This is a genomic window from Saccharopolyspora elongata, assembly GCF_004348985.1.
GTDB lineage: Bacteria > Actinomycetota > Actinomycetes > Mycobacteriales > Pseudonocardiaceae > Saccharopolyspora > Saccharopolyspora elongata.
Genome location: NZ_SMKW01000022.1, coordinates 56,234 through 112,664, shown reverse-complemented (window position 1 = coordinate 112,664; position 56,431 = coordinate 56,234). Strand labels below are relative to the sequence as shown.

Below are 56,431 nucleotides of genomic sequence, written 5' to 3'. Positions count from 1 at the left end.
TACCGGCTCGCGCCGTGCTCGCCGAGCAGGAAGTACCCGGCCGAGCAGATCGCCGCGGCCAGACCGGCGGCGACACCGAGCAGGTCCAACTCCGGTCCCTGCCAGATCCCCGCGACCAGGACCAATCCGGCCACGGCCAGCCCGATACCCAGCCACATCAGCCCCGGCAACCGGGTGCGCCGCACCACCCGCACCCACAGCGCGACCAGTGCGGGCGCCAGGTTGACCAGCACCATCGCCACCCCGACCGGGATCCTTGCCACGGCCAGGAAGAAGAACAGCTGCACCCCGGCGACACCGAGCAGGCCATAGCCGAGCAGCAGCCACAGGTCGGCGCGGTGGAACCGCAGCGCCTGCGGCCGCAGCACCGCGACCACCGGCACCAGCAGCACCGCAGCCAGCGCGATCCGCACCGAGGTCACCGCGGCCGGGGACCAACCCGCCGCCATCACCGCCTTGGCCAGCGGGCCGGAACTCGCGAACAGGACCCACGAGGTCAGGCTCAGCCCCGTCGCCCACGCCCGGCCCGGTGCCCGCGCGGTCTTCTCCAGTACGGCCACGCCTGCAGTCTGACCGCGGCATGACCGCCCCGGCCAGCGGTTTTCCGGCGCGCGAGCTCAGGTCGGGACGCATCCCGGGGGCGCCCGGGGCCGGACGCCGGTGGCGATTTCGCGCGAAATCGGCAGCCTACGCTCCAGACGACCACGTCCCAGGCGGGCCTGAGCACCAGTCTGAAACGGCCTCTCAGTCTGGTAGAAGGCTCGAATCGGCGACAATTGTCCACAAGGGACGATGGTTCAGCTGTCGGCGGCCAGGCGGGCGAGGCGTCTGGGGGTCGGCCAGCGGACGTGGGAGGCCCAGCCGAGCCTTTCGAAGATCCAGATCACCCGGGCCGAGATGTCGATCTCGCCTCGCCGCACCCCGTGCCGGGCGCACGTCGGGTCGGCGTGGTGCAGGTTGTGCCACGACTCCCCCATGCTCAGCACCGCTAGCGGCCAGAAGTTGGCCGCCTTGTCGCGGCTGCGGAACGGGCGATCCCCGACCAGGTGGCAGATCGAGTTCACCGACCACGTCACGTGGTGCAGCAGGGCCACCCGCACCAGCCCGGCCCAGAAGAACGCCGTCGTGGCGCCCCACCAGGTACCCGTGATCACACCGCCGCACAGCGCGGGTAGGGCGAACGTCGCCACCGTCAACGGGCCGAACAGCCGGTGCACCAACCGGATGTCGGGGTCGGCCAGCAGGTCGGGCGCGAACCGCCGCTGGTTCGTCAGGTCCCGCTCGAAGATCCAGCCCATGTGCGCGTGCCAGAACCCGCGCGCCAGCGCGGCGGGAGACGTGCCGAACGCCCACGGCGAGTGCGGATCGCCTTCCCTGTCGGCGAAGGCGTGGTGGCGGCGGTGATCGGCCACCCAGTGCAGGATCGGCCCCTGGACCGCCATGCTGCCCGCGACCGCGAGCGCGATGCGCAGCCAGCGCTTGGCGCGGAACGCGCCGTGCGTGAAGTAGCGGTGGTAGCCCACCGTCACGCCGAGGATGGTGAACACGTACCAGCCGGCCGCGAGCAGCGCGTCCCACCAGTGCAGCCCCCACCCCCACGCCAGCGGCACCGCCGCCAGCAGCGCCAGGAACGGCACGAGGACGAACACGTACACCGACAGGTGCGGGGCCAACGGCCTGCGGCCGGCCAGCAGCGGTTGGGGCGTCGACCCGGACGGTTCGGTGGCGACCATCGCAGCAGGAACCTCGAATCTGCGTCGCGGGAAGTTCTACCACCACACAACCGGTCTCGTGCCCGGAGCACAACGAATCGGCCCGCAAGGATGGGTGAACGTCAGACGAGGGCACGGTGTCGGTTCCCGTCCGACACGCCGGGCTCAGGCTTCGGCCGCCTTGAGCATCCCGGTTCCGGGCGGCGATCAAGATCGACGTTACCGCGCCCGCACCCCTGTCGTCGGCGCCCGATGCGGCGGTTTCAGCGTGGCAGCGGCGGCAACTCGGTGCTGTCCAGCCATTTCGTGAAGAACCCGGCGAGCGACCGGTTCGCGAATTCGTCGGCCAGCGCCGTGAAGTCCGCCGTGGTCGCCGTGCCGTGCCGGTGGTCGGCGACCCACTTCCGCAGCAGCTCGAAGAACGGCTCGTCGCCCAGTTCGCGGCGCAGCGCGTGCAGCGTCAGCGCGCCGCGCTTGTAGATCTGTTCGTCGAACATCCCGGCCACACCCGGATCGGCGATCCGGAGATCCGGCGGACCTGCGGCGATGTGCGCGTGCCAGTTCGCCGCGTGCTGCTGCGCCGACGGGCCGCCCGAGAACTCCGACCACAACCATTCGGCGTAGGTGGCGAAGCCCTCGTTGAGCCAGATGTGCCGCCAGTCCGCGATCGTCACGCTGTTGCCGAACCACTGGTGCGCCAGTTCGTGCACGACGAGCCGCTCGTTCGTGCGCCGGCCGTCCAGGTGGCCCGCGCCGAAGACCGACATGCCCTGCGCCTCGACCGGCTCGTCCAGGTCGTCGTCGGTGACCACGACGACGTACTCCCCGAACGGGTACGGGCCGAACAACCGCTGCAGCACGTCCATGATCTGGCCGTGCCGCGCGAAGTCCACCGCGAAGCGGTCGCTCAGCCGCGCAGGGATCGCCGCCCGCTGCGGCACCGGGCCGCCGGCCAGCTCCACCTCGGTGTACAGGCCGACCTGGATGCTCATCAGGTACGTCGCGGTCGGTTCCGGCCGCTCGTATACCCAGGTCGTGGTGCTGCCGCGGCGTTGCCGCGACACCAGGTTCCCGGTCGCCTGCACCGAGTACGGCGAGGCCGTCGTGAACGAGATCCGGTAGCCCGCCTTGTCCGCGAGGTGATCGTTGCAGGGAAACCACGACGGCGCGCCGACCGGCTGGCCGGCGACCAGGGAGCCGTCGGTCAGCTCGTCCCACCCGATCTCGCCCCACCGGCCGGAAATCGGCTGCGGATTGCCCGAATACCGGACATCCACCCGGAATTCCGCCGCCGCGGCTACCGGGCGCGCCGGTTTGATCCGGAGCTTCCCGCCGCCGTGCGTGAACTTGGCGGGACGGCCGTCCACGAGCACCCGGCGAACCCGCAGGTCGGCCAGGTCCAGGCTGAACCGCGACAGGGCCTGCGTCGCCACCGCCGAGATCGTCGCCTGCCCGGCGAGCCGGTTCGGGCCGACCTGGTACTCCAGGTCCAGGTCGTAGTGCTCGACGCGATACCCGCCGTTGCCGTGCTCGGGCAGGTAGGAATCCGTCGACCGATCCGCCCCCGGTGCCGGCGCACCCGGCTGGTCAGCACCAGGGTTCACCGGCGACGTCCTCCCGCTTTCCGCCACGTCGAGATCGGGTTGCCGAGCCACCGCGAGTGCGCGGGCACCTCGTCTCCCCGGGTCACCAGCGACCCGGGGCCGATGGTGGTGTGCGCACCGATGCTCGCACCGGGCAGCACGATGCCGTGCGGGCCCAGCGTAGCGCCGGCGTCCAGGCGCACCTCGTCCAACCGCATGACCCGATCATGGAACAGGTGGGTCTGCACCACGCAACCGCGGTTGACCGACGCGCCGTCGCCGAGCCGCACCAGGTCCGATTCGGGCAGCCAGTAGGTCTCCAGCCACACCCCGCGGCCGATCTTCGCGCCCATGCTGCGCAGCCACGCCGTCAGCAGCGGTGTCCCCCCGGCCGAGCCGATCAGCCACGGGACGGCCAGCACCTCCACGAACATGTCCGCGAGCTCGGTCCGCCACACGAAGGAGCTCCACAGCGGGCGTTCGTCCGCCCGGTAGCGCCCGACCAGCAGCCACTTCACCGCGGTCGTCACGGCGCACGACAGCAGGCCCGCGACCAGCAGCACCGGCCCGGCCAGCAACGCGGCCAGCCACAGCCCGCCTGCGGCATGCAGGAACGCCAGCGCCGCCAGCACCAGCACCGCCAGCGTCGCGCTGAGCACGACCGGCACGAACCGGAACAGCTCGACCACCGCGCGGGCGATCTTCAGCCGCAGCGGCGGGGCGAACGTCCGGCTCGCGTCGGCCTCGTCGATGGAACGGCGCAGCGGCATCGGCGGCATGCCCAGCCAGGACGAGCCCTTCTTGGCCTTGCGCGGCGTCGAGGACAGCACCCCGACCAGGCCGCGCTTGGGCACCGAACGCCCTGCCGCGGTCATGCCCGAGTTCCCGAGGAAGGCCTGCTTGCCGATGCGGGCCGGGGCCACGTGCAGCCAGCCGCCGCCGAGCTCGTAGGTGGCGACCATGGTGTCGTCGGCGAGGAAGGCGCCGTCGGCGACCTTCGTCATCTTCGGCAGCGCCAGCACGGTGGAGGCTTCCACGTCGCGACCGACCTTGGCGCCGAGCAACCGCAGCCATACCGGTGTGAACAGGCTGGCGTACAACGGGAACAGGCCGATGCGGGCCATGTCCATCAGGCGCTCGGTCGCCCACACCTGCCAGGCCATGCGGCCGTGCACCGGGTGGTAGCCCTCGCGCATCCCGATGCTCAGCGCGCGCACGCTCACCAGCACCAGCAACGCGTAGGAAACGAGGTAGCACGCGCTCGCCAGGGGCACCGCCAGCAGCGCCCGGGTCAGCGCCGAGCCGAGATCGGGTGCGCCGCTGAGAGCGAGGCCGAGCACCATGACGCCGGGCAGTGCCGCCAGCGCCGGCAGCAGCCCGAGCAGCACCGAGGTGACCCCGTAGACCGAGGCCCACACCTGCGACCTGGGCGGACGGCTCGACGGCCAGGTGCGGCCCGCTTCGCGCACCGGGACGGCCGGGGACCCGGCCCACCGCTGCCCCGCGGGCACCGAGCCGCGCACCGTGGAGCCGGCCGCGATCTCCGCGGACTTGCCGATCCGGGCGCCGGGGATCAGCGTGGTGCGGGCGCCGACGCGCGCGCCGGCGCCGATCCGGATCTTGCCGATGTGCACCTCGTCGCCGTCGACCCAGTGGCCGGCGAGGTCGACCTCGGGTTCGACGGCCGCGCCCCTGCCGACCTTGAGCATGCCGGTGACCGGCGGCGGCGAGTGCAGGTCGACGTCCTTGGCCACCTTGGCGCCCAACGCCCGGGCGTAGTGGGTCGTCCAGGAGGCACCGGACACACCGGTCGCGCCGCTGAACTCGGCGAGCCGCTCGGCCGCCCACAGTCTCAAGTGGACACTGCCGCCACGCGGGTAGGTGCCCGGGCGCACCCCGGCGAGCAGCAATCGCGCACCACCGGCCGACAACGCGATCCGGCCCGCGGGGCTGAACAGGACCAGCCACGCCGCGGCGATCCACCACCACGACACCGTCGGCGCGAACGACACGGATCCGGTCCAGGCCAGCACGTTGCTCAGCGCCGCCAGCACGGTCGTCCAGCGCAACCCGACGATGGCCAGCAGCGGCAGCATGATCAGGGCCTGCCACAGCCCGGTCAGCCGCGGCGTCGGCCGGACGACACGCCTCGAGGTCTCGGTCATCGCCTCCAACGCGTCCAGGTGCGCGGCCAGCGAACCGAGCGTCGGGTGCTGGTAGATGTCGGCGACCGACACCTGGGCGTGGCGCATCCGGATGCGCGCGATCAGCTGGGCGGCGGTGAGGCTGCCGCCGCCGGTGGCGAAGAAGTCCGCGGCGGGGTCGGTCACCTCCACGCCGAGGACCTCCGCCCAGCCCTCCGCGAGCCACGCCTCGGTCGGCGACATCGCCGACCTCGCGGCGGGATCGCCGCCGGCGGTGGGCAGCGGCCACGGCAGCGCGGCTCGATCCACCTTCCCGGAGGTACGCGTCGGCAGGTCGGACACGACCGCGAGCAGCGGCACCAGCGCGGCGGGCAACTGTTCCTGCAGCCGCCGCACCGCGCGGTCGTAGTCGAACCGCGCGTCCGCTGCCGCCTCGGACTCGGCACGCGGCACCACGTAGCCGACGAGGATTTGGTTCCCGGCGGCGGTGGTCTGCACGGCCGAGGCCGCCCCGGCAACGCCGGGCAGGGCCTGCAGCACCGCGTCCACCTCACCGAGTTCGATGCGGCGGCCACCGAGTTTGACCTGTTCGTCGGCCCGGCCGACGAACAGCAGCCCCTCGGGCTCGGCCCGCACCACGTCACCGCTGCGGTAGGCCCGGGACCAGCCGAGCGACGGCAGCGGCGCGAACTTCTCGGCGTCCTTGCCCGCGTCCAGGTACCGGGCGAGGCCGACACCACCGATGATCAGCTCGCCGGTGTCGCCCATCGCAACCGGCTCGCCGCGCTCGTCGACGACCGCGAGTTGCCAGCCCGCCAACGGCAATCCGATCCGCACCGGCTCCTCGCCGGTGAGCCGGGCGGCGCAGGCGACGACGGTCGCTTCCGTGGGCCCGTAGGTGTTCCAGACCTCGCGGCCTTCGACGGCGAGTCGTTCGGCGAGTTCCGGCGGGCACGCCTCGCCGCCGAAGATGAGCAGCCGAACCTCTTCCAGCGCTTCGACGGGCCACAACGCGGCCAGCGTCGGCACCGTCGACACGATGCTGATGTGCCGCGCCACCAGCCAGGGACCGAGGTCGACACCGGTGCGCACCAGAGCGCGCGGCGCGGGCACCAGGCAGGCGCCGTGCCGCCAGGCCAGCCACATCTCCTCGCACGAGGCGTCGAACGCCACGGACAGCCCGGCCAGCACCCGGTCCCCGGGGCCGATGGGTTCCTCGGTGAGGAACAGGCCGGCCTCGGCGTCGACGAAGGCCGCGGCGGCGGAGTGGCTCACCGCCACGCCCTTCGGCTTCCCGGTCGAACCGGAGGTGAAGATGATCCAGGCGTCGTCGGTGGGCGATGGTTCGCCCAGGCGACCGAGCGGCTCGCGGCGCAACGCGAACGAGCCCCCGTCGGAGAGCACGGCGCAGACCTCGGCTTCGCCGAACACGAGTTCGGCGCGCTCGTCGGGGTCGTCCGCGTCCACCGGAACGTAGGCGGCGCCGGCGGCCAGCACGCCCAGGATCGAGACGTAGAGTTCCGCGGTGCCGGAGGAAATCCGGATTCCGACCCGGTCGCCGACGCCGATGCCGGCTTCGGCGAGCCGTCGCCGCACGACGTCGATCTCGGCGGTCAGCCGGCCGTAGCCGAGCACCGTCGTGCCGTCGTCGATCGCCGGGGCGTCCGGGAATCGACGTGCCGTGCTGTCGAGAACCTCGACCAGGGTGCGCTGATCGGGCGCGAAGTCCGACCAGAAGACCGCGCTGGCCGTGGTTTCCGGAGATGCGGACGGGACGAGCTGTTCACCTGCTGCCGTCAGAGTCACCGAACGCGCCGTCCCACCGACGACCCGTTGCCCCGCTGCCCGCCGCGTGGCAGGTCCCGTGAGACGTCGCAACTCCGAACAGGACGTGAAATCACTGTCTCGCTCCGCAGTAGTCCAGGCGCGTACTCCGACGACCCGCCCAGGGCAGACAGGTCAGCTTACGGATCGAACGGGTTTCCGCATCCCGAAGGCCCCCGCGAAGTGCTTGCCATCACAACTGGAGACGGCGTTGGTCGTGCTGGTCCATCTCGGTGTCAAGCGATCGCTCGCCGTTTACCGCGCGCCGCGCTCCGGGTAGCGCTCGGTGAACGATCCGTTCCGAGTGGAACTGGAGGGAAGTCCGATGCCGGATGTGGGTTCGTTCATGGTGTTCCTCGTCGTCGGCGCCGCGCTGGTGGTCGCCGACGGTCAGCTGATCCGGCGCAGCGGAACGACCTACCTGCAGTCGACCGCCCGCGATTCCGCCGCCGCGGATTCGGTGAACCAACTGGTCGTGGTCGTGTTCCACCTGGCAGCGCTGGGTTTGCTCGCGCTGATCGCCGTCGTGCCGATGGACCTCGGCAGCGCGCCGGAAACCGTGGTGGCGCGGCTGGGGGTCCTGCTGCTGGTCCTGGCGGTGGCGCACGGCGTGACGATCTGGACGCTGGGCCGGATCCGCACCCGCCAGCAGTCCCGGGTGCTGCAGGAGGAAGTCGTCCGCGCCCAGGAGGGTTCGACCGACCGCTGACCGGAGTGAGCCCTGCAGGTGTCGGGCACGACGCTCCGGGTAGTCCTGAGTCGACAGTGCCCGATTTTCCGGAGGGCGCCATGGCAGAACGTCATGTCGTTCGCGACCACGCCGAAGGCACTTGGAAAGTCGTCGACGCGAGCACTGGAAAGACGGAGTCGCGAACCAGGACCCAGGCCGGGGCCATCGCCGAGGCGGCGGACAAAGCCCGGCGCACCGGTGGCGGTGACGTGGTCATCCACGGCTTTGACGGCGAGGTGAACGAGAAGCGCACGGTCGCGCCCGCCACCTGAATCCGCCGCGCTCGCTTCGGGCAGCAGGAGACCGACCGCCATCGGTGGGTGTTCGCTGACGTCGTGGCGCTGCCCCTGGTGTGCGTACGCGGGGCAGAGGTGTCCAGCAGGCTCCTCTCGACCCTGAGGACAGGCGTGGCTTGTCGCCCCGGGCTATGGGGCAGGCGGGCCGGTGCGACCGCACCGGCCCGCCTTCGATCAACGGCGTCGCCCGCGGCCGGGGACGAACTCCTGGACCTTCGCCTTCACGCCTTCCCGGACCACCGACCACGCCGCCGGATCGCCCTTGAGCAGGGCCGCCGCGACGTTCTCCATCTGGTCCAGTTCCGCGTGCGGCGGGATCGGCGGGATCGACGGGCTGGTGACGAACTCGACGACGCATGGCCGGTCCGCGGCCAGGGCCCGCTCCCACGCGCCGCGAACCTCGCCCGGGCTGTCGACCTTGATCCCGTGGAAGCCGACCAGCTCGGCGAAGGCGGCGTAGCCGAAGTCGGGAATGCGCTGCGACGGGAGGAACTGCGGGGAGCCGCTCATCGCCCGCATTTCCCAGGTCACCTGGTTCAGGTCCTGGTTGTTGAGCACCGCGATCACCAGCCGCGGATCCGCCCACTCCCGCCAGTACTGGCCCATGGTGATCAGTTCGTTGATGCCGTTCATCTGCATCGCGCCGTCGCCGACCAGCGCCAGCACCGGCCGGTCCGGGTGCGCGAACTTCGCGCCCGTCGCGTACGGGGCGCCCGGGCCCATCGTCGCCAGGGTGCCCGACAGCGAGCACCGCATGTGCCCGCGGATCTTGAGGTGCCGCGCGTACCAGTTCGCCGCCGAGCCCGAATCGGACGTGATGATCGCGTCGTCCGGCAGCATCGGCGACAGCTCGTGGAAGACCTGCTCCGGGTTGACCGGGTCGGCCTCGACGCCGGCCCGCCGCTCCATGACCTCCCACCAGTCGTGCACGTTGCGCTCGACGGTCCGCCGCCACGCCCGGTCCTCGTTGCGGCGCAACAGCGGGAGCAGCACGCGCAGCGTGTCCTTGGCGTCCCCGAGCAGGTTCACCTCGAACGGGTAGCGCATGCCGATCATGCTGGGATCGATGTCGATCTGCACGCCGCGCGCCTGCCCGTACTCGGGGAGGAACTGGCTGTACGGGAAGCTGGAACCGACCACCAGCAGGGTGTCGCAGTCGCGCATCAGCTCGTACGACGGGCGGGTGCCGAGCAACCCGGCGGCTCCGGTGACGAACGGCGCCTCGTCGGAGAGCACGTCCTTGCCCAGCAACGCTTTCGCCACGCCTGCGCCGAGAAGATCGGCGACCTCGACGACTTCCGGCGCCGCATCGCGGGCTCCCTGGCCCACGAGCATCGCCACGCGTTCGCCCGCGTTGAGGACCTCCGCGGCTCGTTCCACGTCCTCGCGCGGCGGAACCATGTGCGTGCGCGAGACTCCGAGGCTGGAGGGCACCATCTTGAACGCGTGCGCCGGCGGCGAGTACTCCAGGTCCTGGACATCGCCGGGGATGATCACCGCGGTGACCGTGCGGCGCGCCTGCGCGATCCGGAACGCCCGGTCGAGCACGTTGGGCAGCTGCTCGGGGACGGTGACCATCTGGACGTACTCGCCGGCCACGTCCTTGAACAGCGACAACAGGTCGATTTCCTGCTGGTAGGAGCCGCCGAGGGAACTGCGCCCCTGCTGCCCCACGATCGCCACGACCGGCACGTGGTCGAGCTTCGCGTCGTACAACCCGTTGAGCAGGTGGATCGCTCCCGGCCCGGAGGTCGCCGCGCAAACCCCGACCCGGCCGGAGAACTTCGCGTACCCGACGGCCTCGAACGCGGCCAGTTCCTCATGCCTGGCCTGCACGAACCGAGGCCGGTCGCCGGCCCGCTCCCAAGCGGCGAGCAGGCCGTTGATGCCGTCTCCCGCGTACGAGAAGACGTTCTCCACGCCCCATTCGCGCAGGCGCGACAGCACGTAGTCCGACACCTTCTGCGCCATCACAGCACCTCGACAAACCACATCGACGGCAAGCGTCCGAGGCCGGACGCCGGTACGCGCCTTCGGCTACCCGATCAGGCGCGGCGTCAATCGCGTTCCCGGTCGCGCTCTTCCTCGACGCGCTGCTACGGCTCCGCGCGTGGTCGCCGAGCGGCCCGAAGAAGAACCGCGACGGCCCGTCTGGCCTGCCATTCGTCCACAATGGTCGCTTTCGCGACCGCCACGGCCGCGGTTCGATCGTTCGCCATGTCAACGCTCCACCCCGCGCGGTATCCCGTGCCGCTGCAACGGGATTCGACCGGGATCGAAGCCGTCAGGGTGCTGGTGTCAGGCTTGGAGGTCTACGACGACCTTCACGTCGTCAGGTCCCGTGTCGAAGACATCGGTCCAGTTGCGCAACGGGATCCGGCGGCTGATCAAGGATTCCAGCCAGTTCCGATCTGCGGCGGCCAACGCCTGCACGGCCTGTTTGTAGTGGCGCAGGTTGGCGTTCACGCTGCTCACAACGACGTCGTTGTCCAGCATCAACTCGTTGTCGATCGCTGCCTCCGCGGGGAAGGGCATGGTGCGGTGGTGGCCCGCGAGACCGGTCAGCACGGTGATGGCGTTGCGCGCGGTGTGCTGCAGGACCTCGAACACCAGCCTGCCGGATCCGGTCGTCTCGATCACGACCTCCGGTTCGCAACGCAGATCGTCCAGCGAGGTGTGGTAGGTGGCGCCCAGCGCACGGACCAGATCGGGTCTCGGCCCCTCGGCGACCTGGTCGAGGACATGCACCTCCAAGCCGCGCTGGACGCCTAGCAGCGCGGCGAGCAGGCCGATCGGTCCAGCCCTGGTCACCAGCGCGCGGTGGGGAGCGAAGTAGGCGCGTCGACCGATCATGTCGACCTGCTCCCACGCCTTGGCCACCACCGATGCGGGCTCGGTCAGCACGCCCAGAGCGCCGAGCCCAGGACTGACCTTGATCGCGAACTGGGGCTCGACGGTCCATAGCTGAGCACCGAATCCGTCCAGGCCCCGGATACCGCGTTCGGTGTACTCACCGTTGAGGCAGAAGTCCCACTGCCCGGCGGCGCACGCCTCGCACGGCTGCGGGTCCGGACGCCGGACGACACCGACCACGTAGTCGCCATCCTGGAACCCGCTGATCGCAGGAGCGTGGATCGCCTGGCCGACGGATTCGTGGAAGAGGACCATGCGGTCCTGCCCCGGCGGCAAGGCACCATGCGCATGTTCGGTGACATCACGATCAAGGCGGCAGAACCCCACCAGCAGTCCTCGCACGAGTAGCTCGCCCGGCTGCGGAACGGGATCGGGCAGCTCGGTGACCGCCGACAGCTCCGGCTTTCCGGGCACCACGGTGGCAGCCTTCACCGGCACGCTCCTCCTCTGTGTTCTGTGCTCCCGGCCCGACGGAGATCATCACTCGACCCGGGTGGGCGCGGGGGCTTTCTCCTCACCGGGCAGGCGGATATCGGTGACTGCGATGTTGACCTCCACGACCTCCAGTCCGGTCATGCGCTCCACCGCGGTGATGATGTTGCGGCGCACCGCCCTCGCCAGATCCACCAGCGCGGACCCGTACTCCACGGTGATGTCCAGGTCGATGGCAGCCTGCGTCTCGCCGACCTCCACCGCCACCCCCGACGTTTGCGAAGCGCTCGAGCCAGGGATCCGTTCCCGGATCGCGCCGAATGCCCGGGCCGCTCCCCCACCGAGTGCCGCCACTCCCGAGACTTCGCGAGTGGCGACTGCAGCGATCTTCTGCACCACCCCAGCGGCGATCGTCGTGCGACCGTGCTCGGTCTCGGCGACCTCAGCCGTCGGTGCAGCCTCTCTGACTCGTCCCGACGTGGTTGCCCAGCTCCCTTCCGTGCTGACGTCCTCACGACTCCGCTTCCCGGTCTCTTCCTTGGCCATCACCACCGCCTCCCCTCCTCGTTTCGCCGGCCGACCCCCTCGACTTCACGATCACGGACTCGGCGCGCCGCGGTGTTGATGATCGCGGCCGCGGGTATTGCGTGGTCATGGCCAAGGACAACAAGACCAGCAAGATCGTCACCGATCCGGACCGAGCTCTTGCCCGGGCACGAGCGGCCGCCGAACAAATCAAGCCGAAGGATGAAGCGCTGTACTGGGCGACGATGGCTCAAGCCCTGCTCTTGAGCGAGATCCGCGACATGATTCGGGAAACCCGCGCTCACCAAGGCGGGAGCGTGGAACTACCCGAACAAGCGCCGCCACGAGAGACGGCCAGGGTCACCGTCGTCGAGAAGTAGCCGCACCGTGATCGCGTAGGCGTCTCGGCATCGCTGGCCGAGCGCGTGACTCCTGCGAGGTCGGCAATCGTCGGCCGTCAGCGGGAACCACGAAGCCGGGCCATTCGACCTCGCTTCCCGGTACTGGTCGTTTCGGCTGCCCTGGCTGCCGGGATGGCGTCCTCGGGTGGGAACGTCTCCCCGGCCGGCCGGGCACCCTCGTCAGTCGATGCTTCGGCTTCTTCGGGGGCTTCCTCCCGCCCGAGCCGACGTTCCTCCGGTTCCTTCGACGAACGCACCATGCGGTAAACGACGTACGCCATGGCAGCCGCTGCTGCGCTCCCCGCTGCCACCATGCTCGTGCGCCGCAAAAGCACCATCCGCCGCTCGTGGACCTTTGACCTCCGGGTGAACCTGCGTTTGCCGTGACGCCTCGACGCACGAGTTTTAAGCACGTCCTGGACAGTCTTTCGAACGAGGCGCAATGCGATCTTGGCCATGCCCCAGACGCGCAGCAAATAGCCAAGGAGCGTGGCCAGATAAGCGTTGATCTTTATCATGTCTCGAGCTCCAAATCAGCGATGCCGCCACACGTGCCAACGGTTGCAACCCATTCTTCAGCCGCAGGGAGCCGGACGCCATTCGCGAGTTCATACCTTCAAGCATCGCCCGATCCAGTGAGGCACGATCAAGCAGTGCCTCAACCTCGCTGCGTTGCCGCGCGGAACGCCACCACAACGGCACGCACGATCAGCACCAGCAGGAGGACCACGCCCAACACGACCAGCAGGATGGGCAACAAGATCATCGCGGCCACCAAGATGAGCTTGGTCTGCCAGCTCATTCCGGCTATTGCACCCTTGATCGCCGCCCAGACCGGACTCTTCCCGAGGAGCGCTGCCCGCGCCGCCCGAAGCGCAGCCCCAGGCACCGGCCCGGACTTGTCCGCGCGTTCGGCGAGTTTGCCGACCGCTCTCTCGATCTTCGTCGAGATGAGCTGTGCGCAGGCTTCGACCGCGGCGCGGACGAGGCGCAAGAGGCTGTTCTCCAACCGCTCCATCGCAACTGCCATGCCCTCGCCGACCTCAGCGGGTGCACCGCTGCGATCGGCCACGTTTCCGGCGGTCGACTCCGCCGACGCGAACGTCGGCCGCCTGTGGGCTCGTCCGGACGATGCGATTTCTCGTTGCGATCGGGACTCATCCCGCCCACTTCGATCGCCGATGACCGCCCCGGTCTGTTCCTTTCGCCGCCCCGGAGGGGCATTTGCTTCTCTCACATCAACCCCGTTTTCCAGAATCGCCTCCGACCTGGGATCCCTCTGCCGATCGGAGGCGAACACGCGACTATCTCTTGCCGCCCCGGAGTTTCATTCGCTTCCTGTGACTCGCACCTGCCCGCCCCGAGCGCCTTCCTCGACTGGAACGACGCCCGAAAACGCTTCTCGATTTCTTGGCACTCCCGGAGAACCCGAACCTTCGCCCGCGCACCACACCTGGCACTGCCCGTGAAAGCTTTCCGAAAGCACCCGCGAGTGCCGCGGACACCGTTCGAATCCGTTGGAATGCTTTGCGGCCGAGGCGCCTCAAGGCCGGTTTCACCCCACCCCACCAGCCGAGCAAGATCCTGACGAGGTTCGCCAGTGCCACCTTGATCCGAATCATGGCCATCACCGAACCTTGAGTTTCCATCGGGTACCCGGGACCGCACAACGGGAATCCGGGCAATGGACGAGTATCCGAATAGGTTGTCGAGCGGCAACCTATTGCCTACTTCCAGCCTCGTAGCAATCCGTGCACAACAGCAGTGTCACACGTCACAAGTACCTCAAGGTGTACGACCAACGCGTCGGGGGTAAGCATGGAGCGACTTCGCAAGACCATCGGGTTGAGCTTTACGCGAAGGCGTGCGGGGTCTCAGCAGCCGTACCAAAGGAGCATGACATGGGCACAGGCGACAAGGCCAAGCACAAGGCCGAAGAAATTGCCGGCAAGGCGAAGGAGAAGCTCGGTCAAGCCACCGGCGACAAGGAGAAAGAAGCCGCAGGCAAGGGCGAGCAGACTACGAGTGCTCTGAAGCAGGCGGCGGACAAGGTAAAGGATGCCGTCACCGGGCACAAGGACAAGAAACCCGACCAAGACGGCTAGTCACATGTTTCGTGGGCCGCGCACCCCCGCTGGTGTGCGGCCCACTTCGCGATGTCCACAAGAACGCGCTGCCAGGTGACCATCACTGGTCGTCCCGCGGCAGCAGGGGGCCGAGCGGACCGAGGTCGAGGTTGAGATCGTCGGCGGAGAGCTCAAATCGGTCGCGCAGTTCCGTCATCGCCTGTTCCAGCTTCATGAGGGCCAGCCCCAGCTCTTCGACCTGCTCATCATCGAGCGTGCCTTGGTCGACTCGGCGCAAGGCCTGGCGCTCCATGAGCTGGCGCAGCAACTCGACGATGGTCAGCACGAGCCGGACCAGATCGCGCTGGACCGACTCCGCATCGGTTTCGATGCGGTGCTGCAGTCTTCCCGACCGGCCGATCCGTTGTTCTCCGGACGGTTCACCCATCGCTGCCCCGCTCCCAGGAGTCGACGTTCATCGTGCTCTCTTGGATCGATGTGATGATGGCCCGCAACGAGACCCGCACCAGGTCCACTCCAGCCAAGGAGATGGTGACGTCTCCGGTGAGCACCACTCCGCCGGCCAGCAGCCGGTCGAGAAGGTCGACGAGCGCGATCTCACGAGCATCCCGAACAGTTCGCGTGCTGACGTCTTGTCCTGTGGTCATCGCCGCGCTCACTGCCTCTCCGCAGATACCACCGCGAACGAGTACGGCGCCCAAGGCCCCGTGAGCTCGATCTGCAGGGAGCTTCCGCTCTTGATTTCGTCGATCGCGGAGGTGAACTCCTCGGTCCGCGCGTCGTCGACCAGGTAGGCACCGTTGAGCACCATCAAGCCTCGATAGGCCGCGAGGTCGCGATTCTGCGGCGGGTGCACGCGGTTCGCGTGAGCGAGCTCGCTCAAGGCATCGTGGATCTCACTTGCTCGCTCCACTGCTTCATGCTCTGCCTCGGCCCGCCCCTTCCTCTGCTCCCGGATCTTGCGGAGGTAAGCCTGTCCCGGGCGCTCACCCTCGCCGGTCTCCGGCTCAGCAGGTTCCCCGGACGTACTCCCGACGAGGTCCGCGTATGCCTTGACCCCCCACTCCGTGCGGCCGGCTATCAGCTCCAGGACGTCGAGGAACATGGGCGCTTGTTCGGTCAATGCAGCCTGGACCCGAGCATCGTTGTAGTAGACCGTGGCCAACGCCAGTGGCGCGACGGTCGAGGTGGCAGCTGCTGCGTCGACGACGCGATTGTGCTCGCGCACCGTTCTTTCCAGCCACCGCAGGTCTTCCAAGTTCTTCCGCAGCCCTTGCTCGCCGAACTCCTCAGCGGACACCGTGCTGACCAACGCCGTCAACTCGCCAGAGCTGACCAGCCGAACCTCCGACCCGGCGATCCCCGTGGCTCCGGGCTGCAGGTCGGCGCCCTTCCGGGAGATCGCGTAAACGTAGGACAAGGTTTCAGCCACGGTCCTGCTCCTCAGAGGTGCGCCGAGGAGGTGCGCTTCGATGACGCTCACGGCGTTGTTCGTCTTCGTCTTGCTCTATCGCGCCCTGCGGTGTGCCGCGTTCGGACTCGAGCGCCCGGACCTGAGAGCGCAGCTGCCGGTTCTCTTCGGCCAGATCGCGGTGGCCGGACGACAGAGTGGGGTCGTGCTCCCACCAATCGATCCCCATCTCGCGGGCGCGTTCCACCGAGGCGACCACGAGCCGGAGTTTGATGGTCAGCAACTCGATGTCGAGCAGGTTCACCTGGATGTCACCGGCGATGACGATCCCCTTGTCCAAGACGCGTTCGAGGATGTCCGCGAGATTCGCGGACTCCTGTCTGGCAGGTGGTGCCGCGCGCTGTCCGTACCAGGCGGGTGCCCGCGCCCCGCCGCCTCGAACCTCCGGTGCCGTCATCCGCTCCTCGCGATCGTGCCCGTTCATCGTTCGTCGCCTCGTCCCCTCGAGTAGCGATCGACCCTGCGGTAGGAAAGGAGGTCGCCGTCCTGGTCCAGCTCCGCTTCGTACACCGCCAGGATGTCCGCCGTGTCCGGAACCCGGTGGCTCTCGACCACCTCGACGCTTACGCGCCAGCCGTTTTCCACGCGCTCGAGCGAGGTGACGCTCTCTGGCTGCCTGCCCGTCAGTTCATGCACTTGGCGGACGGCCAGCTGGGCGGCCTGGGCTGCCTTGAGCGAACGTCCCCCATCAGCACTACCTCGCCTGTCCTCTTCACCTTCCGGTTCCCGACGCACTCGCTGCGGCTCGCGGTCCTTCTCTGCACGGTCGTCGCGTGGCGCCGACGCCTTCGATCCCGTTTGCCGCGGCCGAGGTCGCCGAGGGCGCTCAGCAGGTGGCTCGCGGTCCCGGGCGTCGTCGTCCCGCGTGGTGGCCACCGGAGTCACATCTCCCCAGCGTCACGTCGGCGTTGCGCTTCGAACAGCCTTGCCAGCAGGTCCGCTTGCAGCTCGTCGCGCTCGTGATCGGTCAGCTCGCCGGCGGCGTGCGCGTCGTCGACGTCGGCTATCTGGCGCTGGATCAAGGCGGGGTCGTAGTACTGCCGCTCCGCGTGCTGCTTGATCTGCTCAGCCACCCATGCGGCACCTCGGACCGGTGCCAGCGGAAGCGTGAGCAGTCCGGTGATGAGCCCCATGTCAGGTCTCCGGCAGGAAGTCGTAGGGAGCGAGAGGCCCGATCAACCGCAAGTTGACGCGCCCATCCCACTGCCGTCCGAGATCATCCACTGCTTGCTCGAACTGCGCCACCGCCTCGCGATCAACAAGGAACGCGACGTGCATGGCGTCGTCCTCACCCGCGACCGCATGTGAAGCGGAAGCAGCGGAGAACTTCTCGAGAGAGCTGATCAGCGTCTCGGTATCAACTTCACGTTTCCTGACCACCGCGTTGTTGACCAGCTCGCCCAGCCTCAAGCGCTCGGCGTAGCCCGCATCCTCGGGCAGCCCTTGAAGGGCGGCGCGGAGTTCCTGGATCTCGGGCTCTTCGGAAACGATCTCACGGAGGTGCGCGTTGTTCGCGTACCGGCCGCGAACGGTGAACTGCACCAGCCCGGCGAGCTCTTCGAGCATTTCCTCGAAATGCCCCTGATGGGGTGCCAAGAGCTCGTCGACGACGGCTTCCCTGGTCCTCACGACGGATCCGAAGCGCATCGGTATCACCGTCGCCTCCGCCGCGAGGGTGTCGAGTACCCGTTCATGCGCGAGCAAATCCTCGCGCGTCCCTAGCGGACGAGCGAGCTGCACCTCGCTGACCAGGGCGGAGAGCTTGCCGTACGAGGCCAGGTCCACCTCTTCCTCGCCATCTCCGACCGAGGGCAGATCGTCCGGAAGCTTCTCCCGGTGGCCGACGATCCCGTACACGTACACGCCGCGATCGACGCCGTCTTCCTGTCCTAGTAGGACCTGATCGCCTCGTTCTGCGCGTGTGGCCATCATTCACGCTCCCGACTGCGTGATTCCCTGCGCCGTACGGGTTGCTTCTCTCTCCTGTCGCCCTCGTCGGCACCGCGGAACTCGTCGAACTTGTCCTTGGCCGCGTCGATCATTCCCTTGGTCTTACCTTTCGCACCGCTCTCCGTCATGCCCTGCATGAGCTCTGGAAGGTCCTTGCCGCCCTTCTGATCCAGGTCCAGCCTGTTGGTCGCTTCAGCGAAGCGCAGGTAGGTGTCCACACTGGCCACGACGACGCGCGCATCGACCGTGAGGATCTCGATCCCTACGAGCGAGACACGCGCGAACACGTCGATGACCAGCCCCTTGTCGAGGATGAGCTCGACTACGTCTGCAAGAGTCCCTCCAGTTCCCCGCTGTACCGGGGACCCGCCGCCGCCCTGCATGCTTGCGACGGTCATGCGATCACCTTCTCCGACTGGATGTCACACGTTCACTTCGACGCCCTCCGCGTTCCTCCTCATCTTCTTCGTCGCCCTCGTCACCTTCCCGGTACTCCTGGTCCTCGTCTCCGTACTCCTCTTCGTCCTCGTATCCTTCGTCCTCTTCGGATTCGGCCTCTTCATCCGCTTCGGCGTAGTCCTCGTCTCGCTCGGCCTCGTCTTCCTCGTCGCCGTAGCCTTCTTCTTCGCCCTCTTCTTCTTCGGGCTCCTCATCCACCTCGGCGCGCTCGCCTTCGTATTCCTCTTCTTCCTCGGCGGGTTCGCGGCCGTATCCTTCCTCCTCCTCGCGCAGGGCGTCCTCGTGAGTCCTGACGACCTCCCTGTCGCGGATCTCGCCGCGCCATCCTTCGATCTTGTCCTGTTCCAAGATCGTCCGCGTCATCATGTGCCGTTTGATGTACTTGAAGTCCGCTCGCACACGGCGCCCTTGCGCACGCCACATGTACGCCGTCTTCTCGAAGAATCCTTGCGGATAGTATTCGAGGACAAGCAGGATTCGCGTCATGTTCGGCGCGAGCTCGTGGAACGTGACCGATCCATCCACGGTCCCCTTCGCGCCTGTCGAAGTCCAGATGATTCTGTCGTCGGGCACCTGTTCGACGATAGTGGCTTCCCAGCTTCGCTTCGACAGGAAGATCTGCGCCTTCCAGTTGACCTTCTCGTCGGACTCCTGGTCCACGCTGAGAACTTTCTTCGTCATGTCAGGAAAATCTTCAAACCTGGTCCACTGGTCGTACACAACGCGAAGCGGCAATCCCACATCATTGTGCTCGATGATGTTGACAACCTTGGCCTTGCCCTTCTTCCCCCCTTTGCCTCCACCCATGCCCAGCTTCTCTTTTGCCTTTTCCTTCAATCCGGAGAAGCCGGCCTTCAGCGCCGACTTGACCGGGGATCCTCCCTCAGCCAACGCCTTACCCCCCGTCATTGCGGCCATCAACCCGGCACCACCGCTTTCAGCCGACTCCACGAGCTTTTCGGTCATGTCCTCGACCTTGTCGCTGACGAAACCAGCCGCCCGTTCCCCGGCTGCGGTCAACAAATCCTGAAATCCTGCTTTCAACGGTTCGAGCGGCAGCTCGCTCAACAACCCGCGAGAACCGGAACGACGCCCATCGGTCTGCTCCGCCATGGTCATCACCTCAGCTACGCTCAAGACGACTTCTTAGTGGTGGACGACTTGGAACTCGTTCCCGACTTGTGCTGAGTCGACGTTCCGGAGCCGGTCTTGCTCCCTGCCCGGCCGCTCGAGCGGCCCGCAGCCTTGGCCGATGCCCCACTGCTGGCCGTCGACCTGGCGCGCTCGGTGGCCTTCGACCGTGACTCGGGTTCCTTCTGCGCCGTGGAACTACCCTTCCGACCACTCGGCTCAGAGCGACGCGTGCTCGCGCGAGCCGATGCCGAACGTTCTTCCGTCCGGCCGCGGGCATGCTCGGTGCTTCGCGGTGACGGCACCGCAGCTCGCTCTTCCTCCTGCTCCTCGGTTGCCGCCTCACCCTCGTCCACGTCTTCCTCGGGAGTTTCCCCGGCGGTCCGCTTGCCGAGGCCAGACGCGCGCTTGCCGAGTCCGGCCGCTTGCTCACCAAGACCAGCCGCCTGTTCGCCGACGTTGGAAGCCCGCAAACCGGCGGCCCGCTTGGTCAGATTGTCGCCAATCGAGTCGATCTTGTTCGTCGCCGCCGCGATCGCAGCGGATTTCGCCGCGTCCATCAGGCGCTCACGCGCCTCACCCGTCAACTTCTTCAACTCGGGGGATCCTGCGATCAGTTTGCCCCCCTGCGCGAGGAGATCCTTGGGATTGACCCCGACGCGCCGCCCTGCCATCACCCCGGCGGTCGCGATCGCGAGCTTCATCTTCCGACTGCGCCCGAGGACGTAACCGATCGCAACTGCGAGCGCGATCTGCGGTCCGGATTTCATGATCAACCTCCTGCGGGCGTCTCCGGCGGGCCGGTCGCCCGTAAAACCGAACGGCTCCCCCCGTGTTGACATATTGCCGAGCCGCTACGGCGATTGTCTTGAGTGGCTACCCTCCTACTAGTCGCCCAAACCCATTGCCACGGGACAACTTCGTGATCGAGTGGGCTTCCCGCGAGAACAAGATCGAGACCACGCCGAGGCATCCGAGATCGTTTCCACGGCAAGCGAAGCGTGACTTTCCAATTCCATGAACAGCTTCGAGCGCGAACACCGAGAGAGGTCAGTCGACCAGGTCCGCATCTCGAAGCTCCTCTTCGACAATCTCCCTCACCCAGCGCCGCAGGGGAGACCTCCGGTCGGTCACGCGCCCCTCGCGGTGACCTCTTCTCCACCCGTAGGTCTGCTGGTCGTCTGCCGACTTCACGACTTCTTCGTCCGCTGCGTCAGAACGAATGGTCAGGCCGCTCAGCGCGCACAGCACACCGCGGCCGGCTGCCAACGTCGCCGCGATGTTCCGCGTCTGCGAATCGCCGGGCAGAAGATCCAGTACCGCTGCGTCACCGAGGTCGGCCGTCGCACGGGCCACGACGGCCAGCCGCAGCGTTTCCGGACTCGGCGCGAAGGTCATTGCCAACCCGGAAAGTACGTCTCGTACACCGATGCCACGGCAGAGGACCGCGGTGGTCGGCGCGACGTTCCCGTCCGAATCACCCATCCCGCAGGCACTCGCGAGGGCCTCCGGACGCAGCACGACGACTGCACCGGCCGCGGCCGTTCCGATGCCGAGCAGGCGAGGAAACCACGTCATGGCGCTGCACCTCTCCTCCAAGGATGTCGATGCCCTTCGGGCATCATCCTTGATCACTAGCGCCTCGCGGTGTCCGGCACAGCACGGACACCGCGCTCGCCACCAGTATGCGCCCAACGCTGCATGCGGAAAGTTTCTCCTGCCGCGCCGATATGGTCGCTTCCCCAGGGGTATGCCCACGGTGGAATCGCTCGCACAATCCGGCAGCGCCAGGGCCTCGGAGGCGGCAGATCATGTTAAGCACGCACGACTCTGAGCACGTCCCAGAGCAGCCTCACAAGCACGAGAACGTTCAAATCGTGGTGGTCGCCCAGATCAACGCGCCCTGGGTGAGCCGAAGCCTGGTCGACGTTGGCGCATTGATCCGCACCCCGAACGCGGCAGCAGCCATCCGTGGGGGCCTGCACGTGATCGCAGACATCGTTGCGGCAGCGTCGAAGATCCTCTCTGACGGCCGCCTGGAGGATGTCCCGCCCGAGGAGCGTCCGCGGTTGGTAGTCACCGCAGAACGTGCAGACATGCCGAAACCCGACGCTCGCCGGCAGCATTGACAACCCGTGCCCGTCCCGGCAACCGCGAGCGTGTACAATACCAACGCGAAAGTGCAGGAAGCGCGACAGTCACACGAGGATCACCAGCATCAGAACAACGACGCGCAACTTCAGCAAGAGATGATTTCAGAACAGGTTGGCGTGGCGGTGCGGAATGGGCCGCCCACCTGGTCACGGGCGGCCCATTGAGAAAGACCGGCTGACGATCGTCCATTCAGGACCAGGAATGATCGAACAGCTCCCCGTTGCCCCACTCGGATTGATGCCATGTCCGCGCGGCAACCCGGTGCGATGCTGTCGTCCGGTCGCTCGGTCGTTTGCCCTGTGGCAACGGGATTGTTCCGCAACCCAGCACCTTCGGCGTCAGCCCCTGATTCCGCGGGACTTGTGGAACGCCAGCCAGTAGACGGCCAGCAGGATCAGAAGATCGTGCTCACCGGTCCTGCGGCCGGCGGCGCTTTCCCATGAGCGAACCAGACCGAGGTGCGCAAGGAGTCACTCGACTCGCGAGGGGGCGGGCTCCGCTGATTCCTCCGCCTCCAGGTGGATGTCGTTTACCGAGATGTTGACCTCGATGACCTCCAAACCTGTCATCCGCTCCACGCCGTTGATCACGTTGCGCCGCACCGAGCGGGCCAGATCGACGATGGATGATCCGTATTCCACGACGATGTCGAGATCGACCGCGACCTGCTTCTCACCGACCTCGACCTGCACCCCGGAGACGGCCGAAGTGCCGGTTCCAGCTCCGGGAATCCGTTCCTTGATCGCACCGAACGCGCGGGACACCCCGCCACCCATGGCATGCACACCCGCGATCTCCCTGGCGGCGATCCCTGCGATCTTCTGCACGACCAGCGCCGCGATGCTGGTCCTGCCCTGCGATGTGTCGTTCGCGAGCCTGGCGGGGCTTTCGCCGCCGGCCCGGGTCTGCGGCACGCCCCTGCTCTCGTTCTTGGCCTCCGAACCGGCGTGGGCGCCACTGGTCTGAGCCATGGGAACCTCTTTCCGATCATCCTGCCGATCGTGTTCGGCCAGGGCGTGGCCTGACATCGAAATCGGATTCGGGACGCTTCAACACGATGCTTCGAGTGTGTCACAGGGCATGTGGTCTCGTGTCCCTCAGTCGCCCCCGCTTCTCCACGCGTGCAGGTCACTCCAGCGCAATTGGTGCAGTCGGACAACGAAGCCGAACACCTTGCTCACCAGCAACGAATCTGCCGGCGAGCAGAGGCGTCCTGAACATCCAGCCGTTCACAACGCCCCGGCCGTAGGCGTGCCCATGCCGTCGGTTCAACGTTCGCGCAGGGCGTTGCTCAAGCTCCGCTGCGGATCTCGTTGCTTCTCTGCAACCTCGGCGAACGCTTCACCTTGTCATTGCACGGGATTCTCCCAGCCCTTCGCGTGAGACAATGGATGCATCACCTGAGGTGATCGTGTGCTGAAGCAAGGGAAACGACCCTGGTACGTCAGCCTGATCTACCACCAGCCGATCTCCTCGACGAGATCGAGACTGCAGCCCGGGCGCTCGTCGTGGTCTGGGCACGCAGTGCGGAACGCGTCCGGCCGGAGGTTTCGGCATTGCAACTGCGCGCCCTGATCGTGGTGGATCGTCACCCTTCGATCAATCTCGCCGGGCTCTCCGACGAGCTCGGCTCAATCCCCTCTGTCACCAGTCGCTTGTGCGATCGCCTTCAGACAGCCGGTCTGCTCGTACGTCGAAGCAGCGCCATCGACCGTCGTGAGATCGTCCTGCAGCTCTCCCCTGACGGACGGCGTTTCGTGCAGCGCTTCCGGCGTGCTCGAAAAGCGGACCTCGCGGCAGTACTTCAGCAGATGAGCGCGCGGAGCCGAAATGCCCTGCTCATGGGCTTGGACGCCTTCTACTCGGCGGCCGTGGAACTCGGTCACGCAGATGACGAGCTCGCTTGAGCGAACCTGGTCGAGGTGTAGCGCTATCGACAGCCGGTGTCGAGCGTTCACGACGTGGACGGCGACAGGACCGGTTCCTCGGCCACACGAGCTCAGCGGTTACCCGAGAATTTCGCCGGGTAGCCGGAGTTGTCGTCACTTCCGCTTCCCATGAGGGGAAGCCGTGAATACGACGGGAGCAGCACCGGGCCAAGGAGGAGACCAACGATGAAGGCGCCCGAGAGCCCCCAGCGCGTTGTCGTCGTTGGGGCGACCGGAAACATCGGAACCAGCGTGGTCGACGCACTCGACAGGGATCCCGCGGTCGGCACCATCATCGCGCTGTCACGGCGAGAGCCACCCGTCACCAGCTCGAAGGTGCGCTGGGAACGCACGGACGTCACCGAAGACGATCTGGTGGCGCGCTTCGCCTCGGCCGACGTGGTGGTCCACCTCGCCTGGTTGTTCCAGCCGACCCACGACCCGATCACGACCTGGCGCAACAACGTGCTCGGCGGCATACGGGTCTTCGACGCCGTCGCGGCGGCCGGTGTCCCGGCCCTGGTGCACGGGTCTTCGATCGCCGCCTACAGCCCGGGGCCGGACGCGCGGCCGATCGACGAGTCGTGGCCGACCCACGGGTGGCCCGCCGCGGCGTACAGCAGGGAGAAGGCGTACCTGGAGCGGTACCTCGATGCCTTCGAACTCCAGCACCAGGACATCCGGGTCGTCCGGATGCGGACCGCGTTCTGCTTCAAACCGGAATCGGCATCCCAGCAACGACGGCTCTTCCTGGGGCCCATGCTGATCAACCGGCTCGTCAGGCCAGACCTGCTGCCGGCCCTGCCGACTCCGGGCGGCATGCGTTTCCAAGCGGTGCACAGCGACGATGTCGGCGAGGCGTACCGGCTCGCCGCGCTTTCCACCAGCGCCGGAGCGTTCAACATCGCCGCGGATCCGCTGATCGACACGGGTGTGCTGGGCGAGCTCTTCGGCAAGCCGACGGTGGGTGTTCCGTCCCGCATCGCCAAGAGCGTCCTATCCGCCGCTTGGCACCTGCACCTCGTCCCCGCGTCGCCGGGCCTGTTCGACGCCTTCCTGCGGCTTCCCGTCATGGATGTGTCGCGAGCCCGGGACGAACTCGGCTGGTTCCCGCGGCACAGCTCCACGGACGCCGTCGAAGGATTCCTCCACGGCTTGCGAGAAGCCGCAGGCGGCAAAACCCCGCCTCTCGCGCCGCGCGTCCCGGGAGGCCGCCTGCACGAGCTCGCCACGGGTGTCGGTCAACGCCCCTGAGCACGACGACCACGTGCGGTTGAGGTCCGTTCCGGTGGGTAAGCCGGTGGGTGTTCGGCCCGGCAGGACAGATCTTGTGAGGTGGCCCGGTGTCACGTTCCCAGCACTCGAAGACCCGAGACCTGGTCCGCGCCGGGGCGCGGGGACTCGTCGGTGCCATGGCGATGACCGGCATCCGGACCCTCACCGGGAACGTCGGCCTCGTCGAGGAAACACCTCCGGAAGCGATAGTCGGCAAGCACGCGCCGGAGCCCGTCCAGCAACTGCCCGTGGAAAGCCGCACCGCGCTCACCGCGGCCGCGCACTGGTCCTTCGGCGCATTCGCCGGGCTCGGGTACCACGTCCTGCCGCGGAAGATCAGATCGCTCCCCTGGTCCGGCCCGGCGTACGGCCTGATCATCTGGCTGGGGTTCGAGGCCGTCATCGCGCCGTTGCTGGCCGTGCGCCCGACCCGTCGACGGCTGCTCGGCCGTCTCATCATCGCGCTCGACCACGCCATCTACGGCATCGTGGTGGCCGGTCGGCTCGCGCCCGATCCCGATGCGGTCAAGCGGCCGACGCCGTCCCGGTTCTGGACCTAGGCGACCGCCAGGGCACTTCCTGGGTCAGCTGCGGCTGAGAGCACGCTCCAACTGTTCCTTGGTCATCTTCGAGCGACCCTTGATGTTCTGGCGGCGGGCGTCGTCGTACAGCTGCTGCTTGGTCCGGCCACCGGGGCCCTCCCGCTTGCCCGACCTCTTCCCACCTCGCCGCTGCGGGGACATGTCCTGGGTCGACGTCTCGCTCCGCTGCCGCGCCTGCCCCTGCTGCGCCCGGTCCTTGTTCACGGTCCGCGCAGCGATCTCCTTCGCACGTCCGGCACTCGACCCGCGTTCCTGAGCCTGTTCCTTGATGTGCTCGTACTGCCGCTCTTGCTTCTTGTTCCAGGCCTGCTGCGGCATCGTTCGCACCCCCTCACAGGGTTTCCACCCACATCGACTACCCGCAGACGACACGAAGAACACCTTCCGGGCACCTCAACAGGCCACATTGGATTCCGGCCGCCGCCGTCGTCAGTTGCAGAACCGTGCGAGCCGTTGCTCCATGTCGTCACACGCGTTCGGCAGCCGGAACGCGGGCGAGGCGAGCACGCCGGGGCTGTTCCCGCGGACAGCGTCCCAAAGGAACTCCCGCACCGACGCGGATTCCGGCAGGATGTCCTCGCCCAAGAACTCCAGCGTCGCGGTCCCGCCGCAGCCGTCGGTGTCGATCCGCAGCGCCCATCCGCTCACCTCATCCCAGGTCAGCAGGAGCGGGAACTCCTCGAACACCGGTACTTGGGAATCAACGAGAATGATCACGGTCGCGAGATCGACATCGAGGTTGATGTCGATCTCGAAGACGTCGACGCCGAGATTCTCCGCCACGGAGGTGGCGTAGCCGACCAACCCGTCTGCCGCGAGGCTCATCGTGTCCATCACCGATCCTCCCATCCGACCTCGCTTCCCGTTCGATATCAACAGGCTGCTGCTCATCGGGTAACCGGTATCGCGCCGGCCTAGTCAACCGGCGGCCGTCGCGGGACGTACCGGTAACCGCGCGGCGCTCAAGCGCTGCAAGCGCTGCCGTTCACCCTCGACGAGGGCACTGGCCTAGTCGCCGGGGCGCAGCAGGACCTTCACCGCGCCATCCTCCTTCCGCTGGAAGATGTCGTAGCCGTGCGGGGCCTCGTCCAACGGCAGCCGGTGCGTCGCGAGGTCGCGCACCCCGAGCGGGTCCGCCTCGTCCCGGACCAGGGGCATCAGATCACCGATCCACCGCTTCACATGGGCCTGCCCCATGCTGACCCGCACGCCCTTGTCGAACATCACCAGCATCGGCAGCGGGTCGGCGGTGCCTGCGTAGACGCCGCTGACCGAGATCGTCCCGCCACGCCGGACCGCGTCGATGCACTGGTGCAGGACCGTGAGCCTGTCCACGCCCGCCTTGGTCATCAGAGGCTCCGCGACCGCGTCCGGGAGGACGCTGACCAGCTTCTGCATGAACTCCGCACCGGGCGAGCCGTGCGCCTCCATGCCCACGGCGTCGATGGCGGAATCCGCGCCGCGCCCCTCCGTCATGGCACGGACCGCGGACGGCACATCGTCGTGCGCGCGGGCGTCGATGACCTCGATCCCGTACCGCAGGGCCATCTCCAGCCGGTCGGGTTCGAGGTCCACCCCGATCACCCGGGCGCCCCTGAAGGCGGCGATCCGCGCGCTCATCTGCCCGATCGGGCCGAGGCCGAACACGACGACCGATCCCCCTTCCGGGACGGCCGCGTACTCGACCGCCTGCCATGCGGTCGGCAGCACGTCCGAGAGGTAGACGAACTGCTCGTCCGGTGGGCCGTCGGGCACCTTGATCGGGCCGAACTGCGCCTGGGGCACGCGCAACAGCTCCGCCTGCCCGCCCGGCACGCTGCCGTAGAGCTTGGTGTACCCGAACAGCGCCGCACCGCTGCCGTGCTCGCGCACCTGCGTCGTCTCGCACTGGGCGTACAGCCCGCGGCGGCACATCCAGCAGTGCCCGCAGGAGATGTTGAACGGGATCACGACGCGGTCGCCGGGCTTGATGTGGGTGACGTCGGAGCCCGTCTCCTGGACGATGCCCATGGCTTCGTGCCCGAGCACGTCACCCGGCTCCAGGAACGGCCCGAGGAGTTCGTATAGGTGCAGGTCGGAGCCGCAGATGCCGGTGGTGGTCACCGCGATGATCGCGTCGGTCGCGGCTTCCAGCCGCGGGTCCGGCACGTCGGTCACCCGGACATCGCGCGGTCCCTGCCAAGTGAGCGCCTTCACGCGCACCTCCGAGATGGTCGTTCCGTTCGGCGTCACCCGGGGTGGGTCTCGCCGCCGACGGGTGCCAGCACTTCACCGGTGTAGTAGCTCGAAAGCCGCTCCGATGTGACGGGCGCCCGCGAGTTGCGATCACGCTTCCCCGCAACCCTCCGCGCGGAGATCGCGTTCCGTTGTGTCCACTTGGGACGGACCAGGCATCCGCGCGTGCCGTAGCCGACTCCGCCCGGCCCGCTCTGCGCGAGCAAGCGGGCTCGCCCTCGGCGCAGCTCACTGCTTCCGCGGACGATCTGCCTTGGGCTTGCCGGGAAGTCCGCCGATGCCGTGCCGCGGCGGGTGCATCGGTTCCGGCGAGCCGCTGGGCTCGACCGGGGAGCCCCCGGGGGTGTCCTCGGCCTCCACGGGCTGCGCCTCCTGCGTCCCGCCCGACGGCGTCGCGCCCTCCCGCAACTCCTGCAACCGGTTTTCCAGCACCTCCGTCACTTGAACCCGGTTGTTGTGCACGCGCTCGTAGTCCAGCAGCTGCTGGATCTGCTCGCCGTCCAGCGACCGGATCCGGTGCTGCAGGGAGCCGACCGGTACGTTGTCGTAGTCGATGAGGGGAAGCTCTTGCGGGGCCATCTCTCCTCCTTTGCAACAGCTACAGGCGTTCCCCGTTCCCGGCCGGATCATGCTTGGCGCGGCGTGATGCCGCTCAGCGCCCGGCCTTCCACCGCGAACGCCGGGACCTCCGGTGGGACGACCTGCTGCCGGTCCACGACCAGGGCCCCAGCCGCAGGGACCACGTCATCGCACCGCGTCGTCCGCGATGCCAGCTCAGCGGGCCTATCTTCCCGCGCCGGGCAAGCGAGTTCTTCATCTCCTACCCCTTCCGATCGCGATGCTCCGACCGCCGACAGCATCCTGGTGCGACGCCGATTTCTCCGGAGCAGGAACACTTCCCGGCCAAGACGGGGAATCCCTCCGGCACGACCGCTAGTCCTGCTCCCGCGATTCCCGGCGGCGTCGGGCGCGGCGTTCGCGTTCTCGCCGGCTGTAGGTCGCCCGCCGGACGGCCGTCTCCGTTTCGAGGCTGGACCCCAGCGCACCCGCCACCGTGCCCATGGAACTCGCCAGCCAGGAGAGGCTGGCGTAGTCGATGAACGTCGCCGCATGCCCCAACTGCTTCCCCAGGTAGTCCACGCTGATCACGGCGGTGGACCCGATCAGGGTGATCACGAACAGCAGGGCGTACATGCAGGCCACCCCGATGGTCAGGGTGATCAGCGTGGCCGCGTTGTACAGCACGACCTTGTTGCGGTCCTCGCTGTTGCGCGGCCTTTCCCACAGGCTGTTGTGCAGCGTGATCCACGTGACCATGGCGAAGACCGCGACCAGGTTGATCACGACCAGGCGGACGACGCTGAGGTTGTCCGCCAGCGACCAGATGGTCGGGAAGAAGATGCCGAACGCGGCGGTCGCGGTGGCGGCCGCGATCGCCCGCGAAAGCTCCGGGACCAACCGCCACGGCCGGTTGTCGCGCACCATCCCGAAGAGGAGACGCAGCCGGCCGCGCGCCCCGGGCAGCACCAAGGTCACGTCGGCGTGGCCGTTCCCGGCGGGAACCTGGCGGATCTGCGAACCGGGCCAGCCCCACCTCCGCGCGTGGTGGTGCCCGCCCGCCGGGCGGGAGTCCGTGAGCTTCAGCGTTTCCCGCACGAGCAGCCCTACCAGGTGCACGACGACGTCCCGGACGTACGGCCGCAACCGGATCCAGCCGATCGCCGGCAGCGACGCCAGGCCGACCCCGTGATCGGTGTCGACCTCGGCCACCACGGGCTGGGTGGCATCGCGCCGGGGCAGATCGGTCAAGCAGACCAGCAGGTCCCAGCCCTCCGACGACTTCTTCTCCTGCGCCTTGCCCGCGATGTCGATCCGGCCGTCCTCGCTCAGCGACAGCGCCTCGGACCGGACCTCCACGGACCAGTCGAGGTCTTGATCGATTCGCGCGCAGAACTCGTCCGGGAGCCCGTCGGCGATCCGGTGCGCGATCTCCGTGGGCACACCGGGGTCGGCGACCACACCCACCGTGATCGCGCGGTTGCTGCCTCGTCCGGCCGACGACATGCCACCTCCCACTCCGGCACCATCCTTGCCATTCCCGGGGCGGGGCGGTTCCGAAACAACCGCCGCCCGACGAGTTGCTCTCCACCATCGCGGGAGCCGGGCGGCGACACCGGGTACTTCACCGTTACCGGGCCGTCCGAGCCGAGGAGGCACTCGCCATGCCCGAGTACGAACACCCTTTGGAAGCGCTGCACAGCGGACGCGACGCCGTGGCGACGGCCGTGAGCCGGCAGGCCAGGACCCCGCAACCGTCCCTGCGGGAGCTCCACGCCTTCGGCTCGGCGATCGTGTCGACGATCGCCCAGCTCAGCCAGTTGAGCTCGGTGCTGGCCGAACAGGTGGGGCGCTTCGACGAACGCGAGCTGGAACGGGCCAAGACCAGCGATCACCCCGGCGACAAGCTGAAGGTCGCCGGCACCCACCTGGCCAGGCTGAGCGATCAGTTGGAGGTGGCCGTCACGGACGCCATCCGGTACTGGACCACGATCGAGAGCGTGGACCTGCACACCTCGGGCGACCTCAGAGCACGACCTGAAACCGAGGCATAACGATCAAGAACGCCGGACCGGCACCGCCGTCAGCGGAGCTCGGGACCGGGTGCGCCGATGAGTGCCCGGAACTCCGGCGCCGGCAGGGGGCGTGAGAACAGGAAACCCTGGCACGCGTCGACGCCGAGGCCCTCGAGCAGGCGGCGTTGGGTGATGTTCTCGACGCCTTCGGCGATGCAGGTCCGCCGCATGGCCCGGGCGAGTTCGACCACGGCGCGGACGATCCCGAGGTCGGCCGGATCGGTCCCCATGCCGGTGACGAAGCGCTGGTCGAGTTTGACGATCTGGGTGGGCAGGTCCTTGAGGCGGGCGAGCGAGGAATAGCCCGTTCCGAAGTCGTCCATGGCGAACCGCACCCCGGTGCGGGCCAGGTCGCTCATCGTCCTGCGTGGCTTCGACGGCAGGTCCACCAGGGACGTCTCCACCATCTCGACGACGACCCGGTCCGGCGCGATGCCGGTCTCGCTGATCGCGGCGGAGATCTCGTCGGCGAAGTCCGGGGCGTCGGGGCGCAGCCCGGAGACGTTCACCGTCACGCCCACGGGGTGGCCGTCGTGCGACTTCCAGGTGGTCGCCTCGCCCAGCGCGGTGCGCAGGACCCAGCGGTCCAGCTCGGGCAGCAGGCCGCCCTTCTCCGCCACCGGCAGGATCACGTCCGGCGCCAGCGGTCCGAGGTCCGGGTGCGGCCACCGCACGAGCGCTTCCGCCAGCACGATGGACCGGTCCCGGGCGACGATCGGCTGGTAGTGCAGCCGGAGCCCGTCGTGGCGCAATGCGTCGCGGAGCTCTTCCTCCAGGGTCAACTGCGCCCCGCCGGTGGTCGGCGCGGTCCGCGTGAGGCGTCCGTGTCCGCGTTTGGCGTCGAACATCGCCGCGTCGGCGGCGCTGATGATCTCGTCGATGGTGGCACCGTCCTGGACGGCGACCGCGCCGATGGAAGCCGTGATGGAGACCAGTCGGTCCTGCAACGGGATGGCCGCGCTCAGGATGTCCGAAACGTTCGTGGTGAGCGCGTCGATCCCGCCGCAGCCGGGCACGTCGGAGCAGACCACGAGGAATTCGTCCCCGTAGAGCCGGGCCGGTGTGCAGCAGGGCGGGAGCTCGGTGGTCAGGCGCTGAGCCAAGGCCAGGAGCAGCTCGTCGCCCGCGTCGTGGCCGAGCGAGTCGTTCACGCGTTTGAAGTTGTCCAGATCGCAGAACAGCACGGCCGCTCGGTCGGTGCCGCCGCCGGCGAGCACGGGGGTCAGCAGCTCGTTGACGCCCTGCCGGTTGAGCAGCCCGGTCGTCTGGTCGTGCGTCGCCTGGAAGTGCAGGGTCTCGGCGTGCCGGACCTGCTCGGTGACGTCCTGGAACACCGCCAACCAGAACCGGTTCCCGTCGTCGTGCACCGACGCCGCGCACCGCACGTCGCAGAACACCGGTCGCCCATCGGCGCGGGCCAGAACGCGGGGTGCTGCCGGCTGCTGATCCAGTTCGGCCGGGCCCGCGGGACTCGAGATCAGTCCCGCCCGGGAATCGCTGGGGTGCATCAGATCGGCGGCGCTCTTGCCGTGCAGCCGGTCGCCCAGCAGGTCGCACAGGGCGCCGTTGGCGTCCAGGATCCGTTCGTCCTGGTCGAGGAGGGCGATGCCCACCGGAGCGAGTTCGAAGAGGTCGGTGAACCGCCGTTCCGAGCGCTGCCGCTGGGCGTGCGCCTCGGTCTCGTCGCGGACCACCTTGATGAAGCCCTCCAGGCTGCCGTCCGGCGCCCGCTGCGCCGTGATGACCACGTGCGCCCAGAACCGGGTCCCGCCCTTGCGCAGCCGCCACCCCCGGTCGATGAAGAACCCGCGCGCCATGGCTTGGCCCAATTCCCAGTCCGGATACCCGGACTCGACCTGCTCGGGCGGGTAGAACACCGAGAAGTGCCGCCCGATGACCTCCTCGCTGTCGTAACCCTTGACCCGCCGAGCCCCGGCGCTCCAGCTGCTCACCCGGCCATCGGCGTCGAGGGCGAAGATGGCGTACTCGCGCAGGTCGGCGACGAGGTCTCCGATCAACGGATCTCCAAGAAGCGCCGCTCCCGGTCGCCGGATGCCGCTGTCGGGCCGATCGCCGACCACGTCCATCGCCTGGTTGTCGGGGAAATTCACCACATCTCCGTCCTGAGCTGCAGCCGACTCGCGCGTGCGAGGAACCGCACCGCGCTCCCGCAACACCACCCGGGCGCCGGGCCCAACGCGCGTGGGCACGGAGCCACTCGAGCAATGCCACGCACTGTACATACCGCGAACGCGAAAATCGCTATGTCACCCACGAGGGCCACAGCTGGTCACAGCAGGTATCAGGAGCGTTCACGAGGCAGTGGCCACGGCTCGGGACACCGCCGGCGTGCTCGGGCGCGAAGTCCGCTCGGCGGCCCGACAGGTTGCCGAGATCCGATCATCGGACGAGGCTTGCCCGGACGTGTGCGCTCCAGACGGCGAGCAGCGCACAGGAACGGACAGGAAGGCACCCGATGACGCAGTCCCACGACGACGCGCGGCCGAAGGCAGCGCACTTCGAAGGCACCCTGCCCTCGGGGCAGTACTGGCAGGGCTGGACGGTCGAGCGGCCAGTCGGCGTGGTCGTGCTCGTCCACGGCGTGCACGAGCACAGCGGCCGCTACCGCCATGTCGCGGAGCGGCTCAACGCGGCCGGCTACACCGCGTACGCCCTCGACCACCCCGGGCACGGTCGCTCTCCGGGGAAGCGCGGCAACATCGGGAGCATGGCCGCTGCCGTCGCCGGGGTCGACCTCCTGGCGCGGCTGGCCGTCGAGCGCCACGACGACGCGCCGCTGTTCGTCTACGGGCACAGCCTCGGCGGGCTGATCTCCTTGCAGTACCTCACCGGGACGCCGCTCGACCGGATCGCCGGTGCCGTGATCTCCGCCCCCGCGCTCAACACCGGCTCGGTGTCGGCCGTGGAGCGGGCCGCCGCGCCGCTGCTGTCCAAGCTGCTGCCCGACCTCGGCGTGCGCAGCCTCGACGCGAGCACCATCAGCCGCGATCCCGAGGTCGTCCGGGCCTACCTCACCGACCCGCTCTGCCACGATGGGAAGATGCGGGCGCGGACCGCGACCGAGATCATGCTGGCGGTCGAAGCGATGCCGCAGCGCCTGAAGTCGCTGACCATGCCGCTGTTCGTCCTGCACGGCGGCGCGGACCGGCTGATGCCGCCGGCCGCCAGCGAGCTGGTGCGCGCCCACGCCGGATCGCCGGACCTCACCCTGCGGATCCACGAAGGGCTCTACCACGAGCCGCACAACGAGCCGGAGCAGGACCGCGTGCTCGACGAGATCGTAGACTGGCTCGACGCCCACCGGAAGGCCTGAAACGCCGGCGGGATTCGATCGGCGCCGGCGGTGATGTTTCCTCATCCCCGTGGGCGTAAACCCTCGTGCCGAGGCAGCTGAAACCCGCGCACGAGGAGGTCTTGGATCTCATGTGGAACACGCGACTTCGGAACATCCCGGCACAGCTCCGCAAGCGGTTCGGGCGGTCGCACACCAGAACGGCGCCGGAGCCCGGGCGCGACTCCGATCCGCTGCTGCACAAGGGCCCCAGAGTTCCGCCGGAACCGCTGCGGCGTAGGCGACGACTGGGGTGAGCCGAACGTGCAGGGGCCGACGAACTCCCGGTTCGTCGGCCCCTTCGCCGTTGCTGCCCACCTTCGCCGTGCGTGAGGATTTCCCTTGCGCCATCTCGGAAAACGGCCGGGCGCTACTGATGCACGGGAAAGCGCAAGATCGCACCCGCCCCGTCGGTCAGCCCGGTCCCAGCGGGCACGAGTTCGACGCCGGAGGTCGTCTCGGCGCAGGTCTTGAGCAGGAACGCCTCGTGCTCCGCCGGCGCGTCGTCCTCCAGCAGCAACGTCTCGACCGCGCCCTGCTCGGCCGCCCGCACCACCGGGTCGTCCCCCTGGACCGCCCGGCCGTGCGTCAAGCCCGCCTCCATCCTGTCGGCGCTGTCCGCCGCCCTGCGCTTGCTCTCCTCGCCGGCGATCCGCACCAGCTCTTCGTCGAGCGCCTCATCGGAGGCGTTGTGGGCGAGCCCGCCCCGCTCGGTCTCGACGACGAGCTCCGCGAGCTCGACCGGCAGGTGCTCCCGCACCTCGGTCCGCGCCTGCACGCCACCGGCGAGGACCACCACCTGCGGCCGGAACTTCGCGGCGACCGCGTTCACATGGGCCACCACGTCCTTCGCATTGCGCTGCAACGTTTCCTCGGCGCGCCGATGAATGCGCTTGTGGGACAACGCCCCGTGACGCGGCTTGTGCACACCCTCGTGCCCCGTGCCTTCCACGACCTCGGTGTCGATCTCCTGCGGTCCGCGATGCTCGGTCACCACGTCCTGGCGCACCTGCGCGCCTTCCTGATCCGCGATCACCACGAGTTCGGACACCGAGCGCGCGGCCTCCCGCACGTAGGCGCCGAGTTGCGGGAGCGCATCCCAGTACGCGTCGTCGCCGGCTCCGGGCTCGACGTCCCACGGCTCGTCGAGCAGCACGGCGGACCCGGCCCCTACCAGCACCCGGCCCCGAGCCTGCTCCTCGCCGGGCGCACCGCTCAGCGCCGACTCGATGGCGTCCAGCGTTTCCGCCGGCGCACCGGCCGCCTGGAGCCGGTCGCGCAGCGCCCGCCACCGCAGCTCGACCTGCTTGCCCGCGTCCTCCCCGGGCGAGCGGGCCTCCAGGTAGACGGTCGCGAACGGCCCCTCCTGCTCGTACACGTGACGCAAACCAACCAGTTCCATCGCTGAGCTCCTCAACTCGAGGTGCACGTCGCCGGGTGGCTGCCCGGCGCTTGCCGATCAACGGCTACCCGGGCGACCGCCCCGGCAACACATCCCATCCACGACCGCATGGCTCTCCTCACACCACGCATCGATGCGCTCGGCCGGGCCAGACGAGCACTCGCCCGGGTGTCCACAGTGCACCAGCGCCGGTCGTGCGCTGTTCGTGACGCGGCTTCGCGCGAGGAGTTCGCGCGGAGCGAAGCCGAAAACCGCCCACGGTCCGCGGGCGAGCGTCACGGTGCCGGGGGCTGCCGTTGCGTGGTGGCGAACCGCTGGCGGTAGTGGGTCGGCGTCGTGCCCAGGTGGCGGGCGAAGGCACGGCGGAGGGATTCGTCGGTGCCCAGTCCACTGTGGCGCGCGGCCGAGGTGACGCTGTGCCCGTCGAGGAGGAGTTGCCGGGCGCGGTCGAGGCGGACGCGTTCGACCCAGCGGGCCGGTGTGGTGCCGAGTTCGGCGCCGAACAGGCGGGTCAGGTGCCGGGTGCTGACGGCCGCCGCGACGGCCATGGCCGGCAGGCTGTGGTCGGCGGCCGGGTCGGCGACCACGGACGCGATCACCGAGCGCAGCACGTCGCTTCGCGCCGGCGGGGTGGCGAGGGCCGTGGAGAACTGCGACTGCCCGCCCGGGCGTTGCAGGAACACGACCATTTCCCGGGCGATGTCCCGGGCCACGTCCGCGCCGTGGTCGTCTTCCACGAGGGCGAGGGTGAGATCGATTCCGGCGCTGATGCCGGCCGAGGTGACGTAGCGGCCGTCGCGGATGTGGATGGCGTCCGGCTCGACGCGCACCCGTGGGTAGCGGCGGGCGAGCGCTTCGGCGTGCCGCCAGTGCGTGGTCGCGCGGCGACCGTCGAGCAGCCCCAGTTCGGCGAGGACGAAGGCGCCGGTGCAGACCGACGCGACCCGTTTCGCCTGCGTGGCGAGCGTGTGCACGGCCGCCAGCAGGTCGTCCTCCGGTCGCTGCTCGGCCAGCCGGTCGCCGCCGGCGACCACCACCGTGTCGACGGGACCGGCCTCGGCCGCCGCAACGGTGCCGGCCAGCCCCAGCCCGGCGGACGTGTCCACCTGCGCACCGCTCGGCGAGACCAGCACCAACTCGTACGGGTGGCCTTGCCGACCCGCCTGGTGCAACACCTCCGACGGGCCGCTGACATCGAGCATGGTCACACCGTCGAACACCACGACGGCCACCCGGTGCGTCATGTCCGGATCTGTGGTTCTTCTGGCCGGAAGGACATGGCATCAGGGTAACCGCCCGGGGGAACCTGGAAGCCGTCACCGACCGAGCAGGAGGCAGCGGAGATGAAGGAATCCATCGCAGGCGTGCAGATCCCGGACAGCGCCCTGGCGCGGGAGGCCACCGAGCTGGTGCGCGAGGCCGCGTCGCCGTTGCTGTTCGACCACTCCCGGCGGGTGTTCCTGTGGGGGTCGTTGCGGGGCCGGGAGCAGGGGCTGCGGTTCGAACCCGAGCTGCTGTACGTGGGCGCCATGTTCCACGACCTGGGGCTGACCGAGCGGTTCCGCCGCGCGGACCAGCGCTTCGAGATCGACGGCGCCGACGAGGCCCGCAGGTTCCTGCAGGCCCACGGCATCGACGGCGAGTCCGCCGACCGGGTCTGGACCGCCATCGCCCTGCACACCACCCCCGAGATCCCGCTGCACATGGCGCCCGAGGTAGCCCTGGTCACCCGCGGCGTCGAGCTCGACGTCCTGGGCATCGGCTACCACGCGGTCTCCGACGAGCAACGCGCCGCCGTGGTCGAGGCGCACCCCCGCCCGGACTTCAAGAACCGGATCCTCGCCGCGTTCACCGAAGGCATCGAGGACCGCCCCGAGACGACGTTCGGCAACGTCAAGGCGGACGTGCTCGCCCACTACGCCCCGGGCTTCGTGCGCAGCGACTTCGTCGAGGTCATCAAGAACTCCGACTGGCCGGAGTGATCCCCCGCCGAAGGAAGAACGGCACCGCCGATTCGACGGATCCCCCGGGCGACCGTTTTCAGGATGGCACCGCCCGGCTCCTCCCGAAGACGGCCGGTGCGTGACGTCGGCGCCGATTTCGCGCGAAACCGCCATCCCACCCCACGCGGAACGGCGATTTCGCGCGAAATCGGCGCCCTGCGCTCCCGGCGGCCACATCCCGAACGTGCGAACGAGCCCTGAACCCGGTTCAGCTCATCGCCAAGGCGCGAGCGTCTGTCCAAAGTGGAGCGTGGCGTCACGCGCCGGGGTCGAGGGTGAAGCGGGCCGCTAGGCCGCGCAGGACGCAGTCCAGCCCGGTGGCGAACTCGTCGTCGCGGGCGCTGCGCAGGTTCTGGCCCCGCTGCGCGGCGTACAGCTTGCGCTGCCGCGGGAATTCGTGCACCGCTCGTTCGGCGGCGGGCCACAGGCGCTCGGCCCACTCCTGCTCGCTCTGCCCGCTGCGCGCGAGCATGGTCAGCCAGGCCGCCTCGCTGGTCGACACCCCGACGACGTAGGCGAAGACCGTGTTCATCGCCCGGTCGGCCGCGTCCAGCGGGAAGCCCCCTTCCTCGAAGGTGGCGAGGATGGCCTCGGTCAGCCGCATCATGTTCGGCCCGAGGTAGGCCACGCCCACCTCGCCGAGCACCGAGACGATCCACGGGTGGCGCAGCAGCGTCGACCGGATGCTGTGCGCGCAGCCGGTGATGGCCGCCCGCCAGCCCGCTGCATCGCCGGGGACCGGCACCTCGATCTCGCCGTAGACCTCGTCCACGACCAGTTCGATCAGCTCGTCCTTGTTGGCCACGTGCGTGTACATCGAGGTGGCCCCGGCGTTGAGCTGGGCGCCGAGCTTGCGCATGCTCAACGCCCCGATCCCCTCTGCGTCCAGCAGGCGTAGAGCCGCGGCCACGATCTGCTCCCGGCTCAGCGCCGGCTGCTCCCGCCGCTGTCGTTGCGGGCGGGCCCACACCGAGGGAAACGACTGCTCATCGGCTGGCATGCGGTCTCCTCGCTCCTCTCGCGCGATCCCTCCGAACAGTGTACGTCCTTGCGAACAACGCACGGCCTCAGTACGGTGTGCGGACATCCGCACACTGTTCGGTTCGCAGGTCAGAGGAGATCTCCAGCAATGCCAGTACCGCAATTCGACGTCGACCGGTGGCAGGCCAGGCTCGACGAGCTGCGCGCCGCCCACCACGTCCCGGCAGCCGCACTGGCCGTGCTGGCCGGCGGCACCGTCCACGAGCTGGCCAGCGGCGTGCTGCACCGGGGAACCGGAGTGTCCGCCACCCCCGATTCGGTCTTCCTGGCCGGATCGCTCGCCAAGACCTACACCGCCACGCTGGTGATGCAGCTGGTCGACTCCGGCGAGCTGGACCTGGACGCGCCGGTGGTGGGCGTGCTGCCGGAGTTCGCCACCCCGGACCCGGAAGCCACCGCGACGATCACCGTCCGGCAACTGCTGTCGCACACCGGCGGGGTGACCAACGACTTCTTCCACGACTCCGGCCGCGGCGACGACTGCCTGGCGAAGTACGTCGAAGCCGCCAGGGACGTGGCGCTGGACTGCCCGCCGGGCACGGCGTTCTCCTACGGCAGCCTCGGCTACGTCGTGCTCGGCCGGATCGTCGAGGTGCTCACCGGGCAGACCTGGGACCAGGCGCTGCGGGACCGGCTGTTCACCCCGCTCGGGCTGGAGCGCTCGATGACGCTGCCGGAGGAAGCGCTGCGGTTCCGGGCGGCCATGGGCCACCTCGGCCGGGAGCCCGAACCGGCGGCCGTCTGGGACATGATGCCGCGCTCGGCGGGGCCGTACGGCCGGGTGATCGTCTCGGCCGGTGACGTCGCCCGCTTCGCCAAGATGCACCTGGACGGCGGCATCGCCGCGGACGGCACCCGGGTCCTGTCCGCCGATGCGGTCTCCGCGATGCAGCGCCGCGAGGTGGACAGCCCGGACAAGTGGAGCATGTCCGCGGACGGCTGGGGTCTCGGCTGGACCTTGCACGACTGGAACGGGGTCTTCGGCTTCGGCCACGACGGCAACGCGGGCGCACAGCAGTCCTACCTGCGCGTCATCCCGCGGGCGGGCGTGGCGGTCGTGCTGCTCACCAACGGCGGTGACTTCGCCCGGCTCTACGCCGACCTGTTCCGGGAACTGCTGGCCGAACTGGCCGACGCGCGCATGCCGGTCCCGTTCGCGCCGCCGGCGAACCCGCCCGAGGTGGATCTGACACCGCTGCTGGGCAGCTACCGGCGCGCCGGAGCCATCACGACCATCAGCCGGGACGACGCGGGCGGCGCACGGATCCGCTACGAGTTCGCCGACGAGCTGGAAGGCATTGCCCCGCCGATGGAAGCGAGCCTGCTGCCGGTTTCGCCGACGGTCTTCGCCGCGCCCTTCAACCTCGGCGGCGAGGCGTACAGCCCGGTGGTGTTCGCCACGCTGGCCAACGGCACCCCGTGCGTGTACGTCAGCATGCGTGCCGCCCCCAAGGCCGCCTGACCGCGGGTTCGCCCGCGATCAGGAAGGTCATTCCAGAACGGCTCCGCCCGGCTCAACCCGAAGGCGCCCGGTGCCTGACACTGGCGGCGATTTCGCGCGAAATCGCCACCCAGCCCCACGCGGAACGTCGATTTCGCGCGAAATCGGCGCCCCTCGCCACAGACGGCTGCGTGCCCGCGCGCCATTCCGAAGTGACCCTTCAGGCCAGGTCGGCCAGTTCCGCAGCCACGGCGGTGAGCTTGCCGCTGATGCGAGCGACGGCGTCGGCTCCGAGCGGCAACCGCAGCGGCGGATCCTCCCGTTCCGCGACGGCGACGAGCTGGGCGGCGGCCCACGCCGGGTCGCCACCCGGCTCGCCGTCGTCGTATTCGGCGAGCGTCTCGCCGACCTGGCGGTAGTCGTCGATGGACCGGCCGGTCTGCGCCGAGCCGACCGACGCGAAGTCGGTCTGGAAGACCCCGGGTTCGGCGATCGTGACCGCGATCCCGAACGGCGCGAGCTCCTCCCGCAACGCTTCGGCCAGTCCCTCGACCGCGAATTTGCTCGCCGCGTAGACGCCGAATCCCGCCCCGGAGGCGAACCCGCCCATCGAACTCATCATCAGCACGTGCCCCGACCGCTGGGCGCGCATCACCGGCAGCACCTGGTTCGTCACCGACAACACCCCGAGAACATTGGTGTCGAACAGGGTTCTCGCCTCCTCCACGGAGGTTTCCTCGACGGCACCGAGGAGTCCGAGCGCGGCATTGTTGACCAGCACGTCGATCCGGCCGAACCGCTCGACCGCGGCCGCAACCGCCCTCCGCACGGTGTCCGGATCGGTGACATCGAGGCGGCACCTGAGCAGCCGATCCTCGTGCTCCGACGAGACGGCGGCGATGCGTTCGGGAACCCGGGCCGTGGCCACCACAGCGTCCCCTCGCGCCAGCACCGCGTCGACGAGCGCCGCCCCCAACCCGCGCGATGCGCCGGTAACCAGCCAAATCCGCATGCTCACCCCTTCTCGTCAGGTCCCGGCATCACGATAGGCCGTCAGGCGCGATCCCGGGCGGGGTTCCGGGCAATCGACTGGACGGTTCTCGCGGCAAGATGTCCGAGAACGTTTGGCATGCAAGGTTTTTCGACGAGAACCCAGATAGCGGGTCATCTGCCGCGAGCGGCGCTTCGGCGGCTGCGCTTGGCGTATGGCAGCGCGAACATGTACAGGCCGCTGAGCAGGAGCAGCGCGAGCGGGAGCAGCGGTACGTAGGAAACCCAGACGACGGGCTCTTCCTGTGCCAGGGCGACGAAGGTGACGATCACGGTCACCGTGAAGGTGATGGAAAGCCAGCGGTGGCTCTGCCGAACCCACTTGTTCCAGTTCATTCGGACCTCCTGTGAAATCGGGGAACCCCGGGACCAGCCGGGTGGCGACGTTCGTGGTGGTCGGCCGGGCCCTGCCCGGCGACCGGTGATGTCCACTCCGGTCACGCTAGGCGCGGGCACGCGGCCGTCGCTTCTCGATTCCTGACCGGTCTCGCCACCTGCTTCGCCCCGCCCGACCCGCGGCCGCGTCGATGTGTGGAAGAGGTTCGCTCGGGGTGGGGCTGGTGAACCATCGTTTCGCCTCGGTCGGTCCGTTCGGCTGGACGTGTCCAGTGTCTTTGGTCCCGGTTGCGGGGACATTCGTGGCACTACGTAGGTCGCTACGTAGGTGTCGAGGCGTGCGTGCCGACCGGCTGCGGGCGCAGGCCCCCGACTGATCTGTCCACATGCGACCGTCCGGCCGCTGCGCGTGCGGGAGAACCCCGTGGCGGCCGCCGCGAAAAAAATCAGTTGCCCCGGCGGGGCGCCGCCCCCTAGCCTCCTCGGTACACAGGAAAGGAGGTGGTCCAACGTTGAATACCAACAGGACTTGTGAGGTGGCTGTCCGCTAGGACCGCCCACGGCTCTCCAGCCGACCCGACGTGCGATGCCCCTGTGGAAATCAACGCGGGCAAGCGGTCGGCGAATACCAGGCAGCTACCCGACCCCGAAGCCCCGAACTGTGTCCGGTTCGGCCTGTGCGGACACCGCCAGGAAGCGGCTTCGGGGTCGCTGCTTTTTCCGGCCGGGCCTCGGGAATAGCCGGGCGGGAGTTCGTTCACGGGTGGGACTGCGGAGCACCACCGCGGTCAATGGTGCGGCCCGCTGGGCGGGCGGGCGTCGAGCAGGACCGCGCAGGTGATCAGCAAGGCGGTCACCACGAGGACGGTCACGGCGAGTTCGACGAGGATTTCGGTGAACATGGTCAGCTCCCGGGCGTGGAGTCTTCGGCGCCGCGGCGGGCGTGCAGGCTGGTCAGTGTGACGGCAGCCAAGACCACCACGATGACCGCGAGTGAGAGCGGGGTCGGGATCTCCGGCACGGCGGGCCAGATGCCGTGCGCCCAGTGCAGCACCAGCTTCAGCCCGATGAACGCGAGGATGATCGCCAACCCGTGGTTGAGGTGGGCGAGCTTGGCGAGTGCCGTCGCCAGCACGAAGTACCAGGCACGCAGTCCGAGCAGGGCGAACGCGTTGGTGGCGAACACCAGGTACGGGTCCTCTGTGATGCCGTAGACGGCGGGGACGGAATCGACGGCGAACACCACGTCGGTGGCGAAGACCGCCACGACCACGACTGCCAGCGGGGTCAAGGCACGCCGGCCGCCTTCGCGAACCGTGAGCCGGGGGCCGCGGTAGTCGTCGGTGACCGGCATCAGCCGCCGCAGCAGCCGCACCGACCGCAGCTGCGACACGTCGCGCTCGAAACCGGACCCGGTGAGCGCCTCGTGCAGGATCTTGACGGCGGTGGCGAACAGGATCGCGCCGAAGACCAGGAACGCCCAGGTGCCCGCCTGCAGCAGGGCGGCCCCGGCCGCGATGAAGATCCCGCGCAGCACCAGAGCCCCGACGATGCCGTACAGCAGCACCCGCTGCTGCAGTTCGGCCGGTACGGCGAAGCCCGACAGCAGGATCATGAAGACGAAGAGGTTGTCGACCGACAGGGACTTCTCCACCACGAAGCCGGTGATGAACTCCAGCGCCTGGCTACCGCCGAACACACCCCACAGGAAGAACCCGAACACCAGCGGCAAGGCGAGGTAGAAGACCGACCAGCCGATGGCCTCGCGCATGAAGACCTCGTGCGGGCGGCGGGTGACCAGGAAGTCGGCGCACACCAGTGCCAGCAGCACGGCGATGCTGATGCCCCAGAGCCACGGCGAGCCGATCGAGTCCGATGGGGCGGCGAGAACGGTCGGACGAGGCATGGAGACCCCCTCGAACTCGGTTGCGTTCGAGGTCTCCTTCACCCGTTGCGGGCGGCCTGCCGGGGATGCCAACGGACATCCGTCCTGACCGGGCAGACCCTGCGGAAGTACTCCCCCCCGAGCCGAGTATCGAACAGCACCCGAACGGCAGCCACCTCAAGGCACTCGCCGGGCCTCCCGGAGATCGCTGCGCCGTCGGCGACTCCGGCCGGTGGCGCCGAAACCCTTGCGGTGCCCGCGCGCCGTCAGCCGCCGACCTTGGACCGGAGACCGTCCAGGACGAGTTCGAGCCCGCGCTCGAAGTCCGCCGGTCCGCCGGGCGCCCGGTCGATCGCGCCGGCGCTCGCCGCTTGCAGCGCCATCTGCTCTTCCACCGTGTGGCCGAAGACGAGGTGCAGGAGGGCCCGGGTGCCGACGTCGACCAGGTCGTCGGGCAGGCCGCCGTCGCGCAGGGCCGCCCGCAGCTGGTTCGCGGGCTCGGCGGCGCCGAGGCCGAAGGTGTGCGCCGTGACGACCACCTCCGCACCGTCGCGGTAGGCGAGCATCGCGTCCCGGAGCTCCGCGCAGACCTCGACCACGCGCCGGTCCCACTCCCGTGCCCGGTGCGGTCGCTTGCCCCGGGTCAGGATCTCGTCGGCGACCGCCGCCAGCAGTGTCTGCTTGTTCGGCACGTGGTGGTAGAGAGCGCTCGGTTGCACGCCGAGCTCGGCGGCCAGTCGCCGCATCGACAGCGACTCCAGCCCGTACTCGTCGAGGACCGCGATCGCGCGATCCACGACGTCGCTCCGGTGATACCGCACGCAGACCCCTCCCGTTGACCGATCGCCCCGCCCAGTCTAGCCTGAACACCGTTCAGGTGAACACCGTTCAGGTTGCCGCACCTGCCGACACGGGAGAAGCGATGAACACCACCTTCCACCAGCTCGCCGATGGGATCCTCGCAGGGGTGCCGGCCACCCCGGAGGACGCCCTCGCGGTGCTGCGCGCCGACGACGCCGAGCTGATGTCCGTCGTCGCTGCCGCCGGCCGGCTGCGCCGCGCACACTTCGGCAACGCGGTGAAGGTGAACTACCTGGTGAACCTGAAGTCGGGGCTGTGCCCGGAGAACTGCAACTACTGCTCGCAGGCGCTGGGCTCCGACGCGCCGATCCTCAAGTACTCGTGGCTGTCCAAGGACGAGACCCTCCGGCAGGCCGGCGCCGGGCTCAAGGGCGGCGCGAGCCGGGTGTGCCTGGTCTCCTCCGGCCGCGGACCGTCCACTCGGGACATCGACAAGGTCACCGAGATGGTCGGGGCGCTCAAGGACGAGTACCCCGACGTCGAGGTCTGCGCCTGCCTGGGGCTGCTCAAGGACGGCCAGGCCGAGCGCCTGAAGGCCGCCGGGGTGGACGCCTACAACCACAACATCAACACCGCCGAGAGCAACCACGACAACATCGTCCAGACCCACACCTACGCGGACCGCGTCGACACCGTGGAGAAGGCGAAGGGCGCGGGGATCTCGCCCTGCTCCGGCCTGATCGCGGGCCTGGGCGAAACCGACGAGCAGCTCGTCGAGGCGCTGTTCGCGCTGCGGGAGCTGGGCTCGGACTCGATCCCGGTCAACTTCCTGATGCCCTTCGACGGCACCCCGTTCGAGAACACCTGGGAGCTCTCCCCCACCCGCTGCGTGAAGATCCTGGCGATGGCGCGCTTCGTCTGCCCGGACAAGGAGATCCGGATCGCCGGCGGCCGCGAGATGCACCTGCGTTCGCTGCAGCCGATCGCGCTGCACGTCGCCAACTCGATCTTCCTCGGCGACTACCTCACCTCGGAGGGCCAGGAAGCCAAGGCGGACCTCGAGATGATCCGCGACAACGGCTTCGTCGTCCTGGGCTCCGAGGAGGACCTCGCGCAGCAGACCGGGCGGCTGGAGCCGGTCGATCCGGCGATCCGGCGCCGCGGTGCGGGTACCGACGTCCTCCCCAACGCCTGACATGACCGCCGAAGCACTGCTCTCGTTCGACCGCGAGCACCTGTGGCACCCGTACACATCGATGGCCGACCCGACGCCGACGCGCCTGGTCACCGGCGCCGCGGGCAGCCGGATAAGCCTGGACGGCGTCGGCGAGGTGGTCGACGGGATGGCGTCGTGGTGGTCGGCGATCCACGGCTACCGGCATCCCGTGCTCGACGCGGCGGTGTGCCGGCAGATCGAGCAGATGTCGCACGTGATGTTCGGCGGGCTCACCCACGAGCCGGCGATCGAGCTGGCCCGGCGCCTGGTCGACCTCGCGCCCGCCGGCCTCGACCGTGTCTTCCTGGCCGACTCCGGGTCGGTGAGCGTCGAGGTGGCGATGAAGATGGCGCTGCAGTACCAGCGCGGCGCCGGCCGGCCGGAGCGGTCCCGGTTCCTCACCGTCCGCGGCGGCTACCACGGTGACACGTTCGACTGCATGAGCGTGTGCGACCCCGACGGCGGGATGCACGCCATGTGGTCCGGCGTGCTGCCGGAGCAGGTGTTCGGCGAGCGCCCGCCACGGCTCGACGGCGATGTCGACGCCTGGGCGGCGGGCTTCCGCGCGCTCGCGGCCGAGCACGCGGACCGGCTCGCCGGGCTGATCGTGGAGCCGCTCCTCCAGGGCGCCGGCGGCATGCACCCCTACCCCGCCGCATGCCTGCGGGTGTTCCGCGAGATCGCCGACCAGCACGGACTGGTGCTGGTCTTCGACGAGATCGCCACCGGATTCGGCCGCACCGGAACACTTTTCGCCGCCGACGCCGCCAGCGTGACGCCGGACGTGCTGTGCGTCGGCAAGGCGCTCACCGGGGGCTACCTGTCGCTGGCCACCACGCTCTGCACGACGGAGGTCGCCCGTGGCGTGTCCGCCAGCGACTCCGGCGTCCTCATGCACGGCCCCACCTTCATGGGCAACCCGCTGGCCTGCGCCGTCGCCTCGGCCAGCCTGGACCTGCTGAGCACCGGCGACTGGGCGGCGGACGTGCGCCGGATCAACACCGGTTTGCAGGCGCTGCACGACATCGACGCCGTCGACGTGCGGGTCCTCGGCGCGGTCGGCGTGGTCCAGCTCGACCACCCGGTCGACGTGGTCAAGGCGACCGAAGCGGCCCTGGAGCAGGGCGTGTGGTTGCGCCCGTTCCGCGACCTGATCTACACCATGCCGCCGTACGTGTGCACCGACGACGACATCGCCGCCATCTGCGCCGGGATCGCGGCCGCTGCGGAGGCCGGATGAGCGGCTGGGAAGCGTGGTTCGCCGAGCAGCGGATCAAGCGCGAAGACGCCGGGTTGCAGCGCACGCTGCGGCCACGGGCGGTCGATGACGACGTCATCGACCTGGCCAACAACGACTACCTGGGATTGAGCTGCGATCCCGAGGTGCGCCGAGCGGCCGCCGACGCCGCCCTCGCCTGGGGCGCCGGGTCGGGCGCCTCCCGGCTGGTCACCGGCACCACCACGTTGCACGCCGACCTGGAGCGCGAACTCACCGAGTTCACCGGTCGCGAGGCGGCACTGGTCTTCTCGACCGGATACCACGCCAACCTGTCCGCGGTGACCGTGCTGGCGGATAAGCAGACGCTGATCGTCTCCGACGCGCACGTGCACGCTTCGCTGATCGACGCCGCACGGCTGTCCCGGGCGGCGATCGAGGTGGTCCCGCACAACGACGTCGCCGCGGTCCGGGCCGCGTTGGCCGAAGCCGGTGGCCGACGGGCGATCGTGCTGACCGAGTCGGTCTTCTCGGTGCTCGGCGACGCCGCCCCGCTGACAGACCTGGCGGCGGCCTGCGCCGATCACGACGCGCTGCTCGTCGTCGACGAGGCGCACGGGCTCGGCGTGGTCGGTGACGGCGGCCGAGGACTGGTGCACGCCCACGGCCTGGCCGACGACCGGCACGTGGTGATGACCGCGACGCTGTCGAAGTCGCTCGGCGCGATGGGCGGTGCGGTGCTCGGCTCCGCTGCGCTGATCGACCACCTCACCAACCGGGCCCGCCCGTTCATCTTCGACACCGGGCTGGCACCGGCGCCCGCCTCTGGCGCGCTGGCAGCCCTCCGCAGGCTGCGCGGGCAACCAGGTTTCCCGGCGCTGATCCACCAGCGCGGCGGCGAGCTGGCCGACCGGCTCGGCGTGCCGCGGTCGGCAGGCGCCGTGCTCTCGGTGCCCATGCCGTCTCCGCAGGTCGCCGTCGCCGCGCAGGCAGCGGCGCTCGCGTCCGGGGTCCGGGTGGGGTGCTTCCGGCCACCGTCGGTGCCCGACGGGATCTCCCGGCTCCGGATCACCACCCACGTCGGCCTCGACGACGAGCGCTGGGCGCGCGCCGTCGACGTGCTGGCCCGCACCATCGACGACCACCGGCGGCAGGCATGATCACCATCATCACGGGCACCGACACCGGTGTCGGCAAGACCGTGGCCACCGCGGCGCTCGCGGTCCGCTCCGGTCCGGGAACGATCGTCGTGAAGCCCGCGCAGACCGGCGTCGGCACCGACGAGCCCGACATCTCCGTCGTGGCGCGGCTGGCGGGCTGCGAGGTCGCCGAGTTCACCCGGCTCGAAGATCCCCTCGCGCCGGACACTGCCGCCCGGCGGCGCGGCATCGGGATCCCGCCGATCAGCGAGCACGCGGGCCGCATCCGCGGGCTCGCCCGGACCCGCGGCACCGTGATCGTCGAAGGCGCGGGCGGCCTCCTGGTCCGCCTCGACACCGAAGGCGGCACCCTGCTGGACCTCGCCACCGGGCTCGCCGTGGACCACCCGGTGCGGGTCTACGTCGTGACCCGGGCCGGGCTCGGCACCCTCAACCACACCGAACTCACCGTCAACGCCCTGCGCTCGCGGAACCTGGAGCCGGCGGGACTCGTGCTCGGCGCGGTGCCGGAGGCGCTCGGCCTGGCCGAGGAGTGCAACCTCGCCGAGCTGCCCCGGGTCACGGGAGTGCCGATCGTGGCGGCGATTCCCGACGGCGCAGGCGGTCTCGAACCGGAGCAGTTCCGGGCGCGAGCCGGCTCCTGGCTGGCCGACCGCCCGAGTTTCCGGGCCGGCTACGCCGTTTCGTAGCCGAGCCGGGCGCCGAGGCTCCTCGCCGCCTCGCTCACCGCGGCACCGAAGATGGCTTCGTTCTCCTCGGTCAGGCGGCTCATCGGGATGTTCACGCTGAGGCTGGCGATCGGCTTCTCCGGTCCCTCCAGGACGACGGCGGCGACCGAGCCGACGTCGGCCCGCCATTCCCCGTGGTTGAGCGCGAATCCGCGTTCCCGGATCCGGGCCAGCTCGGCGAGCATCTGGTCCGGATCGGTGATCGTGTTGTCGGTGTAGCGCGGTAGCTCGTCGGCGAACAGGCGCTTGAGGACCTCCGGGCCGCTGTTGGCGAGGACCGCCTTGCCGTTGGCGGACGCGTGCAGGGGAAGCGCGTGTCCCAGGGCCATGCTGATGCGCAGCGGCTTCGACGTTTCCAGCCGCTCGATCAGGACGACCCTGTCCTCCTCCGGGACCGTGAGGTGGATCGTCTCCTCGGTGCGCCGGCGCAGGTCCTCCATGATCGGCCTGGCCGCGTCGCGCAGGCCGAGGTCACCGCTGGCGCGGCCGCCGATCGCGAGCGCCTTGGTGGTCATCACCCACCGCTTGACCTCGCCCGATGCCGGACGTATCCACCCGGCCTCGTCGAGGGTGAGCAGCGCGCGCTGGACCGAGCTCTTGGGCATGTCCAGCGCGCGGGCCAGTTCGCCGACGCCGATCGGCTGCCGCGCGGCGACCTCTTCCAGTACCCGCAGCGTGTTCAGGACGTTGCGCAATGCCTTGACTCCCCAGTCCGCCGTGCCTACTCTCTCGGCGCTTTCATACGGCACAGCGTACCACGTCACGGCACAGCGTCACCTGATCGGCTCAGAAGGGTTTGGTGCAATGGCCGCCAACAGCGGACGGCATTTCCTGCAGATCCCCGGACCGACCAACGTCCCCGACAGCGTGTTGCGCGCCATGGCGCAACCCACGATCGATCACCGCGGGCCGGACTTCGCGGAACTCGCGCAGGACGTGCTGCGCAGGGTCCGGCCGGTGTTCGGCACCGATCGGCCCGTCGTCATCTACCCGTCCTCGGGCACCGGGGCCTGGGAGGCGGCGCTCGTCAACACCCTGTCCCCCGGCGATCGCGTGCTCGCGTTCGAAACCGGCCACTTCGCCACCTTGTGGCGCGACATGGCGGAAGGCCTCGGGCTGGTCGTCGACTTCGTCCCCGGGGACTGGCGGCGAGGCGTCGACCCGGCCGTCGTCGCCGAGCGGCTGGCCGCGGACGAACAGCACGGCATCGCCGCGGTGATGGTCGTCCACAACGAGACGTCGACCGGGGTCACCAGCCGCGTGCCGGAGATCCGGGCGGCCATCGACGAAGCGAACCACCCCGCGCTGCTGCTGGTCGACACGATCTCCTCGCTGGGCTCCATCGACTACCGGCACGACGAGTGGGGCGTGGACGTCACGGTCAGCTGCTCGCAGAAGGGCCTGATGCTGCCGCCGGGGCTGGGGTTCAACGCGATCAGCGAGAAGGCGCTCACCGCCGCCGAAGGAGCGCGGCTGCCGAAGTCGTACTGGAACTGGACTCCCATCCTCGAAGCCAACGAGCGCAGCTTCTTCCCCTACACCCCGCCCACCAACCTCCTCTACGGACTGCGGGAAGCGCTGTCCCTCCTCGAAGCCGAGGGACTGCCCAACGTCTTCGCCCGGCACGACCGGCACGCCGAGGCCACCAGAGCAGCCGTGCGGGCCTGGGGCCTGGAAGTGCTGTGCGCCGACGAACGCGAGCACTCCAGCTCGCTGACCGCCGTGCGGTTGGGCGAGGAGCACGACGCGAACAAGGTCCGCGAGGTCATCCTGGACCGCTTCGACATGTCGCTGGGCGCCGGCCTGGGCAAGCTCACCGGTCGCGTGTTCCGCATCGGCCACCTCGGCGACTTCAACGACCTGACGCTGGCCGGCACCCTCGCCGGCGTCCAGATGGGACTCGAACTGTCCGGGGTGCCCATCGACCCCAACGGTCTCCAAGCAGCACTGGAGGTGTTGCGCGGCTAGGGAATGTTTTGAATTTGGTTTGCATGGCGGTGCGGGCGGCGGAACCTCAGATGCCCCCTCGCTGTGGGATCCCCGACATCATGAATGACCAATTCACCACGTCGGGGCTGTCCTCGCTGGGAGAACTCCAGAGGAGTGGGCACCGTGAACCCGCGGCGGTGCGAGTTGAGTCCCACACCGCAAGCGGCTACCGCCGCTTAGAAAACACGACCTAGGGAAATCAGCGCTGCGCCTTGGTCCGCCGGCCGGGCGCGGCGGCTGCAAGGACGAATCGGTGGAAAGGAATCGCGATGACCGTCCCGACAACTGACGCTCCCGCCGCACGGCAAACCCTCGGTTCGCGCCTGGAACGCGCGCTCCGCGCCGCGCTGGACGGCGAGGTCGCCTTCGACGACTACACCCGCCACCTCTTCTCCCGCGACGCCAGCATGTACTCGATCACTCCGCTCGGCGTCGCGTTCCCGCGCCACAACGACGACGTCGCCGCGGCAGTGAAAGTCGCCGCCGAGCTCGGTGTGCCGGTCGTGCCGCGCGGCGCGGGAACGAGCCTGGTCGGCCAGACCGTGGGACCCGGCCTGGTGCTCGACATGTCCCGGCACATGAACCGGATCCTGGAGATCGACCCGGTGGCCCGCACGGCGCTGGTGGAGGTCGGCGTGGTGCAGGACCAGCTCAACCAGGCCGCCGCCGCGCACGGGCTGATGTTCGGCCCGGACACCTCCACCAGCAACCGCGCCACGATCGGCGGGATGATCGGCAACAACTCCGCGGGCAGCGGCTCGCTGACCTACGGCATGACGATCGACCACGTGCGGGCGCTGGACGTGGTGCTCGCCGACGGCTCGTGCACCCGGTTCGAGCCCGTCGACGAAGCCGAGCGGGCGCGCCGGGCGTCGGCGGAGACCCTCGAAGGCCGGATCTACCAAGCACTTCCGGGCCTGGTCACCGCCAACGAGGACGTCATCGAGGCGAAGATGCCGGCGTTCTGGCGCCGCGCCTGCGGCTACCGGCTCGACCGGCTCGTCGGTTTCGGGCCGGAAAAGCCGTTCGACCTGGCGAAGTTCGTGGTGGGCGCGGAGGGCACGCTGGTCATTGCCACCCGCGCGCTGGTGGACCTGGTGCCCAAGCCCCGGCGGACGGTCTACGCCGTCGGCCACTTCACCGACACCGCGAGCGCCATCTCGGCCACCACGGACGCACTGAGCTGCGATCCGCACCAGGTCGAGCTGATGGACCGGACGATCCTGGACCTGTCGCGGCAGAAGATCGAGTTCGCAGACCTCGGGAACGTGCTCGTCGGCGACCCGGGTGCGCTGCTGTTCGTCTCCTTCACCGGGGACGACGAAGCGGACCTGGTCGCCCAACTCGACCGGCTCGATGCGCGGTGGCAGCAGAACGGGCACGGCTACCACACGCTCCGCGCGGTCACGCCCGCCGAGCAGCAGGCGCTGCTGAAGGTCCGGAAGTCCAGCCTGGGCCTGCTGATGGCCGCCGGCGAGGGAACCCGCCGCCCGCTGGCCTTCGTCGAGGACACCGCGGTGGACCCGGTGCACCTCGCCGAATACACCAAGCGGTTCAAGGAGATCCTCGACGAGCACCGGATGGAGGCCGGGTTCTACGGCCACTGCTCGGTGGGATGCCTGCACATCCGCCCGTTCGTCGACCTGACCGACCCCGACGAGGTCGCCAAAATGCGCGCCGTCGCGGAAGCGGTCAAGGACCTCGTTGCCGAGTACGGCGGGGTGAACTCCAGCGAACACGGCGACGGCCTCGCCCGCAGCGAGTTCAACCGGGAGATCTTCGGCGACGAGCTGTACGAGGCCATGCGCGAGGTCAAGCGGCTCTTCGACCCCGGCGGCGTCATGAACCCCGGCAAGATCGTCGACGCGCCGTCGATGACCGAGAACCTCCGCGACCGCGACGCGCTCCCACCCGCGCCACCGCTGCGGACGATGCTGGAGTTCGAGGTCGTCGGCGGCATGCGCGGCGCCGCGGACCGCTGCATGAACATCGGTGCCTGCCGGAAGGCAGGCGTGGGCGTGATGTGCCCGTCCTACATCGCGACGAAGAACGAGGAGCACTCCACCCGCGGCCGGGCCAACGCGCTGGTGAAGGCGCTGTCCGAACCGGATCCGCACGCGGCGCTGGGCGGCGAACGCCTCCACGAGATCCTCGACCTCTGCCTGATGTGCAAGGCGTGCAAGAGCGAATGCCCGATGAGCGTGGACATGGCCTCGCTGAAGGCCGAAACGCTCGCGCACCACCACGAGATCCACGGGACTCCGCTCCGGTCGCGCGTGTTCTCCTCGATCCGCGCGCTCAACCGGCTCGGCTCGGCGACCGCCCCGCTGTCGAACCTGCCCGGCCGGATCCCCTTCCTCCGCCGGATCCTGGACCGCACGCTCGGCATCGCGGCGGCCCGCCCGTTGCCCACGTTCCAGCGGGTCAGCCTGCTCCGCTGGTTCCGCCGCCGCACATCCGCGCCGCCCGCCGCGCCGCAGGGCGCGGTCACCTGGCTCGCGGACTCGTTCACCACCTACACCGAACCGCACATCGGCCGGGCGGGCATCGAGCTGCTGGAACGCTCGGGCTGGCGGGTGGATCTCGCGGGCGGCGGCTGCTGCGGGCGGTCGAGCCTGTCGAAGGGAATGCTCGACGACGCGAAGAAGAAGGCGACGGCGCTGGTCACCTCGCTGGAGCGGGACACCGCGCCGGATTCGCCGATCGTGGGCTGCGAGCCGTCGTGCGTGCTGATGCTCCGCGAGGAGCACAAGGCACTGCTGCCCGACTCCTCGTCGGTGCGCGCCGTGGCGCAGCGGGTCAAGCAGGTGGAGGAACTCCTCGTCGAGGCGATCGACGCGGACCGGCTGACCCTGCGCGCGGATTCCTGGCTCGCGGGGCGCCGCATCATCTTCCACGGCCACTGCCACCAGAAGGCCGAAGTCGGCACCGCCGCCACGGTCGCCCTGCTGCGCCGGATCCCGGGGACGCAAGTCGAGGAGATCGACGCGGGCTGCTGCGGGATGGCAGGCTCGTTCGGCTTCGAGTCGGAGCACTACGAGACGTCGATGACCGTCGGCGGGGACCGGCTTTTCCCGGCGCTGGCGGCGGAACCCGAGGACACGGTCGTGGCCGCGACCGGGGTTTCGTGCCGACAGCAGATCTTCCACGGGGCGGGCCGCACCGCGTGGCACCCGCTGGAGCTCGTGAGCGAGGCCTTGGCCGTCGACTAGAGAGCCTGTTTCCGAACTTGCTCTGCGTGGCGGTGCGGGTAGCGGAACCTCAGGCGCCTTCTCGCTGTGGGATCCCAGGCTCATGAATGCCAATTCACCACGTCGGGGCTGTCCTCGCGAGAAGACACCTGAGAACCCGCGGCGGTGCGAGTTGCGTAGGTGGGCTAAGCGGCTGCGCCGCTTCAAAGACAAAACCCCGCGTAACCACACCTCACACCACGACATTCAAAACAGCCGCTAGGAGGGACCGTGCGAATAGTCCGCTACCGCCTCGGCGACCGGGTCGGCCGCGGCGCCGTCGTTGGCGACCTGGTGCACGAACTGCCCGACGGGAACGACAACCCGGGCCGAGCCTTGGGGACGCTGTCGGAGGTCACGCTGCTCGCGCCGTGCGAGCCGCGCGTGATCGTCTGCGCGGGCAGCAACTACGCCGACCAGATCGCCGAGAAGGGCCGCCCCTGGCCGGAGCAGCCATCGCTGTTCCTCAAGGCTCCCAACGCGATCACCGGTCCGGATGCGGAGGTGCTGCGGCCGCCCGAGGTGCGGCGGCTGGAGTACGAGGGCGAGCTGGCCGTCGTCATCGGCCGCACCGCGCGCAACGTGCGGGCCGATCGCTTCGCCGACGTCGTGCTGGGCTACACGTGCGCGAACGACGTCACCGCGGACGACTGGCGGGCCGACGGCCAGTGGACGCGGGCGAAGAGCGCGGCCACGTTCTGCCCGCTGGGCCCCTGGATCGAGACCGAGATGCCCGATCCGTCGGCCCTGCGGATCACCACGAGGCTGGCCGGGGAGGTCGTCCAGCGAGGATCGGTCGCGGACATGGTGTTCGGGCTCGGGGAACTGCTGGCCTTCGCCACCCGCTGGATCACCCTCGAACCCGGCGACGTGCTGCTCACCGGCAGCCCTGCCGGGGTGGGGCCGATGGTGCCCGGAGACGTCGTCGAGGTCGAGGTCTCCGGGGTGGGCGCACTGCGCAACGCGGTGGCCGACCGGGTCTGACCCGGCCGTCCGACCGCCAGATTCCGTCGTCGTACCAACGAATCCACAACCCCTGCGAGCCAACGTCAGCCTCGAGGAGTGTCGATGTCCTTACAGGTCATATCGATCATCGGCCTGGTTCTGATCTTCGCCTTCGCGACCGTGCGCTCGGTGAACATGGGCGCGGTCGCGTTCCTGGGCGCCTTCCTGCTCGGCACGTTCGTGTTCGACAAGTCCAACGACGATCTCTTCGCCGGATTCCCGGGCGACCTGTTCGCCACCCTGGTCGGCGTGACCCTGCTGTTCGCCATCGCCAAGGCGAACGGCACCGTCGACTGGCTCATCCACAGCGGAGTGCGGGCCGTGCGGGGGCGAATAGCCCTCATCCCGTGGGTGATGTTCCTGGTCACCAGCCTGTTGACGATGGTGGGCGCCGTGGTGCCCGGCGCGGTGGCGATGATGGCCCCCATCGGGATGAACTTCGCGACGCGCTACCGGATCAACCCGCTGCTCATGGGGTTGCTCATCATCAACGGCGCGAGCGCGGGCGGCTTCTCGCCGATCAGCATCTTCGGCAGCATCACCAACGGCGTCGTGGAACGCAGCGGCCTGCCGGGAAATCCCGTGCTGCTGTGGATCAGCCTGCTGCTGTTCAACACACTGCTGAGCGTCGCGGTGTTCTTCATGTTCGGCGGGAAGCAACTGCTCGGCAAGCGGGTCAGCACCGATCCGACGCAGCAGGACGACGAGCCGGTGGGTGGCGGAGGTGCGGCGACCGCGACCCGGACGAACACGGCCGTCGAGGTGACCACCTTGAACGTGCAGCGGATCGTGACGCTCGTCGGGCTCGTCGCGCTGGCCGTCGGCGCGCTGGCGCTGGAGTTCGACGTGGGCCTGCTCGCGCTGAGCATCGCCACGATCATCATCCTGCTGTGGCCCGATGTCACCAAGAAGTGCGTGTCCGAGGTCGCGTGGCCGACCGTGCTGCTGGTCTGCGGCGTGGTGACGTACGTGAGCCTGATGGAGAGCGTCGGCACCATCGAGTACCTCGGCAACGGCGTCGTCGGCATCGGGATCCCGCTGCTGGCCGCGTTCGTCATCTGCCTGATCGGCGGCGGGGTGTCCGCGTTCGCGTCGACCACCGGGATCCTCGGCGCGCTCATCCCGCTCGCGGTGCCGTTCCTGCTGACCGGTCAGGTCGGCGCGGTCGGCCTGATCATCGCCCTGGCGATCTCGTCGTCCGTGGTCGACTCGTCCCCGTTCTCGACCAGCGGTGCGCTCGTCATCGCCAGCACCCCGGAGGAGGCGCGGGACACCACGTTCAAGCGGCTGATGACGTGGGGCATGAGCATGATCGTGGTCGCGCCCGTATTGTCGGTGGCGATCTTCGTGCTGCCCGGCTGGCTCTGACGGAACCCGGGGTTCGGCGGCCCGCGCCGCCGAACCCCAGGCCGCACGTCACGCCTGCAGGCGCTCTTGGGCGATCTTCACGTAGCCGTCGTTGCCCGTGTCGATCCCGTGGATGCCGAGCGAGACGCTGAACAAGAACGCCGACAGCTGCTCGATGTGCGCGCGGAAGTGCTCGCGCGGCCGCCCGCCCGCGTCGACGTAGGCCGCCAGCAACCGGTCGAGACCGGCTTCGCCGAACGCCCGGCGCGGGGCGATGAAGTCGAGCGCCGGATCGTCGACCGCGGCGTCGGTCCAGTCCAGGATTCCGGTCAGCGTTCCGGAGTCGTCCACGAGCAGGTGCCCCGGGTGCAGGTCGGCGTGCACCAGGCGGAGCCCGGCGGACTCGCCGATCCAGTACCGGTCGTCGTCGATCCACTCCCGCCACCGGCGAGCCCGCGGCTCCGGAACGTCCAATTCGGACACCGCGCGGCGGAGGTGGTCGTCGGCCTCTTCGCGCAACGCCGTGCGCTCCGACACCGGAACACCGAGCTCGGCGACCTCCGCCGCCGACGCGCGGTGGAGCTCCGCGATCACCGCGCCGAGGACCCCGAAGAGCTCCTCGGGCACGTCCATCCGCCACTGGTAGTCCAACGTCACCGGATCTTCCGGCCCCAACGGCGAACCGGGCAGCCGCCGGTAGGCGACGAGCTCGGAGGTGCACACCTCCCACTGCGGCAACGTGAC

56 protein-coding genes (2 of these 56 cut by a window edge) are annotated in these 56,431 nt (G+C 69.2%); 20 read left to right on the top strand and 36 right to left on the bottom strand.

The genetic code is table 11. The annotated features are described in order from the left end of the window. The 4 genes from E1288_RS18390 to E1288_RS18375 form a co-directional block, all read right to left on the bottom strand. Positions 1-560 carry the 5' portion of an EamA family transporter gene (locus E1288_RS18390; RefSeq protein WP_132486655.1) on the bottom strand. Its footprint begins 406 nt before the window's first position, so the window shows 560 of its 966 coding nt (coding positions 1-560); it begins with the start codon at positions 558-560; its stop codon lies off the left edge, out of view. 237 nt (positions 561-797) lie between these two features. Then, positions 798-1,733, bottom strand: a complete 936-nt coding sequence (locus E1288_RS18385; RefSeq protein ID WP_132486653.1) for an acyl-CoA desaturase — start codon at positions 1,731-1,733, stop codon at positions 798-800. 242 nt (positions 1,734-1,975) lie between these two features. Further along, positions 1,976-3,316 (bottom strand): M1 family metallopeptidase, encoded by a 1,341-nt coding sequence (locus E1288_RS18380; protein WP_132486651.1) that lies wholly within the window; start codon positions 3,314-3,316, stop codon positions 1,976-1,978. Further along, complete coding sequence (locus E1288_RS18375) at positions 3,313-7,245, bottom strand: Pls/PosA family non-ribosomal peptide synthetase (protein ID WP_132486649.1); 3,933 nt, start codon at positions 7,243-7,245, stop codon at positions 3,313-3,315. The genes E1288_RS18380 and E1288_RS18375 overlap by 4 nt, the downstream gene beginning before the upstream one ends. A 343-nt stretch (positions 7,246-7,588) precedes the next feature. Between E1288_RS18375 and E1288_RS18370 the strand changes: the two genes are divergently transcribed. Both E1288_RS18370 and E1288_RS18365 read left to right on the top strand, forming a co-directional pair. Further along, entirely contained in the window at positions 7,589-7,972 is a 384-nt protein-coding gene (locus E1288_RS18370) for a hypothetical protein (protein WP_132486647.1), read from the top strand. An 80-nt stretch (positions 7,973-8,052) separates the two neighbouring features. Continuing rightward, positions 8,053-8,265, top strand: a complete 213-nt coding sequence (locus tag E1288_RS18365; protein ID WP_132486646.1) for a DUF2188 domain-containing protein — start codon at positions 8,053-8,055, stop codon at positions 8,263-8,265. Between the two features lie 198 nt (positions 8,266-8,463). Here E1288_RS18365 and E1288_RS18360 read toward each other — a convergent pair whose 3' ends face one another. The 3 genes from E1288_RS18360 to E1288_RS18350 form a co-directional block, all read right to left on the bottom strand. Further along, positions 8,464-10,260, bottom strand: coding sequence for a thiamine pyrophosphate-requiring protein (locus E1288_RS18360; RefSeq protein ID WP_132486645.1), 1,797 nt, complete (start codon positions 10,258-10,260; stop codon positions 8,464-8,466). Between the two features lie 327 nt (positions 10,261-10,587). Then, positions 10,588-11,634 (bottom strand): glucose 1-dehydrogenase, encoded by a 1,047-nt coding sequence (locus tag E1288_RS18355; RefSeq protein ID WP_132486644.1) that lies wholly within the window; start codon positions 11,632-11,634, stop codon positions 10,588-10,590. A 48-nt stretch (positions 11,635-11,682) separates the two neighbouring features. Then, positions 11,683-12,180 (bottom strand): Asp23/Gls24 family envelope stress response protein, encoded by a 498-nt coding sequence (locus E1288_RS18350; RefSeq protein WP_132486643.1) that lies wholly within the window; start codon positions 12,178-12,180, stop codon positions 11,683-11,685. Between the two features lie 107 nt (positions 12,181-12,287). Here E1288_RS18350 and E1288_RS18345 point away from each other — a divergent pair, with 107 nt between their 5' ends. Next, positions 12,288-12,539, top strand: coding sequence for a hypothetical protein (locus tag E1288_RS18345; protein WP_132486642.1), 252 nt, complete (start codon positions 12,288-12,290; stop codon positions 12,537-12,539). Between the two features lie 77 nt (positions 12,540-12,616). Here E1288_RS18345 and E1288_RS18340 read toward each other — a convergent pair whose 3' ends face one another. Both E1288_RS18340 and E1288_RS18335 read right to left on the bottom strand, forming a co-directional pair. Further along, complete coding sequence (locus E1288_RS18340) at positions 12,617-13,078, bottom strand: hypothetical protein (protein ID WP_132486641.1); 462 nt, start codon at positions 13,076-13,078, stop codon at positions 12,617-12,619. 140 nt (positions 13,079-13,218) lie between these two features. Beyond that, positions 13,219-13,578, bottom strand: coding sequence for a hypothetical protein (locus E1288_RS18335; RefSeq protein WP_132486639.1), 360 nt, complete (start codon positions 13,576-13,578; stop codon positions 13,219-13,221). Between the two features lie 883 nt (positions 13,579-14,461). On the opposite strand from E1288_RS18335, the gene E1288_RS18330 reads away from it, so the two are divergent. Continuing rightward, positions 14,462-14,665 (top strand): CsbD family protein, encoded by a 204-nt coding sequence (locus E1288_RS18330; protein WP_132486637.1) that lies wholly within the window; start codon positions 14,462-14,464, stop codon positions 14,663-14,665. 82 nt (positions 14,666-14,747) lie between these two features. On the opposite strand, the gene E1288_RS18325 is transcribed toward E1288_RS18330, so the two are convergent. The 11 genes from E1288_RS18325 to E1288_RS18275 form a co-directional block, all read right to left on the bottom strand. Then, the gene (locus tag E1288_RS18325; RefSeq protein ID WP_132486635.1) at positions 14,748-15,074 is read right to left on the bottom strand and encodes a gas vesicle protein K; all 327 of its coding nucleotides are present in this window, start codon (positions 15,072-15,074) and stop codon (positions 14,748-14,750) included. Then, complete coding sequence (locus tag E1288_RS18320; RefSeq protein ID WP_132486633.1) at positions 15,067-15,294, bottom strand: gas vesicle protein; 228 nt, start codon at positions 15,292-15,294, stop codon at positions 15,067-15,069. The genes E1288_RS18325 and E1288_RS18320 overlap by 8 nt, the downstream gene beginning before the upstream one ends. Before the next feature lie 8 nt (positions 15,295-15,302). Further along, the gene (locus E1288_RS18315) at positions 15,303-16,130 is read right to left on the bottom strand and encodes a GvpL/GvpF family gas vesicle protein (protein WP_235883637.1); all 828 of its coding nucleotides are present in this window, start codon (positions 16,128-16,130) and stop codon (positions 15,303-15,305) included. Further along, positions 16,072-16,515, bottom strand: coding sequence for a gas vesicle protein (locus E1288_RS18310; protein ID WP_235883636.1), 444 nt, complete (start codon positions 16,513-16,515; stop codon positions 16,072-16,074). The genes E1288_RS18315 and E1288_RS18310 overlap by 59 nt, the downstream gene beginning before the upstream one ends. Positions 16,516-16,538: 23 nt before the next feature. After that, positions 16,539-16,853 (bottom strand): gas vesicle protein GvpO, encoded by a 315-nt coding sequence (locus tag E1288_RS18305; RefSeq protein ID WP_207954416.1) that lies wholly within the window; start codon positions 16,851-16,853, stop codon positions 16,539-16,541. 146 nt (positions 16,854-16,999) lie between these two features. Beyond that, complete coding sequence (locus tag E1288_RS18300; protein ID WP_132486627.1) at positions 17,000-17,251, bottom strand: gas vesicle protein GvpG; 252 nt, start codon at positions 17,249-17,251, stop codon at positions 17,000-17,002. 1 nt (position 17,252) lies between these two features. Then, complete coding sequence (locus tag E1288_RS18295) at positions 17,253-18,050, bottom strand: GvpL/GvpF family gas vesicle protein (protein WP_235883634.1); 798 nt, start codon at positions 18,048-18,050, stop codon at positions 17,253-17,255. Then, positions 18,047-18,466: a gas vesicle protein GvpJ gene (gene gvpJ / locus E1288_RS18290; protein WP_132486625.1), complete on the bottom strand. Its 420-nt coding sequence runs from the start codon at positions 18,464-18,466 to the stop codon at positions 18,047-18,049. Before gvpJ ends, E1288_RS18295 begins: the two co-directional genes overlap by 4 nt. A 4-nt stretch (positions 18,467-18,470) precedes the next feature. Continuing rightward, positions 18,471-19,640: an SRPBCC family protein gene (locus E1288_RS18285; protein ID WP_235883633.1), complete on the bottom strand. Its 1,170-nt coding sequence runs from the start codon at positions 19,638-19,640 to the stop codon at positions 18,471-18,473. Positions 19,641-19,660: 20 nt separating this feature from the next. After that, positions 19,661-20,428: a hypothetical protein gene (locus tag E1288_RS18280; RefSeq protein WP_132486623.1), complete on the bottom strand. Its 768-nt coding sequence runs from the start codon at positions 20,426-20,428 to the stop codon at positions 19,661-19,663. 280 nt (positions 20,429-20,708) lie between these two features. Next, a complete protein-coding gene (locus E1288_RS18275) occupies positions 20,709-21,293 on the bottom strand; it encodes a hypothetical protein (RefSeq protein WP_132486621.1) in 585 nt (194 codons plus the stop codon). 176 nt (positions 21,294-21,469) lie between these two features. Here E1288_RS18275 and E1288_RS18270 point away from each other — a divergent pair, with 176 nt between their 5' ends. Then, on the top strand, positions 21,470-21,787 hold the full coding sequence (locus E1288_RS18270; RefSeq protein ID WP_132486619.1) for a hypothetical protein: 318 nt from the start codon (positions 21,470-21,472) through the stop codon (positions 21,785-21,787). A gap of 495 nt (positions 21,788-22,282) precedes the next feature. On the opposite strand, the gene E1288_RS18265 is transcribed toward E1288_RS18270, so the two are convergent. Then, positions 22,283-22,783 (bottom strand): Asp23/Gls24 family envelope stress response protein, encoded by a 501-nt coding sequence (locus tag E1288_RS18265; protein WP_132486617.1) that lies wholly within the window; start codon positions 22,781-22,783, stop codon positions 22,283-22,285. A 537-nt stretch (positions 22,784-23,320) separates the two neighbouring features. On the opposite strand from E1288_RS18265, the gene E1288_RS18260 reads away from it, so the two are divergent. From E1288_RS18260 to E1288_RS18250, 3 genes are all read left to right on the top strand, one after another. After that, positions 23,321-23,719 carry a MarR family transcriptional regulator gene (locus E1288_RS18260; RefSeq protein ID WP_207954415.1) on the top strand — a complete coding sequence of 133 codons (399 nt, stop codon included), beginning with the start codon at positions 23,321-23,323 and terminating at the stop codon, positions 23,717-23,719. 207 nt (positions 23,720-23,926) lie between these two features. Continuing rightward, positions 23,927-24,994, top strand: a complete 1,068-nt coding sequence (locus tag E1288_RS18255) for an NAD-dependent epimerase/dehydratase family protein (RefSeq protein WP_132486613.1) — start codon at positions 23,927-23,929, stop codon at positions 24,992-24,994. Between the two features lie 89 nt (positions 24,995-25,083). Next, a complete protein-coding gene (locus E1288_RS18250) occupies positions 25,084-25,575 on the top strand; it encodes a hypothetical protein (RefSeq protein ID WP_132486611.1) in 492 nt (163 codons plus the stop codon). Positions 25,576-25,599: 24 nt separating this feature from the next. Here E1288_RS18250 and E1288_RS18245 read toward each other — a convergent pair whose 3' ends face one another. From E1288_RS18245 to E1288_RS18220, 5 genes are all read right to left on the bottom strand, one after another. Continuing rightward, positions 25,600-25,935: a plasmid stabilization protein gene (locus E1288_RS18245; RefSeq protein WP_132486609.1), complete on the bottom strand. Its 336-nt coding sequence runs from the start codon at positions 25,933-25,935 to the stop codon at positions 25,600-25,602. A 111-nt stretch (positions 25,936-26,046) separates the two neighbouring features. Continuing rightward, the gene (locus E1288_RS18240) at positions 26,047-26,451 is read right to left on the bottom strand and encodes a DUF6292 family protein (protein ID WP_235883632.1); all 405 of its coding nucleotides are present in this window, start codon (positions 26,449-26,451) and stop codon (positions 26,047-26,049) included. Positions 26,452-26,625: 174 nt separating this feature from the next. Then, entirely contained in the window at positions 26,626-27,813 is a 1,188-nt protein-coding gene (locus E1288_RS18235; protein WP_132486607.1) for a zinc-dependent alcohol dehydrogenase, read from the bottom strand. Positions 27,814-28,080: 267 nt separating this feature from the next. Further along, positions 28,081-28,431 carry a hypothetical protein gene (locus tag E1288_RS18225; RefSeq protein WP_132486603.1) on the bottom strand — a complete coding sequence of 117 codons (351 nt, stop codon included), beginning with the start codon at positions 28,429-28,431 and terminating at the stop codon, positions 28,081-28,083. A 354-nt stretch (positions 28,432-28,785) separates the two neighbouring features. Then, entirely contained in the window at positions 28,786-29,916 is a 1,131-nt protein-coding gene (locus E1288_RS18220) for a DUF2267 domain-containing protein (protein ID WP_132486601.1), read from the bottom strand. A 158-nt stretch (positions 29,917-30,074) separates the two neighbouring features. Here E1288_RS18220 and E1288_RS18215 point away from each other — a divergent pair, with 158 nt between their 5' ends. Beyond that, a complete protein-coding gene (locus tag E1288_RS18215) occupies positions 30,075-30,464 on the top strand; it encodes a hypothetical protein (RefSeq protein WP_132486599.1) in 390 nt (129 codons plus the stop codon). Between the two features lie 29 nt (positions 30,465-30,493). On the opposite strand, the gene E1288_RS18210 is transcribed toward E1288_RS18215, so the two are convergent. Further along, positions 30,494-32,596: a putative bifunctional diguanylate cyclase/phosphodiesterase gene (locus E1288_RS18210; protein WP_235883631.1), complete on the bottom strand. Its 2,103-nt coding sequence runs from the start codon at positions 32,594-32,596 to the stop codon at positions 30,494-30,496. Positions 32,597-32,961: 365 nt separating this feature from the next. Between E1288_RS18210 and E1288_RS18205 the strand changes: the two genes are divergently transcribed. Beyond that, positions 32,962-33,819, top strand: a complete 858-nt coding sequence (locus E1288_RS18205) for an alpha/beta hydrolase (protein ID WP_132486597.1) — start codon at positions 32,962-32,964, stop codon at positions 33,817-33,819. Between the two features lie 388 nt (positions 33,820-34,207). On the opposite strand, the gene E1288_RS18200 is transcribed toward E1288_RS18205, so the two are convergent. Beyond that, positions 34,208-35,239 (bottom strand): baeRF2 domain-containing protein, encoded by a 1,032-nt coding sequence (locus tag E1288_RS18200; protein WP_132486595.1) that lies wholly within the window; start codon positions 35,237-35,239, stop codon positions 34,208-34,210. Positions 35,240-35,514: 275 nt separating this feature from the next. Then, complete coding sequence (locus tag E1288_RS18195) at positions 35,515-36,483, bottom strand: GlxA family transcriptional regulator (RefSeq protein WP_132486593.1); 969 nt, start codon at positions 36,481-36,483, stop codon at positions 35,515-35,517. A 99-nt stretch (positions 36,484-36,582) separates the two neighbouring features. On the opposite strand from E1288_RS18195, the gene E1288_RS18190 reads away from it, so the two are divergent. Continuing rightward, positions 36,583-37,221 carry an HD domain-containing protein gene (locus E1288_RS18190; RefSeq protein WP_132486591.1) on the top strand — a complete coding sequence of 213 codons (639 nt, stop codon included), beginning with the start codon at positions 36,583-36,585 and terminating at the stop codon, positions 37,219-37,221. Between the two features lie 277 nt (positions 37,222-37,498). Here the strand turns inward: E1288_RS18190 and E1288_RS18185 are convergent, their stop codons facing one another. Then, a complete protein-coding gene (locus E1288_RS18185) occupies positions 37,499-38,242 on the bottom strand; it encodes a TetR/AcrR family transcriptional regulator (RefSeq protein WP_132486589.1) in 744 nt (247 codons plus the stop codon). A 129-nt stretch (positions 38,243-38,371) separates the two neighbouring features. Here E1288_RS18185 and E1288_RS18180 point away from each other — a divergent pair, with 129 nt between their 5' ends. Beyond that, positions 38,372-39,745 (top strand): serine hydrolase domain-containing protein, encoded by a 1,374-nt coding sequence (locus E1288_RS18180; RefSeq protein ID WP_132486587.1) that lies wholly within the window; start codon positions 38,372-38,374, stop codon positions 39,743-39,745. A gap of 199 nt (positions 39,746-39,944) precedes the next feature. Here the strand turns inward: E1288_RS18180 and E1288_RS18175 are convergent, their stop codons facing one another. The 4 genes from E1288_RS18175 to E1288_RS18160 all read right to left on the bottom strand — a co-directional run bounded on the left by E1288_RS18175 (position 39,945) and on the right by E1288_RS18160 (position 43,816). Further along, entirely contained in the window at positions 39,945-40,736 is a 792-nt protein-coding gene (locus E1288_RS18175) for an SDR family NAD(P)-dependent oxidoreductase (RefSeq protein WP_132486585.1), read from the bottom strand. 152 nt (positions 40,737-40,888) lie between these two features. Then, entirely contained in the window at positions 40,889-41,110 is a 222-nt protein-coding gene (locus tag E1288_RS18170) for a hypothetical protein (protein WP_132486583.1), read from the bottom strand. A 904-nt stretch (positions 41,111-42,014) separates the two neighbouring features. Next, positions 42,015-43,016 (bottom strand): TerC/Alx family metal homeostasis membrane protein, encoded by a 1,002-nt coding sequence (locus E1288_RS18165; RefSeq protein ID WP_132486581.1) that lies wholly within the window; start codon positions 43,014-43,016, stop codon positions 42,015-42,017. A 245-nt stretch (positions 43,017-43,261) separates the two neighbouring features. Beyond that, positions 43,262-43,816, bottom strand: coding sequence for a TetR/AcrR family transcriptional regulator C-terminal domain-containing protein (locus E1288_RS18160; RefSeq protein ID WP_132486579.1), 555 nt, complete (start codon positions 43,814-43,816; stop codon positions 43,262-43,264). Positions 43,817-43,917: 101 nt separating this feature from the next. Between E1288_RS18160 and bioB the strand changes: the two genes are divergently transcribed. From bioB to bioD, 4 genes are read left to right on the top strand one after another with little or no spacing between them, the layout of a single operon-like run. Continuing rightward, positions 43,918-44,991, top strand: coding sequence for a biotin synthase BioB (gene bioB, locus E1288_RS18155; protein WP_132486577.1), 1,074 nt, complete (start codon positions 43,918-43,920; stop codon positions 44,989-44,991). A 1-nt stretch (position 44,992) separates the two neighbouring features. Next, positions 44,993-46,252 (top strand): adenosylmethionine--8-amino-7-oxononanoate transaminase, encoded by a 1,260-nt coding sequence (locus E1288_RS18150; protein WP_132486575.1) that lies wholly within the window; start codon positions 44,993-44,995, stop codon positions 46,250-46,252. Continuing rightward, positions 46,249-47,388, top strand: a complete 1,140-nt coding sequence (locus E1288_RS18145) for an 8-amino-7-oxononanoate synthase (protein ID WP_132486573.1) — start codon at positions 46,249-46,251, stop codon at positions 47,386-47,388. The genes E1288_RS18150 and E1288_RS18145 overlap by 4 nt, the downstream gene beginning before the upstream one ends. Beyond that, positions 47,385-48,077, top strand: coding sequence for a dethiobiotin synthase (bioD, locus tag E1288_RS18140; RefSeq protein ID WP_132486571.1), 693 nt, complete (start codon positions 47,385-47,387; stop codon positions 48,075-48,077). The genes E1288_RS18145 and bioD overlap by 4 nt, the downstream gene beginning before the upstream one ends. On the opposite strand, the gene E1288_RS18135 is transcribed toward bioD, so the two are convergent. Further along, entirely contained in the window at positions 48,062-48,880 is an 819-nt protein-coding gene (locus tag E1288_RS18135; protein ID WP_207954414.1) for an IclR family transcriptional regulator, read from the bottom strand. The two genes, bioD and E1288_RS18135, sit on opposite strands and share 16 nt — an antisense overlap. Positions 48,881-48,920: 40 nt before the next feature. On the opposite strand from E1288_RS18135, the gene E1288_RS18130 reads away from it, so the two are divergent. From E1288_RS18130 to E1288_RS18115, 4 genes are all read left to right on the top strand, one after another. After that, positions 48,921-50,084 (top strand): pyridoxal-phosphate-dependent aminotransferase family protein, encoded by a 1,164-nt coding sequence (locus tag E1288_RS18130; RefSeq protein ID WP_132486569.1) that lies wholly within the window; start codon positions 48,921-48,923, stop codon positions 50,082-50,084. A 290-nt stretch (positions 50,085-50,374) separates the two neighbouring features. Beyond that, entirely contained in the window at positions 50,375-53,317 is a 2,943-nt protein-coding gene (locus tag E1288_RS18125) for an FAD-binding and (Fe-S)-binding domain-containing protein (protein WP_132486567.1), read from the top strand. A 249-nt stretch (positions 53,318-53,566) separates the two neighbouring features. Then, the gene (locus tag E1288_RS18120) at positions 53,567-54,319 is read left to right on the top strand and encodes a fumarylacetoacetate hydrolase family protein (RefSeq protein ID WP_132486565.1); all 753 of its coding nucleotides are present in this window, start codon (positions 53,567-53,569) and stop codon (positions 54,317-54,319) included. A gap of 84 nt (positions 54,320-54,403) precedes the next feature. Then, positions 54,404-55,708: an SLC13 family permease gene (locus tag E1288_RS18115; RefSeq protein ID WP_132486563.1), complete on the top strand. Its 1,305-nt coding sequence runs from the start codon at positions 54,404-54,406 to the stop codon at positions 55,706-55,708. A 48-nt stretch (positions 55,709-55,756) separates the two neighbouring features. On the opposite strand, the gene E1288_RS18110 is transcribed toward E1288_RS18115, so the two are convergent. Then, positions 55,757-56,431, bottom strand: partial view of a macrolide 2'-phosphotransferase gene (locus E1288_RS18110; protein ID WP_165968163.1) — the 3' portion only. The gene runs 201 nt beyond the window's last position; 675 of the gene's 876 nt are visible here — the last part of the coding sequence; the start codon falls outside the window, past its right edge; its stop codon occupies positions 55,757-55,759.

Bases quoted from the DNA above. Each gene is read 5' to 3' on its own strand.
- E1288_RS18385 (WP_132486653.1), bottom strand. From the start codon at position 1,733: ATGGTCGCCACCGAACCGTCCGGGTCGACGCCCCAACCGCTGCTGGCC.
- E1288_RS18370 (WP_132486647.1), top strand. From the start codon at position 7,589: ATGCCGGATGTGGGTTCGTTCATGGTGTTCCTCGTCGTCGGCGCCGCG.
- E1288_RS18365 (WP_132486646.1), top strand. From the start codon at position 8,053: ATGGCAGAACGTCATGTCGTTCGCGACCACGCCGAAGGCACTTGGAAA.
- E1288_RS18360 (WP_132486645.1), bottom strand. From the start codon at position 10,260: ATGGCGCAGAAGGTGTCGGACTACGTGCTGTCGCGCCTGCGCGAATGG.
- E1288_RS18350 (WP_132486643.1), bottom strand. From the start codon at position 12,180: ATGGCCAAGGAAGAGACCGGGAAGCGGAGTCGTGAGGACGTCAGCACG.
- E1288_RS18345 (WP_132486642.1), top strand. From the start codon at position 12,288: ATGGCCAAGGACAACAAGACCAGCAAGATCGTCACCGATCCGGACCGA.
- E1288_RS18340 (WP_132486641.1), bottom strand. From the start codon at position 13,078: ATGATAAAGATCAACGCTTATCTGGCCACGCTCCTTGGCTATTTGCTG.
- E1288_RS18335 (WP_132486639.1), bottom strand. From the start codon at position 13,578: ATGGAGCGGTTGGAGAACAGCCTCTTGCGCCTCGTCCGCGCCGCGGTC.
- E1288_RS18330 (WP_132486637.1), top strand. From the start codon at position 14,462: ATGGGCACAGGCGACAAGGCCAAGCACAAGGCCGAAGAAATTGCCGGC.
- E1288_RS18325 (WP_132486635.1), bottom strand. From the start codon at position 15,074: ATGGGTGAACCGTCCGGAGAACAACGGATCGGCCGGTCGGGAAGACTG.
- E1288_RS18320 (WP_132486633.1), bottom strand. From the start codon at position 15,294: ATGACCACAGGACAAGACGTCAGCACGCGAACTGTTCGGGATGCTCGT.
- E1288_RS18310 (WP_235883636.1), bottom strand. From the start codon at position 16,515: ATGACGGCACCGGAGGTTCGAGGCGGCGGGGCGCGGGCACCCGCCTGG.
- E1288_RS18300 (WP_132486627.1), bottom strand. From the start codon at position 17,251: ATGGGGCTCATCACCGGACTGCTCACGCTTCCGCTGGCACCGGTCCGA.
- E1288_RS18295 (WP_235883634.1), bottom strand. From the start codon at position 18,050: ATGATGGCCACACGCGCAGAACGAGGCGATCAGGTCCTACTAGGACAG.
- gvpJ (WP_132486625.1), bottom strand. From the start codon at position 18,466: ATGACCGTCGCAAGCATGCAGGGCGGCGGCGGGTCCCCGGTACAGCGG.
- E1288_RS18285 (WP_235883633.1), bottom strand. From the start codon at position 19,640: ATGGCGGAGCAGACCGATGGGCGTCGTTCCGGTTCTCGCGGGTTGTTG.
- E1288_RS18280 (WP_132486623.1), bottom strand. From the start codon at position 20,428: ATGAAATCCGGACCGCAGATCGCGCTCGCAGTTGCGATCGGTTACGTC.
- E1288_RS18270 (WP_132486619.1), top strand. From the start codon at position 21,470: ATGTTAAGCACGCACGACTCTGAGCACGTCCCAGAGCAGCCTCACAAG.
- E1288_RS18265 (WP_132486617.1), bottom strand. From the start codon at position 22,783: ATGGCTCAGACCAGTGGCGCCCACGCCGGTTCGGAGGCCAAGAACGAG.
- E1288_RS18255 (WP_132486613.1), top strand. From the start codon at position 23,927: ATGAAGGCGCCCGAGAGCCCCCAGCGCGTTGTCGTCGTTGGGGCGACC.
- E1288_RS18245 (WP_132486609.1), bottom strand. From the start codon at position 25,935: ATGCCGCAGCAGGCCTGGAACAAGAAGCAAGAGCGGCAGTACGAGCAC.
- E1288_RS18240 (WP_235883632.1), bottom strand. From the start codon at position 26,451: ATGGACACGATGAGCCTCGCGGCAGACGGGTTGGTCGGCTACGCCACC.
- E1288_RS18225 (WP_132486603.1), bottom strand. From the start codon at position 28,431: ATGGCCCCGCAAGAGCTTCCCCTCATCGACTACGACAACGTACCGGTC.
- E1288_RS18220 (WP_132486601.1), bottom strand. From the start codon at position 29,916: ATGTCGTCGGCCGGACGAGGCAGCAACCGCGCGATCACGGTGGGTGTG.
- E1288_RS18215 (WP_132486599.1), top strand. From the start codon at position 30,075: ATGCCCGAGTACGAACACCCTTTGGAAGCGCTGCACAGCGGACGCGAC.
- E1288_RS18205 (WP_132486597.1), top strand. From the start codon at position 32,962: ATGACGCAGTCCCACGACGACGCGCGGCCGAAGGCAGCGCACTTCGAA.
- E1288_RS18200 (WP_132486595.1), bottom strand. From the start codon at position 35,239: ATGGAACTGGTTGGTTTGCGTCACGTGTACGAGCAGGAGGGGCCGTTC.
- E1288_RS18195 (WP_132486593.1), bottom strand. From the start codon at position 36,483: ATGACGCACCGGGTGGCCGTCGTGGTGTTCGACGGTGTGACCATGCTC.
- E1288_RS18190 (WP_132486591.1), top strand. From the start codon at position 36,583: ATGAAGGAATCCATCGCAGGCGTGCAGATCCCGGACAGCGCCCTGGCG.
- E1288_RS18185 (WP_132486589.1), bottom strand. From the start codon at position 38,242: ATGCCAGCCGATGAGCAGTCGTTTCCCTCGGTGTGGGCCCGCCCGCAA.
- E1288_RS18180 (WP_132486587.1), top strand. From the start codon at position 38,372: ATGCCAGTACCGCAATTCGACGTCGACCGGTGGCAGGCCAGGCTCGAC.
- E1288_RS18175 (WP_132486585.1), bottom strand. From the start codon at position 40,736: ATGCGGATTTGGCTGGTTACCGGCGCATCGCGCGGGTTGGGGGCGGCG.
- E1288_RS18170 (WP_132486583.1), bottom strand. From the start codon at position 41,110: ATGAACTGGAACAAGTGGGTTCGGCAGAGCCACCGCTGGCTTTCCATC.
- E1288_RS18165 (WP_132486581.1), bottom strand. From the start codon at position 43,016: ATGCCTCGTCCGACCGTTCTCGCCGCCCCATCGGACTCGATCGGCTCG.
- bioB (WP_132486577.1), top strand. From the start codon at position 43,918: ATGAACACCACCTTCCACCAGCTCGCCGATGGGATCCTCGCAGGGGTG.
- E1288_RS18150 (WP_132486575.1), top strand. From the start codon at position 44,993: ATGACCGCCGAAGCACTGCTCTCGTTCGACCGCGAGCACCTGTGGCAC.
- E1288_RS18145 (WP_132486573.1), top strand. From the start codon at position 46,249: ATGAGCGGCTGGGAAGCGTGGTTCGCCGAGCAGCGGATCAAGCGCGAA.
- bioD (WP_132486571.1), top strand. From the start codon at position 47,385: ATGATCACCATCATCACGGGCACCGACACCGGTGTCGGCAAGACCGTG.
- E1288_RS18130 (WP_132486569.1), top strand. From the start codon at position 48,921: ATGGCCGCCAACAGCGGACGGCATTTCCTGCAGATCCCCGGACCGACC.
- E1288_RS18125 (WP_132486567.1), top strand. From the start codon at position 50,375: ATGACCGTCCCGACAACTGACGCTCCCGCCGCACGGCAAACCCTCGGT.
- E1288_RS18115 (WP_132486563.1), top strand. From the start codon at position 54,404: ATGTCCTTACAGGTCATATCGATCATCGGCCTGGTTCTGATCTTCGCC.